This window comes from Azospirillum sp. A1-3, from assembly GCF_023806445.1.
Lineage (GTDB): Bacteria > Pseudomonadota > Alphaproteobacteria > Azospirillales > Azospirillaceae > Azospirillum.
In genome coordinates this window covers 649862-705492 of the sequence record NZ_JAMSLU010000005.1, presented here as the reverse complement: position 1 = coordinate 705492, position 55631 = coordinate 649862, and the positions used below count along the sequence as shown (strand labels likewise).

The 55631-nt window shown below is 68.0% G+C and carries 52 protein-coding genes (2 of these 52 running past the window's edge); 21 read left to right on the top strand and 31 right to left on the bottom strand.

Annotated elements, in window-relative coordinates; all coding sequences use genetic code 11:
- The 9 genes from M5E06_RS27815 to M5E06_RS27775 form a co-directional block, all read right to left on the bottom strand.
- On the bottom strand, positions 1 to 349 hold the 5' end (the start) of the coding sequence (locus M5E06_RS27815) for an ABC transporter ATP-binding protein (RefSeq protein WP_252141018.1). The gene continues 440 nt to the left of window position 1, outside the view; the window shows 349 of its 789 coding nt (coding positions 1-349); its start codon is at positions 347 to 349; its stop codon lies beyond the left edge, outside the window.
- Positions 346 to 1350, bottom strand: a complete 1005-nt coding sequence (locus tag M5E06_RS27810; protein WP_109073188.1) for a branched-chain amino acid ABC transporter permease — start codon at positions 1348 to 1350, stop codon at positions 346 to 348. Before M5E06_RS27810 ends, M5E06_RS27815 begins: the two co-directional genes overlap by 4 nt.
- On the bottom strand, positions 1347 to 2225 hold the full coding sequence (locus tag M5E06_RS27805; RefSeq protein WP_109073187.1) for a branched-chain amino acid ABC transporter permease: 879 nt from the start codon (positions 2223 to 2225) through the stop codon (positions 1347 to 1349). The genes M5E06_RS27810 and M5E06_RS27805 overlap by 4 nt, the downstream gene beginning before the upstream one ends.
- 182 nt (positions 2226 to 2407) lie before the next feature.
- Positions 2408 to 3553, bottom strand: a complete 1146-nt coding sequence (locus M5E06_RS27800; protein WP_252141017.1) for an ABC transporter substrate-binding protein — start codon at positions 3551 to 3553, stop codon at positions 2408 to 2410.
- A 75-nt stretch (positions 3554 to 3628) separates the two neighbouring features.
- Positions 3629 to 4489, bottom strand: a complete 861-nt coding sequence (locus M5E06_RS27795; RefSeq protein ID WP_252141016.1) for an isocitrate lyase/PEP mutase family protein — start codon at positions 4487 to 4489, stop codon at positions 3629 to 3631.
- Positions 4473 to 5036 (bottom strand): 3-isopropylmalate dehydratase small subunit, encoded by a 564-nt coding sequence (locus tag M5E06_RS27790; protein ID WP_252141015.1) that lies wholly within the window; start codon positions 5034 to 5036, stop codon positions 4473 to 4475. Before M5E06_RS27790 ends, M5E06_RS27795 begins: the two co-directional genes overlap by 17 nt.
- An 8-nt stretch (positions 5037 to 5044) precedes the next feature.
- Positions 5045 to 6301: a 3-isopropylmalate dehydratase large subunit gene (locus tag M5E06_RS27785; RefSeq protein WP_252141014.1), complete on the bottom strand. Its 1257-nt coding sequence runs from the start codon at positions 6299 to 6301 to the stop codon at positions 5045 to 5047.
- Between the two features lie 26 nt (positions 6302 to 6327).
- Positions 6328 to 7917: an FAD-binding oxidoreductase gene (locus tag M5E06_RS27780; protein ID WP_252141013.1), complete on the bottom strand. Its 1590-nt coding sequence runs from the start codon at positions 7915 to 7917 to the stop codon at positions 6328 to 6330.
- Positions 7918 to 7938: 21 nt separating this feature from the next.
- A complete protein-coding gene (locus M5E06_RS27775; protein WP_252141012.1) occupies positions 7939 to 8829 on the bottom strand; it encodes an MBL fold metallo-hydrolase in 891 nt (296 codons plus the stop codon).
- Between the two features lie 368 nt (positions 8830 to 9197).
- Between M5E06_RS27775 and M5E06_RS27770 the strand changes: the two genes are divergently transcribed.
- The gene (locus M5E06_RS27770; RefSeq protein ID WP_252141011.1) at positions 9198 to 10046 is read left to right on the top strand and encodes an IclR family transcriptional regulator; all 849 of its coding nucleotides are present in this window, start codon (positions 9198 to 9200) and stop codon (positions 10044 to 10046) included.
- Between the two features lie 23 nt (positions 10047 to 10069).
- On the opposite strand, the gene M5E06_RS27765 is transcribed toward M5E06_RS27770, so the two are convergent.
- Positions 10070 to 11686: an alpha/beta fold hydrolase gene (locus tag M5E06_RS27765; protein WP_252141010.1), complete on the bottom strand. Its 1617-nt coding sequence runs from the start codon at positions 11684 to 11686 to the stop codon at positions 10070 to 10072.
- A 277-nt stretch (positions 11687 to 11963) separates the two neighbouring features.
- Here M5E06_RS27765 and M5E06_RS27760 point away from each other — a divergent pair, with 277 nt between their 5' ends.
- On the top strand, positions 11964 to 13571 hold the full coding sequence (locus tag M5E06_RS27760) for a class I adenylate-forming enzyme family protein (RefSeq protein WP_252141009.1): 1608 nt from the start codon (positions 11964 to 11966) through the stop codon (positions 13569 to 13571).
- On the opposite strand, the gene M5E06_RS27755 is transcribed toward M5E06_RS27760, so the two are convergent.
- Positions 13568 to 14263, bottom strand: coding sequence for a TetR/AcrR family transcriptional regulator (locus tag M5E06_RS27755; protein ID WP_252141008.1), 696 nt, complete (start codon positions 14261 to 14263; stop codon positions 13568 to 13570). The genes M5E06_RS27760 and M5E06_RS27755 overlap by 4 nt on opposite strands.
- 166 nt (positions 14264 to 14429) lie before the next feature.
- Here M5E06_RS27755 and M5E06_RS27750 point away from each other — a divergent pair, with 166 nt between their 5' ends.
- The 5 genes from M5E06_RS27750 to M5E06_RS27730 are packed head-to-tail and all read left to right on the top strand — an operon-like array spanning position 14430 to position 18562.
- On the top strand, positions 14430 to 15197 hold the full coding sequence (locus M5E06_RS27750) for an SDR family NAD(P)-dependent oxidoreductase (RefSeq protein ID WP_252141007.1): 768 nt from the start codon (positions 14430 to 14432) through the stop codon (positions 15195 to 15197).
- Positions 15198 to 15214: 17 nt separating this feature from the next.
- A complete protein-coding gene (locus M5E06_RS27745; protein ID WP_252141006.1) occupies positions 15215 to 16411 on the top strand; it encodes an acyl-CoA dehydrogenase family protein in 1197 nt (398 codons plus the stop codon).
- Positions 16408 to 17472, top strand: a complete 1065-nt coding sequence (locus tag M5E06_RS27740; protein ID WP_252141005.1) for a phosphotransferase family protein — start codon at positions 16408 to 16410, stop codon at positions 17470 to 17472. Before M5E06_RS27745 ends, M5E06_RS27740 begins: the two co-directional genes overlap by 4 nt.
- Positions 17469 to 17852 carry a DUF6285 domain-containing protein gene (locus tag M5E06_RS27735; RefSeq protein WP_252141004.1) on the top strand — a complete coding sequence of 128 codons (384 nt, stop codon included), beginning with the start codon at positions 17469 to 17471 and terminating at the stop codon, positions 17850 to 17852. The genes M5E06_RS27740 and M5E06_RS27735 overlap by 4 nt, the downstream gene beginning before the upstream one ends.
- The gene (locus M5E06_RS27730) at positions 17849 to 18562 is read left to right on the top strand and encodes a histidine phosphatase family protein (protein ID WP_252141003.1); all 714 of its coding nucleotides are present in this window, start codon (positions 17849 to 17851) and stop codon (positions 18560 to 18562) included. The genes M5E06_RS27735 and M5E06_RS27730 overlap by 4 nt, the downstream gene beginning before the upstream one ends.
- 4 nt (positions 18563 to 18566) lie before the next feature.
- Here the strand turns inward: M5E06_RS27730 and M5E06_RS27725 are convergent, their stop codons facing one another.
- On the bottom strand, positions 18567 to 19499 hold the full coding sequence (locus M5E06_RS27725; RefSeq protein ID WP_252141002.1) for a LysR family transcriptional regulator: 933 nt from the start codon (positions 19497 to 19499) through the stop codon (positions 18567 to 18569).
- A 113-nt stretch (positions 19500 to 19612) separates the two neighbouring features.
- Between M5E06_RS27725 and M5E06_RS27720 the strand changes: the two genes are divergently transcribed.
- Entirely contained in the window at positions 19613 to 20377 is a 765-nt protein-coding gene (locus M5E06_RS27720; protein WP_252141001.1) for an SDR family oxidoreductase, read from the top strand.
- A gap of 15 nt (positions 20378 to 20392) precedes the next feature.
- Here the strand turns inward: M5E06_RS27720 and M5E06_RS27715 are convergent, their stop codons facing one another.
- The 12 genes from M5E06_RS27715 to M5E06_RS27660 all read right to left on the bottom strand — a co-directional run bounded on the left by M5E06_RS27715 (position 20393) and on the right by M5E06_RS27660 (position 32193).
- On the bottom strand, positions 20393 to 21403 hold the full coding sequence (locus M5E06_RS27715; RefSeq protein WP_252141000.1) for an MBL fold metallo-hydrolase: 1011 nt from the start codon (positions 21401 to 21403) through the stop codon (positions 20393 to 20395).
- 52 nt (positions 21404 to 21455) lie between these two features.
- The gene (locus M5E06_RS27710; RefSeq protein WP_252140999.1) at positions 21456 to 22556 is read right to left on the bottom strand and encodes a YeeE/YedE family protein; all 1101 of its coding nucleotides are present in this window, start codon (positions 22554 to 22556) and stop codon (positions 21456 to 21458) included.
- A 25-nt stretch (positions 22557 to 22581) separates the two neighbouring features.
- Entirely contained in the window at positions 22582 to 23007 is a 426-nt protein-coding gene (locus tag M5E06_RS27705; RefSeq protein ID WP_252140998.1) for a DsrE family protein, read from the bottom strand.
- Between the two features lie 54 nt (positions 23008 to 23061).
- Entirely contained in the window at positions 23062 to 24798 is a 1737-nt protein-coding gene (soxB, locus tag M5E06_RS27700) for a thiosulfohydrolase SoxB (protein WP_252140997.1), read from the bottom strand.
- Complete coding sequence (soxX, locus tag M5E06_RS27695) at positions 24795 to 25460, bottom strand: sulfur oxidation c-type cytochrome SoxX (RefSeq protein ID WP_211103435.1); 666 nt, start codon at positions 25458 to 25460, stop codon at positions 24795 to 24797. Before soxX ends, soxB begins: the two co-directional genes overlap by 4 nt.
- Positions 25461 to 25471: 11 nt before the next feature.
- Positions 25472 to 26287 (bottom strand): sulfur oxidation c-type cytochrome SoxA, encoded by an 816-nt coding sequence (gene soxA / locus M5E06_RS27690; protein ID WP_252140996.1) that lies wholly within the window; start codon positions 26285 to 26287, stop codon positions 25472 to 25474.
- Positions 26288 to 26346: 59 nt separating this feature from the next.
- Positions 26347 to 26658 (bottom strand): thiosulfate oxidation carrier complex protein SoxZ, encoded by a 312-nt coding sequence (gene soxZ / locus M5E06_RS27685; RefSeq protein WP_085083217.1) that lies wholly within the window; start codon positions 26656 to 26658, stop codon positions 26347 to 26349.
- 24 nt (positions 26659 to 26682) lie between these two features.
- Positions 26683 to 27141: a thiosulfate oxidation carrier protein SoxY gene (gene soxY, locus M5E06_RS27680; protein WP_252140995.1), complete on the bottom strand. Its 459-nt coding sequence runs from the start codon at positions 27139 to 27141 to the stop codon at positions 26683 to 26685.
- Between the two features lie 24 nt (positions 27142 to 27165).
- Entirely contained in the window at positions 27166 to 28224 is a 1059-nt protein-coding gene (locus M5E06_RS27675; protein ID WP_252140994.1) for a c-type cytochrome, read from the bottom strand.
- A complete protein-coding gene (gene soxC, locus M5E06_RS27670) occupies positions 28208 to 29635 on the bottom strand; it encodes a sulfite dehydrogenase (protein ID WP_252140993.1) in 1428 nt (475 codons plus the stop codon). Before soxC ends, M5E06_RS27675 begins: the two co-directional genes overlap by 17 nt.
- Positions 29636 to 29791: 156 nt before the next feature.
- Entirely contained in the window at positions 29792 to 30415 is a 624-nt protein-coding gene (locus M5E06_RS27665; protein ID WP_252140992.1) for a response regulator transcription factor, read from the bottom strand.
- Positions 30412 to 32193 (bottom strand): sensor histidine kinase, encoded by a 1782-nt coding sequence (locus tag M5E06_RS27660; RefSeq protein WP_252140991.1) that lies wholly within the window; start codon positions 32191 to 32193, stop codon positions 30412 to 30414. Before M5E06_RS27660 ends, M5E06_RS27665 begins: the two co-directional genes overlap by 4 nt.
- Positions 32194 to 32441: 248 nt before the next feature.
- On the opposite strand from M5E06_RS27660, the gene M5E06_RS27655 reads away from it, so the two are divergent.
- Together M5E06_RS27655 and M5E06_RS27650 are read left to right on the top strand one after the other, a co-directional pair.
- Positions 32442 to 33218, top strand: coding sequence for a sulfite exporter TauE/SafE family protein (locus tag M5E06_RS27655; RefSeq protein WP_252140990.1), 777 nt, complete (start codon positions 32442 to 32444; stop codon positions 33216 to 33218).
- A gap of 137 nt (positions 33219 to 33355) precedes the next feature.
- Positions 33356 to 36079 carry an HAD-IC family P-type ATPase gene (locus M5E06_RS27650; protein ID WP_252140989.1) on the top strand — a complete coding sequence of 908 codons (2724 nt, stop codon included), beginning with the start codon at positions 33356 to 33358 and terminating at the stop codon, positions 36077 to 36079.
- Between the two features lie 7 nt (positions 36080 to 36086).
- Here the strand turns inward: M5E06_RS27650 and M5E06_RS27645 are convergent, their stop codons facing one another.
- Positions 36087 to 37970, bottom strand: coding sequence for a PHA/PHB synthase family protein (locus M5E06_RS27645; protein WP_252140988.1), 1884 nt, complete (start codon positions 37968 to 37970; stop codon positions 36087 to 36089).
- 236 nt (positions 37971 to 38206) lie between these two features.
- Here M5E06_RS27645 and M5E06_RS27640 point away from each other — a divergent pair, with 236 nt between their 5' ends.
- A complete protein-coding gene (locus M5E06_RS27640) occupies positions 38207 to 38485 on the top strand; it encodes a hypothetical protein (protein WP_109156600.1) in 279 nt (92 codons plus the stop codon).
- Positions 38486 to 38604: 119 nt separating this feature from the next.
- On the opposite strand, the gene M5E06_RS27635 is transcribed toward M5E06_RS27640, so the two are convergent.
- Both M5E06_RS27635 and M5E06_RS27630 read right to left on the bottom strand, forming a co-directional pair.
- The gene (locus M5E06_RS27635; RefSeq protein ID WP_252140987.1) at positions 38605 to 39432 is read right to left on the bottom strand and encodes a trypsin-like peptidase domain-containing protein; all 828 of its coding nucleotides are present in this window, start codon (positions 39430 to 39432) and stop codon (positions 38605 to 38607) included.
- A 71-nt stretch (positions 39433 to 39503) separates the two neighbouring features.
- Positions 39504 to 39965 carry a c-type cytochrome gene (locus tag M5E06_RS27630; RefSeq protein ID WP_252140986.1) on the bottom strand — a complete coding sequence of 154 codons (462 nt, stop codon included), beginning with the start codon at positions 39963 to 39965 and terminating at the stop codon, positions 39504 to 39506.
- A gap of 149 nt (positions 39966 to 40114) precedes the next feature.
- Between M5E06_RS27630 and M5E06_RS27625 the strand changes: the two genes are divergently transcribed.
- A complete protein-coding gene (locus M5E06_RS27625; protein ID WP_252140985.1) occupies positions 40115 to 40987 on the top strand; it encodes a universal stress protein in 873 nt (290 codons plus the stop codon).
- Between the two features lie 47 nt (positions 40988 to 41034).
- Here M5E06_RS27625 and M5E06_RS27620 read toward each other — a convergent pair whose 3' ends face one another.
- Together M5E06_RS27620 and M5E06_RS27615 are read right to left on the bottom strand one after the other, a co-directional pair.
- Positions 41035 to 41862, bottom strand: a complete 828-nt coding sequence (locus M5E06_RS27620) for a Crp/Fnr family transcriptional regulator (RefSeq protein WP_252140984.1) — start codon at positions 41860 to 41862, stop codon at positions 41035 to 41037.
- 22 nt (positions 41863 to 41884) lie between these two features.
- On the bottom strand, positions 41885 to 42271 hold the full coding sequence (locus tag M5E06_RS27615; protein WP_252140983.1) for a hypothetical protein: 387 nt from the start codon (positions 42269 to 42271) through the stop codon (positions 41885 to 41887).
- A 383-nt stretch (positions 42272 to 42654) separates the two neighbouring features.
- Here M5E06_RS27615 and M5E06_RS27610 point away from each other — a divergent pair, with 383 nt between their 5' ends.
- Entirely contained in the window at positions 42655 to 43101 is a 447-nt protein-coding gene (locus tag M5E06_RS27610; RefSeq protein ID WP_252140982.1) for a nuclear transport factor 2 family protein, read from the top strand.
- 11 nt (positions 43102 to 43112) lie between these two features.
- Here M5E06_RS27610 and M5E06_RS27605 read toward each other — a convergent pair whose 3' ends face one another.
- Together M5E06_RS27605 and M5E06_RS27600 are read right to left on the bottom strand one after the other, a co-directional pair.
- Entirely contained in the window at positions 43113 to 43643 is a 531-nt protein-coding gene (locus M5E06_RS27605) for a YbaK/EbsC family protein (RefSeq protein WP_109157580.1), read from the bottom strand.
- Between the two features lie 210 nt (positions 43644 to 43853).
- Entirely contained in the window at positions 43854 to 44882 is a 1029-nt protein-coding gene (locus M5E06_RS27600; protein WP_252140981.1) for a GlxA family transcriptional regulator, read from the bottom strand.
- 114 nt (positions 44883 to 44996) lie between these two features.
- Between M5E06_RS27600 and M5E06_RS27595 the strand changes: the two genes are divergently transcribed.
- The 8 genes from M5E06_RS27595 to M5E06_RS27560 all read left to right on the top strand — a co-directional run.
- Entirely contained in the window at positions 44997 to 46250 is a 1254-nt protein-coding gene (locus M5E06_RS27595) for a sarcosine oxidase subunit beta family protein (RefSeq protein WP_136701921.1), read from the top strand.
- Between the two features lie 10 nt (positions 46251 to 46260).
- On the top strand, positions 46261 to 46584 hold the full coding sequence (locus tag M5E06_RS27590; RefSeq protein WP_085082214.1) for a sarcosine oxidase subunit delta: 324 nt from the start codon (positions 46261 to 46263) through the stop codon (positions 46582 to 46584).
- Positions 46581 to 49580, top strand: coding sequence for a sarcosine oxidase subunit alpha (locus tag M5E06_RS27585; RefSeq protein ID WP_252140980.1), 3000 nt, complete (start codon positions 46581 to 46583; stop codon positions 49578 to 49580). The genes M5E06_RS27590 and M5E06_RS27585 overlap by 4 nt, the downstream gene beginning before the upstream one ends.
- Positions 49581 to 49590: 10 nt before the next feature.
- Positions 49591 to 50145: a sarcosine oxidase subunit gamma gene (locus M5E06_RS27580; protein ID WP_252140979.1), complete on the top strand. Its 555-nt coding sequence runs from the start codon at positions 49591 to 49593 to the stop codon at positions 50143 to 50145.
- A 15-nt stretch (positions 50146 to 50160) separates the two neighbouring features.
- Positions 50161 to 51435 (top strand): serine hydroxymethyltransferase, encoded by a 1275-nt coding sequence (gene glyA / locus M5E06_RS27575; protein WP_252140978.1) that lies wholly within the window; start codon positions 50161 to 50163, stop codon positions 51433 to 51435.
- Between the two features lie 99 nt (positions 51436 to 51534).
- Complete coding sequence (locus M5E06_RS27570) at positions 51535 to 52917, top strand: L-serine ammonia-lyase (RefSeq protein WP_252140977.1); 1383 nt, start codon at positions 51535 to 51537, stop codon at positions 52915 to 52917.
- Positions 52918 to 53244: 327 nt separating this feature from the next.
- Positions 53245 to 55179, top strand: coding sequence for a hypothetical protein (locus M5E06_RS27565; RefSeq protein WP_252140976.1), 1935 nt, complete (start codon positions 53245 to 53247; stop codon positions 55177 to 55179).
- A gap of 96 nt (positions 55180 to 55275) precedes the next feature.
- On the top strand, positions 55276 to 55631 hold the start of the coding sequence (locus M5E06_RS27560; protein WP_252140975.1) for a mechanosensitive ion channel domain-containing protein. It continues 1855 nt past the right edge of the window; 356 of the gene's 2211 nt are visible here — the first part of the coding sequence; it begins with the start codon at positions 55276 to 55278; the stop codon falls past the right edge of the window.

Below are 55631 nucleotides of genomic sequence, written 5' to 3'. Positions count from 1 at the left end.
AGCCGGTCCGCGTCGTGCGGTAGGCGGCGCTGCGCACATTGTCGAGCGCCGTCAGGCTGGGGAACAGGCTGGTGATCTGGAAGGTGCGCGACACGCCGCGCTGGCCCATGACGTGCGACGGCGCGCCGGTGCAGTCGGTGCCTGCGAAGCGGATGCTGCCCGACGACGGCGGCAGCGAGCCGCCGAGCATGTTGAACAGCGTCGTCTTGCCGGCGCCGTTCGGTCCGATCAGCCCAACCACCTCACCGGCCTGCACCGACATGGTGACGTCGCGGACCGCGGTCAGGCCGCCGAAGATGCGGGTCAGGTTGCTGACGGCGAGGATCTCGCCTGCGTTGGCGGCGTTCATTTCGCACCTCCCTCGGTGCTGGGCAGGCCGGTAGGCGCCGCCGGCTGGGTGTTCTCCGACTTGTGGGCATTGCGCCAGCGCTGCCACAGGCTGACCAAGCCGCCGGGCAGGAACACGACGGTGCCGGTCAGCAGGGCCGCGAAGATGACCATCCGCAGCGGGCCGGCGACGCGCAGCGATTCCAAGAGGCCGATATAGACCAGCGCCCCCAGGATCGGCCCCAGGATGGTGCCGCGCCCGCCGATGATGACGACGATGATGAGGGCGGCGACATTGTGGACGCCCATGATGTCGGGGGTGATGACCCGGATGTAGTGGGCATAGATGGCGCCGCCGATGCCGGCGATTGCGGTGGCGGCGACGAAGCCCAGCAGCTTCGTATGGAAGACGTTGATGCCGAGCGAGGCGGCGAGCGGCGCATTCTCCCGCACCGCCAGGAAGGCTCGTCCGGTGCGGCTGCCGACCAGAGCGTGGCAGAGCCAGGCGGTCGCCAGCACCAGCGCCAGCACCAGATAATAGGTCGGGCGGGCGCTGTCGAAGGCCAGCGGGCCGATCGCCATCGGCGGGATGTCGGTGATGCCCATGGGCCCGCGCGTCAGGTCCACCCAATGGTTGGTGATGGTGAACAGGATGGCGCCGAAGCCCAGAGTCAGGATGGCGAACTGCGGACCGACCACCCGCAGAGCGGCATAGCCGATCACCAGACCGAACGCCGCCGCCACCAGCCCGGCCAGCGGCAGCCCCAGCAGCGGCGGCAGGCCGAGCTGTGTGCTGAGGATGGCGGAGGTGTAGGCGCCGACGCCGACGAAGGCGGCATGGCCGAAGGTGAGTTCGCCGAGATAGCCGATGACGATGTTGAGGCTGAGCGCCAGCAGCGCATACAGCATCCACAGCACCAGCAGATGTTCCAGATAGGCGTTGCCGGCGAGGAAGGGCAGGACCGCCAGAGCGGCGACGCCGCCGGCGATGGCCAGGGTTTGACCGTGGGAGTTGGTGTTCATCGCAGACCCCGCGCCGTGCTGAACAGGCCGTTGGGGCGCCACAGCAGGACCGCGATGATCATCGCGTAGCCGATCGCCTCCATGAAGCCGAGGGAGATGTAGCCGCCGCCCAGCGATTCGATGACGCCCAGCAGCAGGCCGGCGAACAGGGCGCCGGTGACGCTGCCCAGACCGCCCATGATGACGACGATGAAGCCCTTCAGCACCGCCCAGTTGCCGATGGTCGGGAAGATCATCACGGTGGGACCGACCAGCGCACCCGACAGCGCCGCCAGCCCGCAGGCCAGCGCGAAGGTGTAGGTGTGGACCAGCCCGATGTTGATGCCGGTCAGCGCCGCGCCGTCCGGATTCTGCGCCGTCGCCCGCATCATCTTGCCGAAGCGCGAATAGCGGATGAACAGATAGACCGCGATCAGCGCCACCACCGCGGCGGCGAAGACCAGCACGCGCTGCTGGGTCAGCGTCACGGTGCCGATGTCCAGCACCTCGTCGGCGAAGGGGCTCTCGACATATTTCGGGTCGGCGCCGAACAGCAGCTCGCCGCCGTTGGCAATCAGCAGGGCCAGACCCAGGCTGGACAGCAGGATGGTGAACTCGTGATCGCGGCGCAGCGGCCAGAAGATCAGCTTGTTGGCGACGACGCCGAGCCCCGCCACCACCACGGCCGAGATCGCCGCCGCAGCGATATAGTCGAGCCCGAGCAGGGTACCGACGAAATAAGTGATGTAGGCGCCGAGCATATAGAACTCGCCATGGGCGAAATTCACGATGCGCAGCACCCCGAAGACCAGCGTCAGCCCGGTGGCGATGAGCACATAGGCCATCCCGTTGACCAGGCCGTTCGCGATCTGCTGGGCGAAGACGGTGAAATCCATGTCGATTCTTCCTGTCGGGGAGGCGGCAGCTGTTCCCTCTCCCCCCTGGGGAGAGGGTTAGGGTGAGGGGGGAGCGTGGCGGCCCTTTACCTAGAATCCACACAATGCATCCCCCTCATCCCGACCCTCTCCCCGGGGGGAGAGGGGGAAGAAGGGGGAGAGGGCTTTTCGCTACCGGCCGCTCAGTCCCGGACGCTGACGATCTGCTTCTTCTGGACCTGTACCAGATGGATCGCCTGGCTCGCCTGCCCCTTGTCGGAGAAGTGCAGCTCCCCCATCACGGTCGGGACCGTCTGCGACTTCAGGGCTGCGGCGATCTTGTCGTAGGCGCGCGGGTCACCGCCGGCGGCGTCGATGCCGAAGGCCAGAACCTGAACAGCCTGGGCGCCGAGCGCGGCGATGAAGGACGGATCGTTCTTGTAGTCCTTGCTGTATTCCGCCAGCCACGGCTTCAGCGACGGGGCGCTGCCGTCCGCGGTGAAGGGAGAGGCCGAATAGACCTGCTCCAGCGAGTTGCCGGACAGCTCGACCAGCTTCGGGTTCATGTTGCCGGCCGACGCGATGACCTTGCCGCGATAGCCGGTCTGCTTGATCTGCCGGTAGATCGTCGCACCCTGCGAGGTATTGATCGCCGCGACATAGATCGCGTCGGCGTTCAGCGACTTCAGCTTGGTCAGCGCGGTGGTGAAGTCGGTGTCGGTGCGGTTGTAGAACTCGTGCCCCTTCACCTCGATCCCGCAGGCGGTCAGCAGCTTGGTGTAGTTCTCCAGCTCCAGCCGGCCCCAGTCGTCGTTGACGTTCATGAAGGCGATGGACTTGGGCTTGATGCGGTCGCAAATCGCCTTCGAATAGAACTCCGACATCATCGCCGAGGTGGCGTTCAGGCGGAACAGGTACTTGTGTCCCTCCTCCGTCACCTTCGGGTGCTGGGAGCTGGTCATGACGGTGATGATCTTGTCGCGCGTCACTTCCTTCATCGACAGGGCGACGGCGCTGAACCAGCCGCCGATGATCATGTCGACGTTGTCCTGCTCCATCGCCCGCTTGGCGGCGCTGACGCCGTCCTCGGGGGACCCCTTGTCGTCGTAGGTCAGCAGCTCGATCTTGCGGCCGCCGGCGACGCCGCCCTTGGCGTTGATGACCGCCGCCATCGCCTGCGCGCCTTCCAGGCCGAGCTGGCCTTCGAAGGCGCCGGTGCCGCTCATCGGCCCGATCAGGGCGATGCGGACCGGGGGCTGCTGTGCCTGAGCGCCGGTGGTGATGCCGGCGACGGGAATGGCCAGGGCCAGGGTGGCCGCAGCGGCAAGGAGAGTGCGCCTACCGAACATGGGGTTCCTCCGTGGATTGGTCGTCTTTTGATTGGCCCTTGGCCCCGGCGGGTGGTGCGCGCCGGCAAAGGATCGTCAGGCGGTTTTCAGGTAGCGCTTCTGCAGTTCCTCGATCTGCGGGAAGCCGATGAAGTCGATGAAGCTGTTGTGGTCGGTCACCGGCCGCGGCAGGTCGCGGGTGGAGCGGCGCTCCGCCAATGCCGCCAGATTTTCCTTGAGCGCCGAGGCGACGGTCATCAGCGGCACCAGCGCGTAGGTCGCCATGCCGGCCACTTCCTCGACCTCGTCGGCCGACAGCTTTTCCAGCCAGCCGAGAAGCTGCAGCGACAGCGGCACGCCGACCGCTTCGCGCATGGCGCGCAAGCCCTCGATGTCCTTGAAGCACTTGCTGATCGGCTGGATCATGTCGGCGCCGGCGGCGACATAGGCGCGCCCGCGCTCCATCGCGGCAGCCGGATCGACCACGTCGGTGCGGGCGATGATCAGCATGTTGGGATCGCGCCGGGCCTCGACCGCCGCCTGAATTTTGGCGACGCCCTCGTCCATCGGGATCACCTCGACCCCGCCGACGCAGATCGGGCAGCGCTTGGGCGCCACCTGATCCTCCATGATGACGGCGGAGACGCCCGACGCCTCGAACTCGCGGATTGTGCGCATCACGTTGATGGCGTTGCCGTATCCAGTGTCGATGTCGGCGATGACCGGGACATTGACCGCCGACACCACGTTGCGGACCACCGTCAGGTTTTCCGACATGGTGTACAGCTCGGCATCCGGCTGGCCGAGGAAGGAGGCCGAGACACCAAAGCCCGAGGTCATCAGCGCGTCGAAGCCGGCCGCCTCGATGAAGCGAGCGGACAGGGCGTCATAGGCGCCGGCGGACCAGACGGTCTTCTGCGCCAGGATGCGGTTGCGGAAATCAGGTCCCCGAGACATGGGCATGGTCCTTCTGTTCGCGTTGCTGGGCCGCCTGCCGCTTCAGGAAGGGGACGAGGCCGCCGGCCTCGATCATCTCGGCATCCGCCTGCGGCAGCGGCTCATAGGGAATTTCGGTGCCTTGGGTGTGGTTGCGGACCACGCCCGCCGCCCAGTCGACCTCGATCTCGTCCCAGCGCCGGACGAAGCCGAGGATCCCGGGACAGCTGACCTGCGGGAAGCCCATGCTGACCTCGCCGCGCCAATAGCCGGGGGAGAAGGACTCCGCGATCACCCCGGTGATGCCGAGATGGCGCATCGCCTTCATCGGCGGGTAGTGCGGGTGGCCGTAGCCGAAATTGTCGGCACCGACCAGCAGGTCGCCCGGCCGCACCGACTTGGCGAAATCCGGGTCGTAGGCCTGCATGGCGAGTTGCGCCAGTTCGGCCACGTCGGTGATCTTGATGTTCTTGACGCCGACGATCTGGTCGACGTCGAAGTTGATCTCGTCGAAGATGAAGGCGACGCGGCCCTTCATCACCGGCATCTGAAGTGTGGCTTCGCTCATCGCCGGCCTCACAGGTACGGGCGCGGATCGGCGATCCGGCCTTCGATGGCGGAGGCGGCGACCACCGCCGCGTTGCAGAGGTAGATTTCCGAATCCGGGCTGCCCATCCGGCCGCGGACGTTCAGCGTGCCGGTGGACACCGCGCGCTGGCCCGCCGTCATCGTCGCGATGCGGCCGAAGCAATAGTCGCAACTGGGGGAGGAGACGAAGGCGCCGGCCTCCACCAGCGTGGAGACCAGACCCTCGCGCGCCGCCGCCGCCATCAGCTCCTGGCTGGTCGGCACGATGTGCAGGGAGACGCCGGTCTTGACCCGCCGGCCTTCCAGCACCTTGGCCGCCGCCCGCAGATCCTCCAGCCGGCCCGACGCGCAGGAGCCGAGATAGCCGGCGTTGATCTCCAGCCCGAGGAACTCGGTCAGGTCGCGTGTGTCCGCCGGGGTCGGCGGGGCGACGACGATCGGTTCCAGGTTCGACAGATCGATGTCGTGAACGGCGGAATAATGGGCGTCCGGATCGCTCGACACCGGCTCCAGTTTCTTCCGCGCGCGGGGCAGGGCGTAGTCGAGCCGCACCGGATCGGGATTGACGATGGCGGTCAGCGCGCCGGTGAACATGGCGAGCCCGGTGATGGTCTGCAGCCCCTCCGTCGACATCGCCGCCACCGACGGCCCGCCAAGTTCCAGAACCTGGAAGCGGCAGGAACTCGGCCCCAGCCGGCGCACCAGATGGTGGAAGACGTCGCGCGCCATCACGCCGGGCCGCAAACTGCCGCGCAGGTTCACCCGCACGGTGTCGGGCACGCGGATCGACACGGTGTCGCTGACGAAGGCCTCCATCACGTTGCGGCGCAGACCGATGGCGAGCGTGCCGAAGGTGCCGAGCTGGCTGACATGGCCGTCGAAATGGACGACGAAGGCGCCCGGCGTCGCATAGCCGACCTCCGCTGCCACCTGATGGCCGATGCCGTGCCGTTCGAACAGCGGCACATTGTTCTCCGCGCACCAGGTGCGTGTGTTGATGTGCAGCTCTTCTTCCTTGGCGGTGGCGGTCGGCACCATGTGGTCGATGAAGATGCCGAAGCGTTCCGGCTCGGCCACCCGCTCGATGCCGAAATCCTCCTTCATCGTCTTGAAATAGACGTCGGTGTAGCCGGGGAAGTCGTAGGCCAGCACGAAGTCCGGCTTCGCCTTGATGTCCTGTCCGGCGCGGACGGCGGGCAGCCCCGCCGCGCGTGCCAGGATCTTCTCGGTGATGGTGTAGCCCATGGCGTGGATGTCTCCGCTCCCGGTCCTCAGCGGCCGAGGCCGAGGGAGCCGGGATTCATCAGCCCCTGCGGATCGACGGCGCGCTTGACGCCCTCCAGCAGCGACCAGGTTTCGGGGGTCATGATCTCGCGGAACGGATAGTCGCGGGCGACCTGCCAACTGACGCCGCCGAGGCTGCAATAAAGCTCCTGCGTCGCGCGGCGCAGTTCCGCCACCGCGTTGCGCGCCGCCGGGTTGGCCGGGCGGTCGCGCCAGGGCTTCACCACGTCCTCGCCCAGGCTGGCGGCGTGCAGCGGCGTGATCTCGTCGGTCCAGTAGAAGGCCGGCTCCAGGAAGAAGTCGTTGCCGACCGTCATGGTCATCACCGAATAGATGATGCCGTGCTGTTCCATGAAGCCGCGCTTCTCCGCGAAGAAGGCGTCGTTGGCGGCGACCACCTTGTCGGCGTCGCCCAGCGGGAAGATGGCGTGGATCGGGACCCAGCGCTGGCCCTCGCGCCCCAGCATGCCGCGCACCGGTCCGAAGGGCTTGGAGCGCATGACCTTCGGTACGCTGTTCTCGATCTCCTTGCCGTGGCGGGCGCCGATCTCGCGTACCGTCTGCATCGCCTCGCGCAGCTGGGTCTCGCTACGTCCCTCAATCACCAGATGGAGGGTGAAGTTGTGGTCCTTGAGGAAGGCGGTGCCGGCGGTGGCGACGCTCAGCGCTTCCTTGGCGCCCTGGAACAGCGACTTGCCGGCCTTCGCCACGTTGCCCAGAGTCTTCAGCCCGTCCGACAGCTTGTTGACGCTGGCCGAATGCTCGACCTTGGTGCGGTCGATGCCGAAACCTTCCGACACGCAGCGCGCCCGCGCCATCTCCACCTGCGCGGCGGCCATCGCCTGCATGGTGGTGAAGCCGAAGGACAGGAAGTCGGAATGCTCCGGCCGGCGGTGCAGGCGCAGCGTCGCCGCCACCTTGAAGCCCATCGCGCCGTTGTCGCCCAGGAACAGGCCGGTCAGGTCGGGACCGCCGGAGCGGGTGAAGGGCTTGGTGCCGACACGCCCGCCCGATCCGGTGGTGACGACGCGCCCGTCGGCCAGCACCACGGTGACGCCCAGCACGCTCTCCGCGACGGTGCCGTGCAGAGCGGAGCCGAAGAAGGCGCTGTTCTGCGACAGGGCGCCGCCGATGGTGGCGTTGATGCCCGACAGCGGTCCCCAATAGCCGGTGCGCAGGCCGGTTCCCTCCAGCGCCTCGTTCAGCGCGGCCCAGGTGCAGCCGGTCTCCACCGTCACATAGAGGCTGTCGGTGTTCAGGTCGAGGATGCGGTTCAGCCGGCGGCTGTCGATGACGACCGAGTTCGGGCCTTCGGGCAGATAGCCCTTGGTGTAGGACATGCCGCCGCCGCGCGGCACCACCGCCACACCGGCCTCATGGGCGGCGCGCACGGTGGCGGCGACCGCGTCGCGGTCGCGCGGCAGGGCGATGGCGAGCGGCGCGATGCCCGGCTGCCAGAACACGTCGTTGGCGTAGAAGTTGCGGCTCTTCTCGTCATCCAGCAGGCCGTCGGGCCCAAGCGCCGTGCGCAGGGTGTCGATCAGTGTGGCCGGGCCGTCGAGGGCGGCAATGCTCATGGGATGTCCCTCTGATTTTGATCAGGCCGCGAGCGGCTCGAACCGGAAATTCTCGCCCGTCCGGCGCACATAGCCGGTGTGGGGAGCGCCGAAATGGGCGGGGAAGACCAGGGCGCCGCGGTCGGCGGCATGGTCCAGCAGCCGGCGGCGGGTCGCCACCGCCTGCGCCTGATCCTCGCAGAAACGGCTGTTCCAGTCGGGGCGCGCCACCTGCATCGGCTGGTGCAGACAGTCGCCGGTGAAGTAGGCGGCGTGCCGGTCCGACTCCAGCCGGACGAACATCTGGCCGGCGGTATGGCCGGGCGCCAGTTCCACCGACAGACCGTCGAGGATGCTGTCGCCGTCCTCGATCAGCTCCACCTGTCCGGCTTCCCAAACCGGCAGGACGCTGTCCTCCATCACCGGGCCGTTGCCCGGCATGCCGATCAGCCCGCCTTCCGGGCTGCGCCAGTGCTTGAACTCCTGCGCGCCGTAGATGTAGCGGGCATTGGGGAAGGTCGGCACCCAGCGCCCGTCGACCAGCTGGGTGTTCCAGCCGACATGGTCGATGTGCAGATGGGTGTTGATGACCAGAGTCACGTCCTCCGGCTGCACGCCCGCTGCCGCGAGGTTGCGCAGATAGGGCTTGTCCAACATGTGGAAGCGCTCGAAGCCCGGCGTGCGGCGCTCCTTGTGGTTGCCGCAGCCGGTATCGACCAGGATCACATGGCGGTCGGTGCGGATCAGCCAGGAATGCATGCTCGACATCAGGCGCCGTGACGCCGGATCGAGGAAATTCGGTTCGGCCAGTTCGGGGTTCCGGGTCAGGATCGCCTCGTCATAGGCCGGAAACAGGAAGCCGGGATCGAAACCCGGCGTCAGCATTTCCTCGATCCGCGTGACCGTGAACGCCCCCAGGGCGATGGTGTGCATTGTCCTCCCCTCGTGCAGGAAGCCGGCGGCCGGTCCGGAAAAACGGGGGACAACGGCGGGCCGGAGCATGGGGCGCCTGCCATTCGCGACGGCGATGGGGCGCGCTTGTTCTGTTTGTTTGGCAAGGAAACCATTTGCACATGATCGTGTCAACAGGCAAAAATGGTGTCACTGTTTGACACGGACGGTGGACTGCGTCAGAGATGGTGGAAAGGGGTTGCGCAAGTCGGCGCAGGCCTTCAATGCTAGCCAGCGCGCTGCTACCGCGACGGGATGAGGGCGGTTCCGCCACCCTCCGTCGGCTGTGCCGGGCAGCAGGGCTTCCGCCTGGACTCGAGATGCGGGACATCCATAAGGGGCTTGAGCGTATGGACACCGAACAGGACGACAACCAGGGCACGGAAAAGAATGGTCTCAGCGTCCGCGCGGTATCGCGGGCTTTGGCCGTGCTGCGCAGCTTCTATCAGGAAGGCCCGACCCTGACCCTGACGGAGGTCGCGAGCGCGGCGAAGCTCGACAAGGGGACGGCGCGGCGCATCCTTCTGACGCTGGTGCAGGACGGCTTCGCCGCCTTCGACGCGCAGAGCCAGAAATACAGCCTGGGTCTGGAGATCCTGAAGCTGGCGGGGGCGGTGCCGGAACGCCGCGACCTGCGCCAGATCGCCTCCACCATCCTGTCGCGGCTGGCGAAAACCACCGGCAGCACCGTGTTCCTGTCGGTCTATCATGACGGATCGGCGGTCTGCCTCGACCAGTTCCACAGCGACCGCTCGGTGGAGGTGCGCTGGTGGATCGTCGGCGGGCAGTTGCCGATGAATTGCGGCGCCGCGCCGCGCGTGCTGCTGGCCTACCTGCCGGAGGCGGAGGTCGCCCGCGTGCTGGCGCGCGGAACCACGCGCCTCACCCCCCACACCACCACCGACCCGCGTCAGCTGGCGAAGGAGTTGGAGGAGGTGCGCGAGCGCGGGTGGTCGGTGGCGGTCGACGACGTGATCGAGGGGCTGGCCGCCATCGCCATGCCGCTGTTCGATCCCGATGGCCGGCTGGTGGCCGCGGTCAGCCTGACCGGCCTGACCCCCCACATCATCCGCAACGGCCAGCCCAATTTCCTGGACGAGACACGCGAGGCCGTGCGGGAGATCTCGGCCAACCTTTATTCCCTGTCGGCCCCGCCGTTGCACCGCGCCGCCCGCGCCCAATCCGCTATAGGCGGCTGAGGCGGGGCGGCCACGGTGTCGGCCTATGACACCGGGCGCGGATTCGCGGTTGTCAGCTCTCCGGTGAGGAAGGCGGCGTAGCAGCCGATGGTCTCCCGCACCGCCTCGTCACCTTGGCCGGGATACCAGACGGTGGCGGGGGTCGGCATGACCTCCGTGCCGGCCGGGGCGAGTGTCCGCGCCTCCGCCAGCCCCTCGACCAGCATGTCGGCCGGACCGGCGCAGATCAGGGCGGGACGGGTCAGGCGCACCAGGGCAGCCCGCGTGTCGTAGCGGAAGGCGGCGCGGTAGGAGCGGTCGTAATGCCCGCCGCTCGCCAGCAGCCCCATGGTCCAGTCATGCAGCACCGCCGCGTCGGGAACGCCGATGGCGCGGGCGGCGGCACGCTCCTGCCGGTACCACGGCCAGAACAGGAACATGTCGCGCCGCATGTTCCAGGCCTGCAGCAGATGCAGCCCCCAGCGGTCGGCGGCCAGCGGCGGGAAATAATGGTCGAGGATGTCGGCGCTGAAGTCGGCGGGGATCAGCACCGGCGCCTCAAGCACGGCGCGGCCGATCCGGTCGGGATGGCGCACGGTCAGGTCCAGCGCCACCAGGGCACCGGTGTGGGTTCCCCACAGGTCGAAGCTCTCCAGACCAAGCGCATCGGCCAGCGCCAGCATGTCGTCGGCCAGCACGCCGATATCCACCGCACGCTCCGGCTTGTCGGAGTCGCCGTTGCCGAGATAGTCGGGGGCGATGACCTCGCGTTCCGGCGCCAGCCCATGCAGCAGCGGCAGCAGCGGTGCCGACGACCCTGGCGCCGACTGGAAGGCCAGCAGCGGCCGGCCGCGCCCGGCGCGGCGCAGATGGACCCGGCCGGCGGGCGTGTCGGCGTAATCGTGCCAGACCCGCAGCGGATCGGCGAAGGGCCGCGTCGGCGGCAGCGGCCCGGCGGGCTTTCGGCCGGCGGCCATCGGCGCGAGATGAGCGGCAACCTCTTCCAGCCCCTCGACCCGAACCGCCCCGCCGGCGGAGTTTGAAATGCTCCGCATGGCGTTCAGGCAGATGGACCACAGCGCCTCGTAGCGCGTCGGTGCTCCTGCGGCGCTGCGCAGCATCGCGTCCAGCTCGGCGGGGGCGGGCAGGGGGGAACCGGCTTTGGCCGGATGGCTGGCGTCGCGCGGTTCCAGAACATGGGCGTCACGCAGATGCGCCCACAGCACCGCCAGATGGGTTCCGTCCGCGCGGGGCGCCAGCGGGGCAGGATGCAGCCCGCGCTCGTTCCATCCCTCCGCCGTGGCGGCGTTGACCAGAAGCAGCCCGTCCGGCCGCCACCCAGCCTCGGGCAACGCACGCGCCAGCGGTGCCGCAAGGTCGAAGGCGAGCAGCGGACAGGCGGGCAGACCGAGCCGGCCGGCGGCCTCGGCGATCAGGCGGGCCAGCCCGGCGATGTCCTCCGCCCAGCAGGTGACGGATCCGCCGGTTCCCGGAAGATCGAGCGCGGTGATCGTCCAACCGGGCAGGGCGCTTGCCAGCCTGTCGGCGCATACGGACGCCGCTTCGATCAGGCCGGGCAGGACCAGCAGATCCGGTCCCGAGCCGCTGCGCCAGACGCGCATCTGTCCATCGGCAAGGGTCACATAATGGGGTGTCGACATCGGTTTCCTCCCGATCGGCCGGCGTCTTGCGCCTGCTCTTTGGTGAAATGCGGAATTGGGGATGGGTGCGCAAAGCGTCTGTTCCGCTCGTGGCGGGGCACAATGTTCGCTGCGCTGATGGTGCCACTGTTTGACACTCAGTTCATAGAATGACATAGTTCCTGCGACACCGACAAGGGCGGTGCGACAAGGGCGGTGCCTGCGGACATGCGACGAACCGCAACCGCGGCACCTGAACCCGCCATACATTCCAATAAGATCGTCAGGGAGGAAGGGCATGGCCTGGCCGGACGGAATCGGCGTTCCCAAACGGCGCGAACTGCTTTTCGGCACGCGCCTCGTACCATGCTACAGCGAGCGTCCATCCACCATCGACGCCATGCTCCGCGCCGCCGTCGCCCGCCGGCCGGATGGCGAGGCGCTGGTGGATGGCGAGCGGCGCTACAGCTATGGGCAACTGGACGCGCAGGTGACGCGCGCCGCCGCGGCCCTGCTGGCGCAAGGCGCCCGGCCGGGCGACCGCATGGCGCTGGTGCTCAGCAACCGCGCGGAATTCCTGATCGCCCTGCTGGCGGCGGCCCGCGCCGGCATCGTCGCGGTGCCGGTCAGCGCGCGGGAACAGCGGCCGGGCATCGCCGGCATCCTGAACGACTGCGGCGCCTCGATTCTGATCCATGACGCAGCGCTTGCCGACCGCATGCCCGACGCAGCGGAGGTGCCGTCGCTCGTCTCGCGCTTCTCCGCCGGCGGCGCGGCGGAGGGCTGCCGCCCGTTTGAAGAGTTGCTGGAAACCGACGCCCCGCTTCCGGACTCCGCGGAACCGCAGCGGGAGGAGGACACTGCCGTCATCCTCTACACCTCCGGCACCACCGGCAAGCCGAAGGGCGCGCTGCTGGCCCACGTGAACATCATCCACTCCGCCATGCATTTCGAGGAATGCTGGGACTATCGCGAGGGCGAACGGGCGGTGCTGGCGGTTCCGGCCTCCCATGTCACCGGGCTGGTCGCCGTCATCATGGCGATGATCCGCGTCGCCGGCTGCACCGTGATGATGCCGGCCTTCGACGTCGCCGGTTTCCTGGATCTGGCGAGCCGGGAGCGCATGACCACCACCGTGCTGGTGCCGGCCATGTACAATCTCTGCCTGCTGCGCGCCGATTTCAGCCGTTACGACCTGTCATCCTGGCGGATCGGCGGTTTCGGCGGTGCGCCGATGCCCGAAGCGACGGTGGAGGCGATGGCGGAGCGGCTGCCCGACCTGCATTTGCTGAACGCCTACGGCTCCACCGAATGCGCCACCATCATCAGCGTGGTTCCCATCTGTCACACCCGCGCCTGCCTGGACTCCGTCGGCATGTGCGTGCCCTGCGGCGACCTGCGCATCATCGACGAGCAGGGCCGCGAATGCCCGCCGGGGGTGAGCGGGGAGGTCTGGATCCGTGGCCCGATGACGATCCGCGGCTATTGGAACCGCGAGGACGCCACCCGCGACAGCTTCGTCGACGGCTATTGGCGGTCCGGCGACATCGGCGCGCTGGACGGGCAGGGCTATCTGCGGCTCTACGACCGCAAGAACGACGTCATCAACCGGGGCGGCCACAAGATCTACAGCGTGGAGGTCGAGAACCTGCTGGTCCGTCATGCCGACGTGGTCGAGGCGGCGGTGGTCGCCCATCCCGATCCGGTGCTGGGCGAGAAGATCCATGTCTTCGTGATTTCCAAGTCCGGCAGCCTGACCGCCGACGACGTGCGCGACTTCTGCCGCGCCAATCTCGCCGAATACAAGGTGCCCGATTACGTCACCCTGCTGGGCGACGCGCTGCCGCGCAACGCCAACGGCAAGGTGACCAAGCGGGTGCTGCGCGATCAGGTGACGACCGCTTAAGCCCGCCTCAGCCCCACCGCCGCCTCGACGAAGGCGATCAGCTGCTCGGCATAGAGGTCGGGCGTGATGCCGCGGCGGCGGTGCTTGGCGCGTTTGACGTACCAGTCCTGCAGCATCGGCTTGATGAGCGCGGCGGCCATCGTCACGTCTGGAACCGCGAACAGGCCGCGCGCGACGCCGTCGGCCAGCGCGTCGGCGATCATGCCCTCCGTCATCATCTCGCTGGTGACGGCAAGGTCGCGGCCCTCCTTGGGAAAGGCCTTCGCCTCCATATAGGCGAAGACGAACCAGGGATGCATGGTCTCGGTCAGGAACAGGTGGGTGCGCAGCAGCCAGCGTAGCCGGGCGGCCGGGTCGTTCGCCAGCCCGTCCGGCAGGTGGCCCAGCACCTCCTCCACCACGCCGACGACCTGACCCAGGATCATCATCAGCAGCGTGTCCTTGCTGTCGAAATAGGCGTAGAGCGCGCCCATGCTCAGCCCCGACAGTTCGGTCAGGTCGCGCAGGCTGGTGGAGTGGAAGCCCTTGCGGTTCGCCAGGGTCAGGGTGGTTTCGACGATCCGTGCGAGGTTGGCGATGGCGACCGCCGGCTTCTTCACCCGGATGGTCGCGGCATGGCGTTCCAGGATGCGCGCGCACAGCGCCTCCATCGACAGATCGTGGCGTCCCTGGAATTCCCGCAAGCTGCTCATACCCGGCTGTCCTATCGTTTGCGACGCTGATCGTTGTTGCACAAGATCGGCGGCAGAGATATAAAGCGAGCGCTCGCTCGATTTTTCAAGAGTGCTGATCGGGGCCGTGCCTTGGGGTGGTGTGCCTCGGCTGCCTCGCCAAACGATCCCGACCAAGGGAGGATGCATGAGCGTCACCATCGACCTGACCGGCAAGACTGCGCTGGTCACCGGCGCCTCCAGCGGCCTCGGCCGCCATTTCGCCAGCGTTCTCGCCAAGGCGGGCGCCCGCGTGGCGCTGGCCGCGCGGCGGACCGACGCGCTGGCCGAAACCCGCGCCGCCATCGAAGCGGCCGGCGGCAGCGCCGTCGTCGTCGCCATGGACGTGACCGACCCGGCTTCCGTCACCGCCGCGGTGGGGGAGGCGTGGGACGCGCTGGGCCGCATCGACATCCTCGTCAACAATGCCGGCGTCACCGCCACGCGCCCCTTCCTCGACATGAGCGAGGAGGAGTGGGACCGGGTGGTCGACACCAACCTGACCGGCTGCGCCCGCGTGGCGCGCGCGGTGGCGCAGCGCATGCGCGACGATCAGCAAGGCGGGGCCATCGTCAACATCGCCTCCATCCTCGGCATGCGGGTGGCGGGGCAGGTGTCGTCCTACATCGCCGCCAAGGGCGGGCTGGTGCATCTGACCAAGGCGATGGCGCTGGAACTGGCGCGCTATAACATCCGCGTCAATGCGCTGTGCCCCGGCTATGTCGAGACCGAGCTGAATGCCGACTTCTTCGCCAGCGACGCCGGCAAGGCGCTGGTCAAGCGCATCCCGCAGCGCCGGCTCGGCCGGCTGGCCGATCTCGATGGCCCGCTGCTTCTGCTGGCGTCGGATGCCGGCGCCTACATGACCGGATCGGTGCTGGCCGTCGACGGCGGCCATCTGGTCTCCTCCCTCTGAACGAACGGAGCGCTTCCATGGACTTCACCCTTCCCGCCGAACTGGAAGACTATCGCCGCCGTGTCCGCGCCTTCGTCGAGCAGGAGATCCTTCCCGTCGAGGCCGACCGCGCCAATTGGGACGAGCACGAGAACATCGCCGACGCTCCATTGGCGGCCCTGCGCGCCAAGGTGAAGGCGGCCGGGCTGTGGACCCTCCAACTGCCGAAGGAGGTCGGCGGTCACGGATTGCCGATGGTCGGCGTCGCCGCCTGCTACGAGGAGATGAACCGCTCGATCTTCGGGCCGGTCTGCTTCAACGCCGCCGCCCCCGACGACGGCAACATGCGGCTCTTGAGCATGGTCGGCACCCCGGCCCAGAAGGAGCGCTGGCTCGCCCCCATCGTCGAGGGGCGGGTGCGCAGCGCCTTCGCCATGACCGAACCGCATCCGGGCGGCGGCTCCGACCCGTCGATGATGAAGACGCGGGCGGAGCGCAAGGGCGACCGCTGGGTCGTCACCGGCCGCAAATGGTTCATCACCGGGGCGGATGCGGCGCAGCACTTCATCCTGATGGCGCGCACCTCCGACGACCCGCGCAAGGGGCTGACCGCCTTCCTGTTCGACAAGGACCAGCCCGGCTGGCGCATCGAGCGCCGCATCCAGATCATGGGACCGGAGGAACATGGCGGCCACTGCGAACTGATCTTCGACGGGCTGGAGATTCCGGACGAAAACGTGCTGATGAAGGTCGGCGACGGGCTGAAGGCGACGCAGATCCGGTTGGGTCCGGCGCGGCTGACCCATTGCATGCGCTGGACCGGCCTCGCCAAGCGCTGCCTGGAGATCGCCGGCGCGTATGTGAAGGAACGCGAGAGCTTCGGGATTCCGCTGGCCGAGCATGAAGGCGTGCAGTGGATGCTGGGCGAGACGGCGATGCAGATCGAGATCGGCCGGCTGCTGACCATGAAGGCGGCGCACGCGCTGGACAGCGGCAGCTTCGCCCGCAAGGAGGTGTCGATGGCCAAGGTCCAGGTCGCCGACACGCTGTTCAAGGCGGTGGACACGGCGATCCAGCTTTGCGGCGCGCGCGGCTATTCCAAGGACACGGTGCTGGAATGGATCTACCGCTACGCCCGGCAGGCCAAGCTGGTCGACGGCGCATCGGAGGTCCACAAGATGGTGCTGAGCCGCAGCTACCTCACCGAGGGCGACGATTTCTGGGGCTGGCGGTGAGCGGCGCTCCGAAGCCCGCTCCCGGATTGGACCCAGCCCGGAAAGCAGCGCTGGAATCCTGGCTGGCCGGGCAGGCGGAAGCGCAGGCGGTCTCCGTCATCGACGAGGGGCGGCTCAGCGGCGGCGCCATCTCGCTCAACCTCGCGGTCACGCTGGAGATCGACGGCGGGCCGCTGTCCGGCCGCCACCCTTGCGTGCTGCGCACCGGCTCGGCCTCCGGCGTGTCGGCCAGCCTGGGCAAGGCGGAGGAGGCCGCGGTCCTGCGCGCCGTCTTCGCCGCCGGCGCCACCGTGCCGGAACCGCTGTTCGTCGGCGCCGATCCGGCGATGCTGGGGGCGCCCTTCTACATCATGCGCCGCGCGGCCGGCATCGCCGCCGGTTTCCGCATGGTCAAGAGTGAGGAGCCGCGGCGCGAACTGGCCCGTGAACTCGGCCGGCAGCTCGGCCTGATCCACCGGGTGCGGCCGGGAACTGCGGGGCTGGAGTTCCTGGCGCTGCCGGAACCGACGGCGGGCCTGCAGGCTGCGGCCGATTTCCGCCGCTGGGCCGGGCGCTATGCCGCCAGCGATCCGGTGCTGGCCTATGGCCTGCGCTGGCTGGAACGGAACGCGCCGCCGGCCGGCGATCTGGTGCTGTGCCATCGCGACTACCGCACCGGCAATTATATGGTTGATGGCGACAGGCTGACCGCGATCATCGATTGGGAGTTCGCCGGCTGGTCCGATCCGATGGAGGATCTGGGCTGGTTCTGCGCCGCCTGCTGGCGCTTCGGCCGCAACGACCGTGAAGCCGGCGGCATCGCCGACCGGGTCGATCTCTACGCCGGTTACGAGGAGACCGCCGGGCGGCGGGTGGATACGGCCGCCGTCGCCTATTGGGAGGCCGCGGCCTGCATGCGCTGGGCGGTCATCGCCATCCAGCAGGCGCAGCGCCACATCTCCGGCACCGAACCGTCGCTGGAGCTGGCGTTGACCGGCCGGATGCTGCCGGAGATCGAAATGGATCTGCTGCGCCACCTCGACCGTGTCGGCGGCTTCCCCATGATCGGAGGTGGAGCATGATCAACGACGATCCCGACGCCCGCGATCTGGTCGCCATCGCGCTCCGCAGCTTCCGCGAGGCGATCCTGCCGGTGGTGCCGGCCGAACAGCGTTTCACCGCGCTGATGATCGCCAACGCGCTGGGGGTGGCCGAGCGGGAACTGGCGGCAGGCGCCACGGCAGAGCCGGCCCTGGCCACCGCCGTCGGCGGCCTGCTGGGCGAGGACGGCGAACTTCCGGATTTGCTGCCGAGGCTCTGCGCCGCCATCGACGCCGGACGCTTCGACGCGCCCGACCGGCAGGCGGCATTGCGGGCGGTGTTGAAGGACATTACGCGGGCAAGGCTGGCGCTGAGCAATCCCAAGCGTCTGGCCGCCGAAGGACAGGACGCCGGCCGATGAGCCTGTTTCAACCGTTGTCCGGTACGGTCGCGCGCCGCCGCGTCTACCTGCTGCGCCACGGCCATGTCGCCTATTACGACGCCGAGGGCAAGCCGCTGAACCCGAAGCTGGCCGCCCTGACCGATCGGGGGAGGGCGGAGGCGCAGGCGGCCGGCGCCCTGCTGGCCGAGGTGCCGCTCGACCGCGTGCTGTGCTCCGGGCTTGCCCGCACGCGGCAGACGGCCGAACCGGTCGCCGCGCCGCATGGTTTGCCGGTGGAGGATCATCCCGATTTCCTGGAGATCCGCGCCGGCCGGCTGTCGGGTGTGCCGAAGGAGCAGCGCGAGGCGGCTTACGTCTATGGCTTCGAGGCGGCGACCGAGGACGGGCGCTTCGCCGGTGGCGACGGCTTCGCCGCCGTGCGCGACCGGGTGGTGTCGGCCGTCGAGGCGCTGGTGCGGCAACCGGGCTGGACCCATCTGGCGCTGGTCGCCCATGACGGTGTCAACCGCATGCTGCTGTCCTGGGCTTGCGGCGCCGGCCTGTCGGCCCTGTCGGCGTTCGAGCAGGATTACGGCTGCATCAACATCATCGACGTCGACGTGACGGCCGGCCGGGTGGTCCGCCGCCTGATCCGCGCGGTGAACGTAACTCCCGGCAACCCGGCGAAGATCGGCCTGCACCGCAGCAGCCTGGAGGAGGCGTTCGGGCCGCTGTTGGCGCTGGATTGAGGGGCTATTGTCCGGCGCCGCCGATGCGACGCCGCCAGGCCGGTTCGGACAGGCGTTCGATCAGGAAATCGGCAAGCACGCCGACTTTGGCCGGTCGTGTTCGGGCCGACGGCGTGATGAAGTAGAGGCCGCCCTTCGGCAGCGACCAGTCGGTCAGGATGGCGGTCAGCCGTCCCGTTGCCAGATGCTCGGCCGCCATGAATTCCGGCAGTTCGGCGATGGCCAGCCCCTCCAGCAGCATCGGCACCAGCGCGTCGGCGTTGGTGACGCGCAGCGGGCCGGACGGGGTGACGCTTTCCTCCTCGCCGGCGCTGTTGGTGAAGTGCCAGATGTCCTGCCGCCGGCGGTAGGCATAGCCCAGGCAATGATGGCCGTTCAGCTCGCGCGGATGCCGCGGCTCGCCATGGCGGGCGAGATAGCTGGGGGCGGCGAGCACCACCGGCGACACCCCGCACAGCCGCCGCGCCACAAGCGAACTGTCGGGCAGCACCGCGATGCGCAGCGCGGCGTCGAAGCCGTCGCCCACCAGATCGACGGTGGCGTCGCTCAGGTGCAGGTCGATCGAGATCTCCGGATAGAGGCGGAAGAACTCCGGCAGCAGCGGCGCCACCCAGCGCAGGCCGAACGACATCGGGACCGCGAACCGGATCAGGCCGCGCGGGCGGCTGGACATCTCGCGCACCGCATTCTCCGCCGCTTCCGCCTCGTCATAGAGGCGGGTCGCGCGCCCGGCCAGGGAGTGGCCGAAATCGGTCAGGGCCAGCCGGCGCGAGGTGCGGTTGAACAGCCGGGCGCCCAACCGTTCCTCCAGCCGGCTGACCGCGCGCGACACGGTGGCGACCGACACCCCCATCGCGCGGGCGGCACCGGCGAAGGAGCGCTCCTCCACCACCTTGGCGAACATCGCCAGCCCTTCGAAATCCGGCAGCTTCGACATCGCCAGCACTCACCAATTCTGCAACGATGGTTTTCAACCGTTTCTATTTCGGTATGTGCCCGCCGTCGATAGCTTTGTCTCCAGAAGATGACCCATTCCCAAGGAGATTTCAGATGTCCCGCAAGCTTGACGGCAAGATCGCCCTCGTCACCGGCGCCAACAGCGGCATCGGCCTTGCCGCCGCCAAGCGCTTCGCCGCCGAAGGCGCCACCGTCTATCTGACCGGCCGCCGCCAGTCCGAATTGGAGGCCGCGGTCGCGGCGATCCGCGCCGCCGGCGGCACGGCGACCGGGGTGCAGGCGGACTCCTCCAACCTCGCCGATCTCGACCGGCTCTATGCGCAGATCAAGAGCGAGGCGAGCCGGCTCGACGTACTCTACGCCAATGCCGGCGGTGGCAGCATGTTGCCGCTGGGCGAGATCACGGAGGAACAGTTCGACGACACCTTCAACCGCAATGTGAAGGGCGTGCTGTTCACCGTGCAGAAGGCGCTGCCGCTGCTCGGCCGCGGTGCGTCGGTGATCCTCGCCGGTTCCACCGCCGGCAGCATGGGCACGGCGGCCTTCAGCGTCTACAGCGCCAGCAAGGCGGCGGTGCGCAACTTCGCCCGCAGCTGGATCCTCGACCTGAAGGACCGCGGCATTCGCATCAACACGCTCAGCCCCGGTCCGGTCCGCACGCCGGGTCTGGTCGAACTGGCCGGTCCGGATGCGGCGCAGCAGCAGGGGCTGGTGGACTATCTGGCCGCCCAGGTGCCGCTGGGCCGTGTCGGCGATCCGGACGAAATCGCCAAGGCCGCCGTCTTCCTGGCGTCGGACGACAGCAGCTTCGTCAACGGCGTCGAGCTGTTCGCCGACGGCGGCATGGCCCAGGTCTGACCGGCCGTCCTGCGGTCAGAAGTCGGCCTGCTCCGCCTCCAGATAGGCGAGGCTGATGTATTTGCCGATGTTGCTGTCCCAGCCCTTGGTCTCCGCCGCGCGGGAGGCGACGCGCGGATCGGCCAGCACGGCGGCCTTCGCCTGCTCGACCGACTGGCCGGCCTTCACGGCGGCGACGCAGGTTTCGAAGATGCCTTCGAACAGGCTGCGCTGCCACTCCGGCACGCCGGGGCCGGGCACGCCGTGGGCCGGCAGCCAGATGCGGGTGTCGCTGTCCGCCCGCAGCTTGTCCATCGTCTCGAAGGTGCCGAGATAGGAGCCGTCGTCCATGTTGGCGATGCGGCGGTCCATCATCACGTCGCCGACGCACATGACGCCGTCCTCCACCACCGAAACTGACAGGTCCGACGGCGTATGGGCGGTGCCGTAATGGTGCAGGCGCAGCCGGACGTCGCCCAGCGACAGCTCGTCGCCATGGGCGGCGTCGCGGTTGGGGGCGACGATCCGCGTCCCGGCGGAGGCCTGCGCCGTCCATTTGACCATCGAGCTTTGCCAGAAGCTGCCCTGCACGCCCAGGATCGCTTCGCGCGTGTGGGGCAGGGCGTAGCGGGGCAGATCCTCGCCGAACGCCTCGGCGAAGGCGTGGTTACCCAGCCAGTGATCGCCGTGATAATGCGTGTTGATGATGCCGACGACCGGCTTCGGCGTCAGCGTCCGCAGCATGCGGATCGCCATCTCGCCGATCTGCAGCGAGGCGCCGCTGTCGACGACGATCACGCCGTCGCGGCCGATGACGAAGGTGATGTTCGCCATCATCCCCTGGTTCTGCGGCGTCGGAAAGCCGTCGGGAGCCTGGATGATCCAGACATGCGGGCTGACCTGGACCGGCCGCCGGTCGGGCACCGGCGGTCCCTTGACGAAGGACTCCACCCCGGTGGCAAAGGCGCGGACGGCCTTCAGGCCCGGCACGGCGGCCAGGAGTGCCGCACCGGCGGTCAGCAGGCGGCGGCGGGGCAGGCGAAGCATGCGGGATCTCCTGTGGAGGATGCCGGGAGTCAATTCATTGCGCCAAGACCGGTCATTGCGCCGCGACCGGCGGAACGGCGGCGATGGCGCCGCCGCGCACCCGTGCCGGCCGGTCGATGGCGAGGTCGGTCAGCACGGCGCCGATCCACATCGACCACAGCACCAGCCACGCCGTCGCCGTGAAGATCGAGGCGCCGGACACGCCGGCCCCGACCGCGCAGCCGCCGGCCAGCACGCTGCCGAAGCCCATCATGCAGCCGCCGATGATGTAGCGCCGCATGGAGGAACCGTCGTTGAACCCCTCCAGCTTCAGGTCACGCCCGGCCAGCCCGGCGACGAAGGCGCCCAGCGCCACGCCGGGGATCAGCCCGGTGTCGAAGCTCCAGCGGGTGCCCGGCGGCGACAGCACCAGCATCAGGAAATCGGCCGACGGCGCGGTGAAGCTGAGGGAATGGACGGTCACCGGATCGAAGGCGGCGGATGCTGCGCGCCAAGTGAACCACCAGGCGGCGGCGACCGTCGCACCGACGCCAGCCGCGCCCAGCCAGGACCAGCCCGACAGGGCGTTGCGCCGCGCGATCACCACGCCCGCCGCGAACCAGCCCAAGCCGAACAGCAGCGCCCCGCCATGCCCGATGCCGGCCAGCGCCAGCAGGTCGCGCTGCTGGCCGGAAATGACCCACCAGCCGTTGATCGTCTCGCGCAGCGGCGACAGGACGCCGCGCATCGCCGCCTGGGCGACCACCGCGAACACCAGCCCGGACAGCAGCGCCCGCAGGTTGCCGGTGGCCGACAGCACCAGCATGCGGCTGGCGCAGGCCCGCGTCAGCGTCATGCCGCAGCCGAACATCAGCCCGCCGATCACCGCGCCCGACAGGCTGCCGGGGTTGTTGAGCTGGCGGACGCTGCCGGTGTCGAACAGCCCCAGCAGGATCAGCCCCTGCGTCGCCATCAGCGCGGTGGAGAAGGCGAGCAGCCAGACCGCCAGCCGTCCACCCAACCGGCCATGCGCCACCTCCAGCGTCGAGGCGCGCAGGCAGAAGCGGGACCGCTGCGCCACCACGCCAAACAGCGTGCCGATCAGCAGCCCGCCCAGCGCCATGAAGCTGTCCTCGCCCAGGCTTTCCATCAGGGCATCGACGGTGAAACCCATGGCCGTTGCTTCCTCAGGTGCCTTCTCAGGGCTTGATGTAGGCGTAATGCTCGCGCGTTTGCAGTTCGGCGATGCGGACGACGCCGGAGGGCGTGAATTCCGCCTCCATCACGAACTGGTCCTTGGTCAGGTTGCGCCGTTTCATGGTGATCTCGCACACCTCGAAATGGACGCCGCGGCTCTTAAGATCGGAGATCAGCGGACCATAGTCGATGTTGTTCTTCTGGTCCCTGGCACCCTCCATCAGCAGATCGACGCCTTCGGCATGGGTGACCACGCGGATCTCGGTCTTCGGCGCCACGTCCAGATGGTTGCGGATGTTGCGCAACGCCTTGGTGCCCTGCTCGGCGGCATTGTCGATGTGGTAGATGACCTTGTCCTGGGCCAGCGCCGGGGTGGTGCCGAGGGCGAACAGCATCAGCAGGGGTGCCAGGAAACGACGAACGCTCATGGTCTGAGCCTTTCCGGTTTGGAGCTTGTCCCAGTTGGCGGGCAGAATATTGGGTCAGGCGTCGAGGCCGGGGTTGCCGTTCACGCCCTTCAGGGTCGGCAGATTCAGCTGCGGCGGCGCCACCGTCTTGCGGGCGCGCAGGTTGCGGGCGACGAGGTCCCAGATCGGCTCGCCGCCGGCCGCCTTCGCCTCTTCCGCCACGGGGGCCCAGCCGGCGACCTTGTAGGTCTTCGACGCCTCCAGCGGCTTGCCGTTCAGCGTCATGTCCTGGATGCGCCGGCCGGCCGGGGCGGCGGGATCGCAGGCGTAGGACAGCCCGCCGACGCGCACCATGTCGCCGCCCTGCTGGTAATAGGGGTCGGGGTTGAACAGGTTGTCGCAGACATCCTCCAGCACCGTCTTGATCTGCTCGCCGCTCATCTGGCTCAGCGTGACGTAGGGATAGGTGATGGCGGTCTGGTCCAGCAGGTTTTCCATGGTGATGGGCTGGCCGGGCAGCAGCGTGGTGCCCCAGCGGAAACCGGGGGAGAAGGCGATCTCCGCATCCTTTTCGGCCATCAGCGCGTCGAGGATCAGCTGGTCGAAGCTGCCGTTGAAGTTGCCGCGCCGGTACAGCGTGCCCTCCGTCACCGCCAGCGTTTCGCCCAGCTTCGCCTCGTAAGGCGCGCGGACGCGGGTGATCAGCGCCTCCATCTCCGGGTCGGGGGGCAGCAGGTTGGCGAAGACCGGCATCAGCCGGTACCGGAAATCGGCGACCCGTCCGCCCGTCACCTGGAGGTCGAGCACGCCCAGGAACTTGCCGTTCGACCCGGCGTTGGTGACCAACGTCTTGCCGCCGGGGTTGGCGACGATGGTCGGCGCCGGCATGCCGTCATGGGTGTGGCCGCCGAGGATGGCGTCGATGCCGCGGACGCGCGACGCCATCTTCAGATCGACATCCATGCCGTTGTGCGACAGCACGACGACCACCGCGGCACCGGCGGAGCGGGCGGCGTCGACTGTCGCCTGCATCTCCTGCTCGCGGATGCCGAATGTCCAGTCGGCCACCATGTAGCGCGGGTTGGCGATCGGCGTGTAGGGGAAAGCTTGCCCGATCACCGCCACCGGAACGCCGTTCACGTTCCGCAGGCTGTAGGGCTTGAACACGTCGTCGCCGAAATCGGCGGTTTTGATGTTCTGGGCGACGATCTCGATGTGGCCGGCGAAATCCTTCTCGGCGATCTCCTGCACGCGTTCCTGGCCGTAGGTGCATTCCCAATGCAGCGTCATGATGTCGACGCCCAGCAGCTTGGCGGCCTCCACCATGTCCTGGCCCTGGGTCCACAGCGCGGTGCCCGACCCCTGCCAGGTGTCGCCGCCGTCGAGCAGCAGGGCGCCCGGCCGGTTGGCCCGCACCCGCTTGACCAGCGTCGCCAGATGGGCGAAGCCGCCGACCTTGCCGTACAGCCCGGCCAGCCGTTCGAAGTCGAGGCAGGTGAAAGCGTGCGCATCGCGGCTGCCGGCGGCGAGCTTGAAATGCTCCAGCAGGCGGCTGCCCACCAGATGCGGCGCCCGGCCGGACATCTCGCCGATGCCGAGGTTGACGCTCGGCTCGCGGAAATGGATCGGCTTCAGCTGGGCGTGGCAGTCGGTGATGTGCAGGAGCGAGACGTTGCCGAAGGCCGGCGCGTCATAGACCGCGTCAGCGGCTCCTTGGGCCGCCGCTTCAGCACGGGCCAGACCGGCGCCGGGCAGCAGCAGGCCGGCGGCGTTGGCGGCGGCCAGGACGGTGAGGAACTCGCGGCGGTTCATTGGGCAGGCCCCGATTTGGAATTCACGGGAGAGTTCGGGTCGAACAGCAGCGCCATCAGATGCTTGATCTGCGTCTCCCCCAGGATGCCCATATGGCCGGCGCGCGGCATGTTGGAGCAGGCGTTGGCCGATTTGGCGTTGTAGATCTTGGCCCAGGCCGCCTTCATCGTCTCCTCGTCCCGGCCGCGCAGCGCGCCGTACTGCAGCAGGCTGGGGCCGATGGTGCCGTAGGAGATCTCGGTCGGGCTGAGCTGGTGGCAGTTGTAGCAGTTGCCGCCGTTCGGTTCGCCCGGCTTGTCGGTCCAGGTGTTGCCCCGGCCGCTCTGGGCGATCTTCTCGCCCTCCTTCCAGTCGCCCAGCCATTTGCCGTCGGACGGCCATTTCACCGTCGCCATGTTGGCGGCCTCGATCTGCCGGCGCCGTTCGGCGGCGGCTGGGCTGGCGGCGGCTTCGGGGTCGGAGCAGAAGGCCTGCGTTTCGTCCTGGGTCAGGCGATCGACCTTGGCGATGCCCTTGTCCTTGAAGCTGGCGGCCAGCATGCGGGTGAAGGCGGCATCGTCGGCCCCCGGTCCCCAAGAGGGAGCGACCTTGGTTTCCGAAAGGGCGGGGCCGGCCAGCAGCAGGACGGCAAGGAAGGCGGCATGTTTCATGGCGTGTTTCATGGCGGCCTCCCTCAGCGCTTGATTCCGGGTGTCTTCATGGTCTCCCCGCTGGCGTTGGCGGCCATGAACATCGACAGCGCGATGGTCGCGTCGGAGGTGTAGACCGGTTCGGGGAAACGCTGCTGGCGGAAGCAGTCGTTCAGCCGCCACTGCATCGACCACATCTGGCCGGAGCTGACACGGTAGGCCGGCCAGCTGCCCCAGCCGGCCGCGGCACCCTTCTGCCCCGGAATATAGGGCAGATCCTGCAGGCGGATGCGCGTGCCCTCCTGGCCGTGGCAGGTGGCGCAGGCGAAGTCGTAGGGGCCGCCCTGATAGTAGAACATCCGCTTGCCCAGGTCGTACATCGCCTGTTCCTTGGGATGCTTGGGCTTTACGGTGATGGGATCGTCCTTGGACTGGCCGGAGATGTAGGCGGCGAGCGCGATCATCTCCTCCTTCGGCGGAGCGGTGAAGGAGGCCTCGACATAGGGTTTCGGGTCCTTGCCCTGCAGCGTTTCCATGCAGGTCAGCAGGCGCGATTCCAGGTCCTGGACACGGTCGGTGTCGGCGAAGTAGCGCGGAAGCTGGGCATAGGCGCCCTTGACCACGCCGGGGCCGAGGCCGAGGTCGCATTTCTCCAGCGAGGCCTTCTTCGGGCCGGCCGGCGTCTTCCACAGCTCCTCGCCGCTGAGCTCGAACAGTTCGGCGGGGTTGCCGTCCTGCAAGGCTTCGCGGTAGGCCTCGATGCCCTCCTGCGCCGCATCCTTCTGCTGGGCGTAGGCCGCCGTGGCGACCGCCGCCGACACCGCAAGGAACGCCGCAATCCCAACGCTTACGCGGTCCATCTCTCCCCCCTCCCATCCTTGTTCTTGTTGGTGCGGAAGTGCCGCCTCAGGTCACGGCCTTAAGTAACAGTGGCCTCGTCGGTGCGGGTGTCGCCCTTGCTGTCGACCCAGGTGACGGACACCTTGTCGCCCGCCTTGCCGCCCTTGACCTTGAAGGCGAGGTAGGGGTTCTTGGAAATCGACGGTCCCCATTGCGCCTGCATCACCGTCTTGCCGTCGAGCTTGGCGGTGACCTCGTTGATGAACCAGGCGGGGATGACCGTGCCGCTGGCGTCCTTGCGCTGGCCGGTCTCCATCTCGTGGCTCATCAGCACCTTGATCTCGGTGACGCCGTCCTTGGCGGAGGCGCGGATCTTCATCGGATTGCCCATGGTCTTCTCTCCCGTCCTGTCCGTTCAGCCGCCGCAGCCGCCGAGCGTCACCTTGATTTCCTTGGCGGTCGCGTAGAATTTGCCGTCCGCCTTGACCAGCACCATGACGTTGGAGGTCTGGCCCATCTTGATGCGGGCGGTGACCTCGGGGATGGTGTCCGGCCCCAGGTCGAAGGCGGCGGCCAGCATGTTGGGGTTCTTTTCCACCAGGATGGCGATCCGTTCGGTCTTGGGCAGCTTGCTGACCGCCTGGACCGGAACCACCGCCCCGTTCTCCGCGATGTCGGAGGCGATGATCTGCACATCGCCGCTGTTGGCCGGTGCGCCGGCGCCCAGCGCCTTCAGCGCGTCGTCCATCGTCTTGGCGTCGAAGGCGGTCTTGTCCCAGTTGGCAAGCGCCACCCGCGGCACCACGAATCCGGCCGCCGCCAGCGCCCCCAGGAAGGTCAGTACCTGACGCCGTTCCATCGCTGCCTGTGTCATGAGAGATGCTCCTCCTCGGTCTCGTTACTTCTGCGGCGCGCCGGACAGGATCCAGGCGACCAGGGTCTTGGCGTCGTCGATGCTCAGTTCATCCTGCGGCGGCATCGGCACGGCGCCCCAGGACCCCTCGCCGCCGGCCTTGACCTTGGACACCAGGGCCTCGGCATTGTTCTTGCCGCGATAGCGGGCGGCGATCTCGCTGTAGCTCGGGCCGACGATGCGGGTATCGACGGCGTGGCAGGACAGGCAGCCGGACTTCTCCGCCAGCGCCAGAACGGGGGAGGGGGCCTCCGCCGCAGCGCTGTCCGGACCGGTGCGCTGGCCGCGGACCGGCCCGAAGACGCGGTTCTGCTCGGCGATGTTGCCGTGGGCGCCGCGGGCATGCTCGGGCAGCTGCGAAGCCAGCTCGGCCTTCGGCTTGCAGTTGGTCATGCAGACGGCATTGGCGGTGTCGGGCTTGGCCGCCATGCCGGGGAAGTCCGGGCCAGCGGGATTGGAGTTTGGCCATAGCGCGTGGGCGGTGGTCATGCCATTGCGGTTCGGCATCCGCTGCTGCACGTCGCGGATCGTCGCGTCGGTCAGGGTGAAGTCGTCCGGGACGATCTCCGCGAGGTTCAGCAGATAGGCCAGCACGGCATAGACGTCGTCGTCGCTCAGCGACTTCGGCGCGTTCCACGGCATGGCGCGGCGGATGTAGTCGTAGAGGGTGGACACGCTGGCGACCTTCATGAAGGTCGTCCGCGCCGGGAAGTCGGTGCGCTTCAGCGCCGCAACATGGCCGGTCTTGATGTCTTCGGCGGTGGTGCCGCCGACCAGCGGGTTGAAGACGCTGTTGCTCTCACCGAAGGTGCCGTGGCAGCTGGCGCATTTCTCCTCCCAGATCTCCATGCCGCGCGACACGGTGCCGGAGCCCTTGGGCAGGCCGGTGAAGTCGGGGCCGACGTCGATGTCCCAGGCCTGGATCTCGGCCGGAGTGGCCGGGCGGCCGACGGTGGAGGGACCGTCCGCCAGCACCGGCGCCGTCCATGCGAGCATCGCGCCGAAGGTCGAGGCGAGCAGTGCCGCTTTACAGGATCTGGACATTGTTCACGTCCCCGCTTTCGGCGACCTGCCAGGTCTGGATCGCATTGTTGTGGTAGATCGACCGCGTGCCGCGCACCGCGCGCAACTGGCCGTAGGCGGGTTGGACGAAGCCGGTCTCGTCCATGGCGCGCGACTGCAGCAGCGCCGGCCGGCCGTCCCAGTTCCAGGGCAGGGTGAAGCGGGTCAGGCATTTGGACAGGACCGGCGTCTGCAAGGTCGCCTCGGTCCAGTTGATGCCGCCGTCGACCGACACATCCACCCGCTTGATCGCGCCCCGGCCAGACCAGGCGAGCCCGCTGATGGTGAAAAATCCCTTGTCCAGCAACTGCTGGCCGCCCGACGGGCTGGTGATGACCGACTTGCATTCCTGGATGGAGGTGTATTGCCGGTGCTGGCCGTCGGGCATCAGGTCGATGTAGTGGACCGCCTCGTCCTTGGCGGCATAGGGACGGTCGCCGACCTCTATCCGGCGCAGCCACTTCACCCACGAGACGCCCTGCACCCCCGGCACCACCAGCCGCAACGGATAGCCGTTTTCCGGCCGCAGCATCTCTCCGTTCTGGCCGTAGGCGACCATGACCTCGCCGGACATCACCAGCTCGATCGGGATGGTGCGGGTCATCGACGACCCGTCGCCGCCCTCGGCGAGGATGAATTTGGCGGCCTTCAGGTCGGCGCCGCAGTACTCCAGCAGGGTGCGCAGCGGCACGCCGGTGAACTCGCTGCAGGACAGCATGCCGTGGGTGTACTGCACGGTGGGAACCGCCACGTTGCCCCACTCCATGCCGGTGTTGGCGCCGCATTCGATGAAGTGCATGCGCGACACCGGCGGCAGCCGCATGATGTCGTCCATCGTGTAGACCCTGGGCGTCTTCACGAATTCCGGCCGGGAGCCGTTGATCATCAGCCGGTGCCGGGTGGGGTCGATGTCCTGCCAGCCCTGGTGGTGCCGCTCGAAATGCAGGCCGGAGGGGGTGATGATGCCGAACAGCCCCTGCAGCGGCGCGAAGGACACGCTGGCGGCGGGCACCTGGGTCAGGCCGGGGCTTTGCCGGCGCACCAGACCGCGCTCGTGCTTCGACGGCAGGCCGTAGGGGTTGGCCGCGACCGGCTGGCCCAGGCTGCTGCCCCAGGGGGTGGGTTTCAGAATGTCGGGATCACCGGCTGGATTGGGGGCCGCGTCGGCCGCTGCTGCGGTACGGCCGCCCAGCGTCGCCGCGGCGGTGGCGCCGGCTGCCGCCAGAAAGCTGGCGCGCAGGAAATCGCGCCGTCCCTTGCCGACCTGCCCGATCTCCTCGGGGGTCAGGAAGTTCTCGGGCGCCCGCCGCAACCGGCCGGACAGTGCATCCGCGCCGGGGACGAGCGGATCGGTTCGGGGAGTCGCCTCTCCCGTTGGCCGCAACTTGCTCATTTCCGTCCCATTTCCTTCCGGTTCGCTGCCGGTATCTTTGTCACGCAGATGGTACGTGCAGCGAACAGTCGCCGCCATCGGGTCGATTCCGGTGGCGACCAAGGGTAAACCCTTGCTTTCGGAGCGGAGACGCGGCCGGAGCCTTGATTTGTCTGATTAAACGCGGTCGCCGGGGGTCAGCGCCAATCGTGCGAGTTCGGCGACGGAGCGGGCGCCCATCTTCTCCATCACCATCTGGCGATGGCCCTCGACCGTCTTGACCGAGATCGACAGCGCCGTCGCGATCTCCTTGTTCTGGCGGCCGTCGAGCACCAGGGCCAGCACCTCGCGCTCGCGGCGGCTCAGCTGGGCCATCCGCGCCTCGACCGCCTCGCGCCCGGCGCTGCGCACCAGCACCTCGCGGCTCTTGCGGATGGCTGCATTGACGGCGTCGAGCAGCGCCTGGTCCTTCCAGGGCTTTTCGATGAAGTCCTCGGCCCCGCCCTTCAACGCGGCGACGGCCAGCGGCACGTCGCCATGGCCGGTGACCATGATGACCGGACGCTTGCACCCCTGTTCCTTCAGGTGGCGCAGCAGCTCGATCCCGCTCATGCCGGGCATGCGGACGTCCAGCAGGATGCAGCCCGGCCGCAGCGGCGGGCGCAGGTGCGGTGAGGCCAGGAAGGCTTCGGCCGACGCGAAACACTCGCAGGCGATGCCGACCGAGGCCAGCAGATACTGGACCGAACTGCGCATCGCCTCGTCATCGTCCACCACCAGAACCAGGGGGGCGTCGGTCATGTGTTTGTCTCCCGGACGGACGATGGGACGGACGATGATGATGCGGTTTCGCCGGCGGCCGGCGGCAGGGTGAAGCGGACGGCCAGCCCGTGCGGCACGCCGGGCACCGCCCAGATGCGGCCGCCATGCCGTTCGACGATGGTGCGGCAGATCGACAGGCCGAGCCCCAGACCGCCGGGCTTGGTGGTGAAGAAGGGTTCGAACATCCGCCGCCGCGCGTCCTCCGGCGCACCCGGACCGGAATCGCGCACTTCGATCATCACCATGCCGCCGGACAGCGCGGTCCGCAGAAGGATGTCGCCGCCGGCGCCATTATTGCCGCTCCGCGTCGCCTCCACCGCATTCTGCAGCAGGTTCAGCAGCACTTGCTGAAGCTCCACCTTGTCGGCCCTGACCTCGGGCAGCCCGTCGGCCAACTCCGTCACGATGGACAGCGCCGGATCCGGCGGCGCGCCGAACAGCGACAGGGTTTCCTCCACCACGGCATTCACCGACAGGGCGGAGCGCTGGGCGTCGCGGCGGCTGACGAAGCCGCGGGTTCGCTGGATGATCGCCGCGGCGCGCTCCGCCTGCTCGGCGACCGAGCGCGCCCCGGCGCGCAGCATCGCGAGGTCGGGCGTTGGTGCGTCGAGGATGCGGGTCATGCCGCCGGCGAAATTGCCGATGGCCGCCAGCGGCTGGTTCAGCTCATGGGCGATGTTGCTGGCCATCTCCCCGACGATGCCGAGGCGGGAGAGCTGGTCGCGCTCCTCGCGCAGGCGCAGCGCGGTGGCTTCCGCGCGCTCGCGCTCGGCGATCTCGCGTTCCAGTTCGGCGGTGCGGCGGCGGACCAGAACCTCGACACGGGCGGAATGGACCACCCACCACAGCACCGCCGCGGCGGCGATCACCAGCCAGTGCCAGTTCTCGCTGAGAACCTCCTCCAGCGTCGGCGGGGTCTTCGGATAGGGGCCGATGTGCAGGGTGCGGAACAGCTCGTGCACCGACGTGTAGTCGAGCGACGCGGTCCAGGTCGGCCCCTGGGTCTCAGGCATGGTCAGCAGCGCCGCGGCGACGCGCCGGGCCAGATCGCGCGGCGTGTGCGCCAGCCGGGCGAAGGGCCAGTCGGGGTACAGCCGCGACGACACCCGGCAGGGCAGCTCGCCGGGCGGCTTTTCGCCGACCACCGCGAATTCGTTCGGGGCGACGCGGCCCTGCGCCGTCATCTCCTCCAACAGGCAGGCGCGCAGCACGCCGGCGTCGGCGCTGCCGCGGCGCACCGCATCCACCACCCCTTCCATCGGAAAGCCCACCGTCGTCAGCTCCGCCAGATCGGTGAAGGGGCGGACGCCGGCCTCCTCCATTTCGCGCCATGCGATCTGGAAGCCGCCGAAGGCGTCGGTCGACACCACCGCCAGCCGCTTGCCCTTCAGGTCTGCCAGCTTGCCGATCCCGGCCCGGTCGGCGCGGCGGATGACGGTCGACCCCACCGCGGCGATGGGAATATCCGGTGTCCCGGACTCCAGCGTCGCGATGCGCGTCACCGCGAAGCGCGCCTCCAGCGTGACGTAGCTGCCGGGATTGGTGATGACGAAATCGACCTGCCGGTCGGCGACGGCCAGCACCATGCCGGCGAGGTCGAGCGGCAGCATGACGAAGCGGCGGTCGGGAATCGCGCGCTCCAGATAGGCCAGCGTCGGCTCCCAGTCGCGGGCCGCCCGCTCCGACCCGCGGTAGGCGAGCACGCCGACGCGCACGGTTTCCGCCTCCGGCTCGGCCCTGGCGGTAGCCGCGGACATCAGTACGACACATGAAACTATCAGCGGCTTCCACATAATCGCCAGCATAGCCCGAAGGATTGCGGAGGGGCTACGGCATCGTGAACCACTTGCAGCGGCATCCCGGCCCTTTATATTAGTTACACCTAAATTAATGGTCTGGAAACCCTGTCGGGCGCGCCGGCAGGTGCTCCGACTGCCCCTCTGGCCGCCCCTCGCGCCAGCGGTGCCACGGTTGCGGGTCCGCAAATCCTACCGGAATGTTTGTAATGTCAGAGATTCTCACGGTTCTGTCCGGCTCCCTGGTCGGCTTCACGCTGGGCCTGATCGGGGGAGGGGGCTCGGTCCTCGCCGTGCCGCTGCTGCTTTATTTGGTGGGCGTGCCCAATCCCCATGTCGCCATCGGCACCGGTGCGCTGGCGGTTGCCGCGAACGCCTTTCTCAATCTGGCGCAGCATGCCCGGGCCGGAACGGTGAAGTGGCCGTGCGCGGCGACCTTCGCCGCCGCCGGGGTGATCGGTGCGCTGGCGGGCTCGACGGTCGGCAAGGCCGTCGACGGCGGAGGTCTGCTGTTCCTGTTCGCCCTGGTGATGGTGGTGGTCGGGGTGTCCATGCTGCGCGGCCGGGGCGGCGACGGCGATCCGGAGGTGCGCATCAACAAGACGATCGCGGCGCGCCTGATCGGCATCGGCTTTCTCACCGGCGCGATTTCCGGCTTTTTCGGCATCGGCGGCGGCTTCCTGATCGTGCCCGGTCTGCTGCTCGGCAGCGGCATGGCGGTCATCAATGCCATCGGGTCGTCGCTGTTCTCGGTGGGTGCCTTCGGTCTGGCGACGGCGGTCAATTACGCGATGTCCGGTCTGGTGGATTGGACGGTCGCCGGTCTGTTCATCGCCGGCGGTGTGGCCGGCGGTTTCCTCGGCATGAAGGCCGCGGTGAGGCTGTCCGCCCGCAAGGGAACGCTGACCCGGGTCTTCGCCGGGGTGCTGTTCGCCGTGGCCGCCTACATGCTGTACCGGAACGCGGGCGTGCTGGGCCTGCATTGAGACATCGGCATCCGGTGGCATGGCCAGCCCCTTATATTGCCCCGCTTGAAGCCCCATTCTGTAAATGGTCATGTGGATTGGGGACGGCGTTCGCCGCGTGACGCTCCGACGCCAGGATCATCCAGGGGAGACGGGTCATGGCACATCTGGCAGACGCGGGCCGAAGCCCCCCTTCGGCGGCCGACGTCCCGTGGCACGCGCTGGACGCGTCCGCCGTCGCCGGGCAGCTCGACAGTCCGGCCGACGGGCTCAGCAGCATGGAGGCGGCGGCGCGGCTGAGGCGTTTCGGCCCCAACCGCCTGACCCCGCCGAAGCGGCGTCCGGCCTGGCTGCGTTTCCTGGCGCAGTTCCACAATCTGCTGATCTATGTGCTGCTGGCTTCGGGCACAGTGGCGCTGCTGCTGCGCCATTGGACGGATGCCGGTGTGATCTTCGGCGTCGTGCTGATCAACGCGCTGATCGGCTACATCCAGGAGGACAAGGCCGAGCAGGCGCTGGAGGCGATCCGCAACCTGCTGTCGCCCCAGGCGGTTGTGCTGCGCGACGGCCATGCCGTGACCCTGGCGGCCGAGGCGCTGGTGCCGGGCGACCGCGTCTTCCTGGTCTCCGGCGACCGCGTGCCGGCCGATCTGCGGCTCGACCGCACCAAGGGCCTGCTGGTGCAGGAGGCGGCGCTGACCGGCGAATCCGTTCCCACCGTCAAGTCCGCCGCCGCCGTCGCCGCCGATGCGGCGCTGGGCGACCGCAGCGGCATGGCCTATGCCGGCACGATGGTGGTCCAGGGGCAGGGCACCGGCACCGTGGTGGCGACCGGCGACGCGACGGAAGTCGGACGGATCGGTCATCTGCTGGCCTCGGTTTCGTCGGTGGCGACGCCGCTGCTGGTGTCGATGGCGCGGTTCAGCCGCTGGCTGACCGTCGGCATCCTTCTGCTGGCGGCGGTCACCGTCGCCTTCGGCCGGCTGGTCTATGGCGAGCCCTGGCAGGACATGATCCTGACCGCGGTCGGGCTGGCGGTTGCCGCGATTCCGGAAGGGCTGCCGGCGGTGATGACCATCACCATGGCGGTGGGCGTGACCCGCATGGCCCGCCGCAACGCCATCATCCGCCATTTGCCGGCGGTGGAGATGCTGGGGTCCGTCCGCACCATCTGCACCGACAAGACCGGCACCCTGACGCGCAACGAACTGCTGGTGACCGACGTCGTCACCGCCGACGCGACCTATCGGGTCGGCGGTAGCGGCTATGCCCCGGAGGGGGAGATCTGCCGCGACGGCCGGGTGGCCGACCCGTCCGGGGAGCCGCTGCTGCTCGCTCTGGCACGCGCGGCGCTGCTGTGCAACGACGCCGCCCTGCACCGTGATCCGGGCGGCGAGTGGCAGCTGGCCGGCGACCCGACCGACGGCGCGCTGCTGGCGCTGGCGATGAAGGCGGGGCTGGACCCGGCGAGCGAGGCCCGGCGCACCCCGCGTCGCGACGCCCTGCCCTTCGAATCCGAACGCCAGTACATGGCGACCCTGCATCACGATCATGCCGGCCATGGCTTCCTGGTGGTGAAGGGCGCGCCGGAGCGGGTGCTGGCGCTCTGCGAACACGAGAGGCACAGGGAGGGCACCGCACCGCTCGACCGGCGGCGCTGGACCGCACTGACCGCCGAGCTGGCCGGGCAGGGGCAGCGGGTGCTGGCGCTGGCGATGCGCCGCATCTCCATCGACCTGTCCGAACTGAACGCCGAGGATCTGCGGGAGGAGGGGCTGGAGCTGCTTGGCCTCTGCGGCCTGATCGATCCGCCGCGGGAGGAGGCGCTGGTGGCGGTCGCCGCCTGCCGCCAAGCCGGGATCACGGTGAAGATGATCACCGGCGACCATGCCGCCACCGCCGCCGCCATCGGCCGGCGGTTCGGTCTTCCCGATGGCGTCATCAGCGGGCCGGAGCTTGACCGGCTGGACGAGGCCGGATTCGCCGCCGCAGCCCAGGACAACAGCGTCTTCGCCCGCACCACGCCGGAACATAAGCTGCGGCTGATCGCGGCGCTCCAGGCGGCGGGCGACACCGTCGCCATGACCGGCGACGGCGTCAACGACGCCCCGGCGCTGAAGCGGGCCGACATCGGCGTCGCCATGGGCCGCAACGGCACCGAGGCGGCGAAGGAGGTGGCGGCGATGGTGCTGGCCGACGACAATTTCGCCTCCATCGTCCATGCGGTGGAGGAGGGGCGGACCGTCTACGACAATCTGCGCAAGACGATCCTGTTCATGCTGCCGACCAACGGCGCCCAGGCGGTGGTGATCCTGCTGGCGGTGCTGTCGGGCAGCATCCTGCCGATCACGCCGGTGCAGATCCTGTGGGTCAACATGGTGACCGCCGTGACGCTGGGTCTGGCGCTGGCCTTCGAGGCGCCGGAGTCCGGCGTCATGGCCCGTCCGCCGCGCCCGCGCGACGAGCCGATCCTGGTCGGCCGGCTGGTGTGGCGGATGGTGGTGGTGCTGATGCTGCTGGTGGCCGCCAGCTTTGGCTTCTTCCATTACCACCGGATGCAGGGCGACGGGGTGGAGATGGCGCGGACGATCGCCGTCAACGCCCTGGTGGTGGGGGAGATCTTCTTCCTGCTCAGCGCCCGCGGGCTGCGTGGCGATGCGGGGGGCCGGCTGGGGCTGCTGTCCGGGCTGACGGGCAGCCGGCCGGTCTGGCTGTCCATCGCCCTGATGACCGTGCTGCAGCTGGCCTTCACCTATGCGCCGCCCCTGCAGGCCCTGTTCGGCACCGCCGCCGTCGGCGTCACCGCCTGGGTGGCAACGATCGCCGTCGGCGCCGGGCTGTTCGTGCTGATGGAGCTGGAGAAGCGGCTGCCGGCCGGGTGAGCCCGCCTCACCGTTCCAGAACATACTGTCCCGGCGCCGGGCAGAGCGGCCCGAGGCCGCGCTTCGCCGACCCGATCGCGCGCGCCGCCACCGGCTCCGCGTCCGATTGCCGGTCCAGCCAGTCGGCCCAGGGGCGCCACCACGACCCGGTGGCGGCAGGCGTCGATTCCAGCCACAGGTCGGGGTCGACATAGCGGTCGTCGGGTCCGCGCTCGCTCATGCGGTACTGGCGGTCGGGACGGTCGGGGCCGGCGACGATGCCGGCATTGTGGCCGCCGTCGGTCAGCAGGAAGGTGATGGTCGTGTCGCTCTGCAGGTTGATCTTGTAGACCGACCGCCAGGGCGCCACATGGTCGCGCCGCGTCCCGACGGCGAAGATCGGCGCCCGGATGTCGGACAGGGCGACCGGGCGGCCCTCCACCTTGTAGCGTCCTTCCGACAGGTCGTTGCCCAGCAGCAGCTGGTGCATGTATTCCGAATGCATCCGGTAGGGCAATCGCGTTCCATCGGCATTCCAGGCCATCAGGTCGGTCACCTCGGGCCGCCGGCCGCGCAGATATTGCTGGACCATCTGCGACCAGATCAGGTCGTTCGACCGCAGCATCTGGAAGGCGCCGGCCATCTGCGTGGTGTCGAGGTATCCCGCCTCCCACATGATGTCCTCCAGGTAGGCGACCTGGCTTTCGTTGATGAAGAGCATCAGTTCGCCGGCCTCGGTGAAGTCGGTCTGGGCCGCCAGCAGGGTGATCGACTTCAGCCGCCGGTCCCCGTCGCGGGCCATCGCGGCTGCGGCGATCGTCAGCAGCGTGCCGCCCAGGCAATAGCCGCAGGCGTGCACGGGCGGCGGCGGCCCGTCTTCGGTCCCGCAGATCGCGCCGATGGCGTCGAGCGCCGCCATCACGCCCAGCCGGCGGTATTCGTCGAGGCCATAGTCGCGCAGCTCAGGCCCCGGATTGCGCCAGGAGATGGCGAACACCGTGAATCCGCGGCCGACCAGATACCGGATCAGGGAGTTTTCGGGCGACAGATCGAGGATATAGTATTTCATGATCCAGGCCGGCACGATCAGCACCGGTTCGGCATGGACCGAAGCGGTGGATGGCGCGTACTGGATCAGCTCGATCAGTTCATTGCGGAAGACGACGCTGCCCGGCGTCACCGCCACGTCCCGGCCGACCTGGAACGCATCGAAGCCCTTCGCCTGCTGTCCGGTCATCAGGCGCAGGGCGTCCTCCATCCAGTTCGCCATGCCGAAGGCGAAGTTCATTCCGCCGGTGGCGACGACCGTGCGCAGGGTCTCGGGATTGGTGAAGGGGTTGTTGGACGGCGCGGCGACGTCGAGAAGCTGACGGGCGACGAACGGCACGATGCGGGCGTTGGCCTGCGACAGGCCAGGAACGTCGGTGGTCGCGTTGTGCACCCACTGCTGCGCCAGAAGGAAGGACTGGGCATAGAGCGAGTAGGGAAACTGCCGCCAGTCGGGATGGGCGAAGCGGCGGTCGCCCGGCAGCGGTTCGATGCAGGGCGGGGTGTCGCGGTCGATGGCCGCGGCCCCGGCATAGACCATCAGCCGCACCAGCTTGCGCACGGCCTTGTCGGCCAGGACGGCCTGTTTGCCCGGCGCATTGCCCAGATGCATCGCCCAGTCGGCAAAGGCCAGCGTTATCGCCGATGGCGAGATCGACAGGGTGAACCGCCCCTGCCACGCATGCACCAGCCGGTCGATGATCTCGCCGCTGAAAGGCAGATAGGGAAATCCATAGGCCGGGCTGCGCATCGATGGTCCGGGCATCGTCGTTCCGGGCATCTCCGTCGGAGCGGCCACTGCGGGCGTGGCGTCGGATTGGCTGGGGGCAACAAGTCGTTCGGCTTTCAGCTGGGCCATCGGCATGGCTCTTCTCCTTGGCTTGGCAACCGTCTTGGCTACCGTCTTTGAAACGGTCTCACCCATCCCAGCAGCACAGGCGGAGCCCGGCCTTAACGTCGGTTAAGGCCGGCATCGGAAAGCCATGGCTGAATGGCCCCATACTCCCGATACGGTTGCACCGACGCCGTTCGGGGAGGCCGGCAATGGAGTGCGAACCGCCATTGACGAACTTCAAAACCGCTGAAATCGGGAGACGGGCCATGGTCATCACCTTCGAAGACTGCGTCGGCATGAGCGGACTGACGAAGGAGGAGATCGACGCGATCGCCACGCACGAGCATCTGCCGGAGATCGTCGCCTCCGAACTGGGCAGCTATCTGGTCGCGACCGAAGCGGGGCAGGGCGAAATCCGCCGCATGATCGAGGACGACATCGCCGAGGCGAAGGCGCACGGCCAGCATGAACGGGCCGTGCTGCTGAAACTCGTCCTGTGTCATTTCCTGCAGGAACATGTGGCGGCCCGCACCGTCAATCCCTGACGGACCAGGCCGCGCGGGATTCCGGGCGGGGCGCGGCCATTCCTGTCGGGCCACTCCTGTCGGGTCGGCAGTGAAGAGTCGCTGCGTGATCGCATCGCCGACGGCCGGCTTTGTCCGGATCAAGGCCGGGTGACGTTTCGCCGGAGAAGGCGGTCGACGCTGCGGTTCGCCCGGGCGATCGGGATGGCAAAGCCGATGCCGCTGTTGCCGACGGCCGATCCGATCAGACTGTCGTTAACCCCGACCAGCTCGCCCCGGAGAGTTACCAGGGCGCCGCCCGAATTGCCGGGATTGATCGAGGCGTCGGTCTGGATGAAGGAACCGTCGGGCTCGGTCGGATTGCGCGCGCCCAGCCCGCTGACGATCCCCAGCGTCGCGGTTTGGGCGAGGCCGAACGGGTTTCCGATCGCCACCACGAAATCGCCCACGCGCAGATCGTCGGAATTTCCCAGAGGCACCGCCACGAGGTCGCGCGCCTCGACCTGGATCACCGCGATGTCGCCGGCCGCGTCGGTGCCGACGATGCGGCCGGGGAGGCTCCGCGCGTCCTTCAGCGTGACTGCGATCTCGTCCGCCCCGTCGACGAGGTGGCGGGTGGTGAGGATGGTGCCCGTGGGCGCGTCGATGACGATTCCGGACCCTTGGACGAGGAACCGGCCCTCCTCCGGCCGCATGCGCTTGGGCAGGCCGAGCATGGCGCGGAATTCCGGGTCGCGGATCAGGGCCATCTCCTCGGCGGAGAACTGGCCGCTTGCCGCGATGCTGACCACCCCCGGCAGAACGCGCTCCAGCATGGGGGCGAGCGTGGGCATGGCGCTCGGCGGGATGGCATTCGGCGATTCGACCGCCCCGTTCAGGGCGCAGGCGCCGACGCTCGCCAGCACCGCCGATCCGATCGCCGTTCGTCGCACCAGATCGACGATCCGTTTTCCGGCCTGTCGAGACATGCGCTGCGCCCCCGCCTGATATCGCCGGACCTCCCGGCCGGCGCGGGACCCGCACCGGCAAGGCGAATCCGTCATTTGTCCTGTATGGTTTGGATGTAATAGACCAGCTCCAGGATCTTCCCGCGAACGACCTGTTCCGACCCCCAGGGCCAGAAGTCCTGCACCGATTCGGCCCTGAACGCCGACCCCCAGACCGGCATCTCCCGCGGGCCATGCGCCCCGATCCCCTCGCGACCGTCGATCATCCCGTAGAGATATTCAAGCGGGAAGACGCCCTTGTTGCGCTCGCGGATGGTGGTCAGGTTCGACGGTTTCCTGGTGAGGTAGTCGGCATAGGGACCGTCGCCATGACCGGAGCGGCCGTGACACACCGCGCAGTTGGCGAAGTAGGAGGATTGGCCGATCGGCTCGTCGGCCTTTTCCATGGTCTTTTCGGAGCGCGATTGCGCCAAGGCCGGCGAGCACAGCGCAGCAATGCCCGCGGCCGCGACGATCCGGGCGAAGAGCCGCCAGCCGGACAGGGTAGGGTGCATGGTGCCCTCCATCATTGGTGTCCGGACACAATGGCAGGCGGCGGCGCGTGGGGCCTTAACCGGGATTAATGCCGGGCCGATGAGAACGTCCGATCCTGGCTTTGGGACCGTCGGGAACGCCACGGTCCCGTCAGCCGGAGGGATGGACCATGTACCGCAAGATCCTTGTTCCGCTGTCCAACGCGGCCGGCAGCATGGATGCCGCGCTCGACGCCGCAACCTTCATCGGCCGCATCTTCGGTTCCCGTGTCGAGGTGCTTTACGCGCGCCCCAGTCCGGAAAACCTGATCCTGGTGCTTGGAAAGGGCTTTGCCGGCACAATGCTGGAAAACGCGCTGCGGGAGGTCCAGGCGAAGATCGCGCGGGATTGCGAGGCGGCACATGAGCGGATGCGAGGGCATCTCCGCCAAGCCGGCCACTCCCGGGATGAAGCCGCGGCGGCCGGCCGGGTTCCGGAGATGGTCTGGCGCGAGGTCGAAGGACCGGCCGAGAAGACGATCGCGATGGAAGGCCGCTTCGCCGACCTCATCCTGTTCGCCAAGCCCAAGCATGATGGCGTGACCGACAGCGTCTGGCGGTCGATGTTCGATGCCGCCCTGTTCGGAACGGCCCGCCCGGTGATCCTGACTCCCTTCTCGGCCATGCGGCCCATCGGGTCGAGAATCATGATCGCGTGGAACGGGAGCCCGCAGGCAACCAGGGCCATGGTGGCGGCGCTTCCCCTGCTGCGCCATGCGCAGGAGGTTCTCATCGGAACGTTCGGGTTGGGGGACGACATTCACGCCGATACGGAACGGTTGCAGGACTATCTGCTGATGCAGGGGGTCGAGGCCAAGGCCGAACATCTGCCGGCGAGCCTGCGGGAGACCGGCGGCGTCCTGCTCGCCATGGCGGCCCAATTCGGGGCCGATCTGCTCGTCATGGGCGGGCATGGCCGCACCCGCTTGCGGCAGTGGACGTTGGGAAGCACCACGTCCCATGTGGTGGGGCTCGCCACCATACCGGTGCTGATGGTGCATTGAGGCATGGTCGCGCCCGTCCGGCAGATGACGGTTATCGGAATTGGGTGTCATTGAATCTGGGTGGAGGCGTTGCGCCAGACGCCCTCGCGCCAGCGGTCCGGCTGCAGTGTCGGAGACGGGAGGACCGCGGAGGAGGGCGCCGGCGTCTCGGTCATCTCCGCCAGATCGGCCAAGCGCGGCCAGTCCATGACGCGCAGTCGCCCCTTGGTGAACGACAGCAGTCCGGCAGCCCGCATCTCCTTCAAGGTCCGGCAGACATGAACCGAAGTCAGGCCGGTCGCGTCGGCGATCACCGTCTGGCTGATCGGGAGCGCGAACTCATCCACACGGGCGTCATCCACACGGGCGTCATCCACACAGGCGCCGGTCTCCCGGTTCTGGCGTTGGCACAGCGCGACGAGCAGGCGGGCGATCCGCTCGGTCGCGGTGCAGGTGCCGAGCCCGCCCAGCAGACGCCAATCCGAAATCGTCTCCGCCGCCAGAAGCGACCACATCCGCAACGTCAGTTCCGGTGCGGTCTGGCAGAACCGCATCAACGACTGGCGCGGGATCGGGCAGGCGATGAGATCGGTCAGCGCCTCCACCGTGCAGGGCATGCAGCCGTCGGCGGTCGTCTCGAACCCGACCATGCTTCCGGGCATGGCGAAGCGAAGCACCTGGCGGCGCCCGTTCTCGTGGAAGACGGACACCGCCGCCCAGCCGCGGCGAATGATGAACACCATCTCGCTGCCATCCCCTTCGGCGAAGACGCAGCCGCCCGCAGGCACATGCCAGAGCGGGTGCTTGATGGTGCCGAGCGCCTGGAGCTGCGCGTCGGAGGCGCTTGCGCATAGCCCGTCGCGTCGAACCGGGCAGGATTGGCATTCGGGCCGCATGGGACGCCTTTCTCGCATGTACCTAATGTCTCGGCTCGCTCGGGTTTGCCGGGTGCAGCTGGGGGAGCAGTTCGGCCTGCGCCAGCGAGTCGATCAGGGCTGAAACGATGATGTGGCTGCCGATGGGACCTTCGGCCGCTTCCTGGGCCGCATCCAGGTGTCCGTCGAGGCGACAGGCCACGGTCAGCTTGACGGCGACGCCGAGCGGCGTTTGGGCGGGGGTGCTGATGAGCGAGCGCAGCAGCCATTTCCGCCGGGCGGTTTCCCCGTCTTCGGATTCCCGGTAGCGTTCGTGCAGCAGCAGGAGAGCGTGATCGCTATGCGAACCGGTTGCAAGTGCTGCGACAGCAAACTTCAAGAGCTCCGCGTAGAGCGCTTCGTTGTTCGAAAAGCCATGCGATGACGACATGGTCGTCTCCACAGAACTGTCACGGAGTGGCTTCACAGAGTGACGGGGGCGATGAGGCAATCCACTTGGAAGCCGAAATCTGCACCCCTGCAGATGTGCACGATTTGACATGGATCAAGCTTGCGGAAACCCATACCAAAGAGCCGGCGGCCTACTCAAAACGACAGGGTTTTGAAAAACCGGCGCGGAATTTCGGGGTTCCGGAGCAACCGTCCGGCCGTCGCCGTCAGGTCGTCGGTTGTGTACGGACGGACGGGCGCGGGCATCCTTCGGGGCACGCCGACTGCCGTGCTTGTCCGGGAGAAAAGGTGGCGTAGGATCCGCTCCCGGTCTCCTGACACGGCGCCATAGGGCGCCGGGCAGGGCAGGGCAGGGAGGACATCATGGCGCAACCGGATCTGGCGTGGCTGCGGACCCTTTACGAGCGTTATAGCTCCGGCGAGGTCCAGGCGGTGTTCGATTACCTCTCGCCCGATGTGGAATGGGTTTCCAACCGGGTGTCGCCCGTCTTCGCTCCCATTTCCGGGACCTTCCGGGGAGAGGCGGGAGTCCGCCGCTATTTCGACGGGCTGATCCGGGACTGGAGCATCGATCGTCACGACATGTTGGACTTCACGGTCGAAGGCGACGACGTCCGGGTGAGGAATCTGGTCGGCGCCACCTACCGCAAGACCGGCAAGCGGATCGAGACGGTGACCCACCACCATTTGCGTGTGAAGGACGGCCGCATCGAACGCTTCGAAGAAAAGTTCGACGATGCCGTCGTCGCCTTGGGATGCGAAGCCGAGTGCGGCGGGGACGCGGGGGCCGCCGCCAAGCTTCCGGGCTGAAGCCGGAGGGCTCAGGCGAGATCGACGAGCGTTGGTTCGTATCCGAGCCGGGCGAGGAAAGCCGACAGGTCGTTGGGATGCATCGACAGCGTCGCGCGGTTCGTCATCGGGTGGAAATTGACGGTGTCGCCGGCGAGAACGCGGCGTTCCAGCACCAGACGGACGCGGCGCTCCTTGTCCGCCACCAGGGCCAGCGGGCTGACGCCGCCCGGCTCGATCGACAGCACCTGCTCCAGCGTGACCGGGGAGGCGAAGGACAGCTTGGCCGAGCCGATGACCGGCGCCAGTTCCTTCATGTTCACCGACTGATCGTGCGGCAGCACGACCAGCCACAGAACGCCCTTGGCATCCTTCAGAAGCAGGTTCTTGGTGTGCACGCCGGGAACGCTGCGCCAGTGTTCCTCGGCGTCGGCGACGGTCCGCACCGGTGGATGGGCGTGCAGGCGCATCGGCGTCGACGCGAGGGCGAGTTCCCGGCACAGCTCTTCGGGAATGCCGGCTTCACGCCAGTGCAGTTGCATGGTGTCGCTGTCGTCAAGCATTTGGCCCATCCTTGTCTGTCCGGCAAATCCGGAACGCGGTTCTTGCCGCAGTGAGGGTCGGGGTCGTGGCGGATGTTCTGCGCTCAGATGTTCTGCGCTCACGAGCGTTTCGTCGATCCCAGCATGGCAAAGGGATCCACCCGCCGATTGTACGGATGCGTCACCGGCATTGCATGAAACGGCCGTATGGCTTGGCCGGAGGGGAGAGCCTCAGCCCTTGCGGAAGACGGACGGGGTCATGCCGCGGCGTTCCTTGAAGGCGCGGACGAAGTGCGAGGAATCGCAAAATCCGACGGCGGCGGCGATCTCCGTCACCGACTGTTCGGTGTTGCGCAGCAGGAACTCCGCATGCTCCAGCCGCATGATCCGGTAGGCCTCGGTCGGCGTCATGCCCAGCGCGTTCTGGAAATGCCGCTCCATCTGGCGCCGGGCAGCCCCCAGCCGGCGCGCCATCTCCGCCACCGACAAGGGCACGTCGATGTTCTGCTGCATCAGCAGCAGCGCCTTCCGCACCACCTCGTCATTGGTGGAGAAGTCGAGCGGGATGCCGGGCTGCGGCTTTTCCCCGCGCAGCGCGTCGTCGATGATCATGATGTGCAGGCTTTTGCGCGCCTGGGCGCGGCCGACATGCTTTTCGACCAGATAGGCGGCGAGATGGGCCGAGCTGGTCCCGCCCGAGCAGGTCAGCCGGTCGCGGTCGACGATGAAGATCTGGTCGGACACCGGCGTGATGCCGTCGAACTGCTCCAGGAAATCGGCGTGATGGAACCAGCTGATGCAGCAGCGGTAGCCGTCCATCAGCCCGGCCCGCTGCAAAATGAAGGCGCCGGTGCAGACGCCGACCAGCGGGATCTTCGCTGCCGCCGCCTGGCGCAGATAGCGGATGTAGTCGGGGCTGAGGTTGGAAATCTCGTCGATCAGTCCGCCGACCACGACGATGTAGTCGAACTTGGCCGGGTCGCCCAGCCGCTCCGTCGGTTGGACCAGCATGCCGCAGCTGGACGCCACCGGCCGCATCTGGTCCGACAGCACGGCCCACTCGCACAGGATCGGCCGGCTGCGGTCGCCCTCGTCGGCGGCGAGCCTCAGCACGTCGACGAAATTCGCGAAGGCGCACAGCGTGAAGCGGTGGGCGAGGATGAAACCGACGGACAGGCGCGGGGCCGCCGGGCGGTCCGGAAACCGGCCGGTCCTGGAGGCGTTCGTCCCGATGCTGCCTGCCCTGATGCTGTTCGTCATGTGACCTCCGGCGGACGCAGCGTCGCATGGGTGACATTAAACTGACGCATCCGTTCTGTCCAACAAAGGATCGGTTCCCGATACTGTCAGCTCGTTGAACTTCGCGGTGCTGCCATGACCCGCTTCTCATTCTCCTCGCTATTGACGAACGCGCTGACCGGCAACAAGAACTGGCAGCCTCAATGGCCCGACGCGGAGCCGAAATCCGAATATGACGTCGTGATCGTCGGCGCGGGCGGGCATGGTCTGGGTGCGGCCTATTACCTCGCCAAGGAACACGGCATCACCAATGTCGCGGTGGTGGAGAAGGGCTGGCTCGGCGGCGGCAACACCGGCCGCAACACCACCATCATCCGCTCCAATTACCTGTACGACGAGAGCGCCCGGCTCTACGAGCATGCGATGAAGCTGTGGGAAGGGCTGAGCCAGGAGCTGAACTACAACGTCATGTTCTCGCAGCGCGGCGTGATGATGCTGGCGCACACGGTCCATGACATCCAGAGCTTCAAGCGCCACATCCACTCCAACCGCCTCAACGGCATCGACAACGAGTGGCTGACGCCGGAGCAGGCCAAGGAATACTGCCCGCCGCTGAACATCGCCGCCAACGCCCGCTATCCGGTGATGGGCGCGGCGCTGCAGCGGCGCGGCGGCACCGCCCGCCACGATGCGGTCGCCTGGGGCTATGCGCGGGGAGCGTCGGCGCGCGGGGTCGACATCATCCAGAACTGCCCGGTGACCGCGATCCGCCGCGACGCTTCCGGCCGAGTCACCGGCGTGGAGACAGCGCGCGGCTTCATCAAGGCCAAGAAGGTCGCGGTGTCGGCCGCCGGCAATACCTCTGTGGTGATGGACACCGCCGGCGTCCGGCTGCCGCTGGAAAGCTATCCGCTGCAGGCGCTGGTGTCGGAGCCGGTCAAGCCGGCCTTCCCCTGCGTGGTGATGTCCAACACCGTGCATGCCTATATCAGCCAGTCCGACAAGGGCGAGCTGGTGATCGGGTCGGGCACCGACCAGTACACCTCCTACAGCCAGCGCGGCGGTCTGCCGCTGATCGAGCACACCGTCGCCGCGATCTGCGAGGTGTTCCCGATCTTCAACCGCATGCGCATGCTGCGCAAATGGGGCGGCATCGTCGACGTGACGCCCGATCGCTCGCCGATCATCGGCAAGACGCCGGTTCCGGGTCTGTACGTCAACTGCGGCTGGGGAACCGGCGGCTTCAAGGCGACGCCGGGGTCGGCGAACGTCTTCGCCCACACCATCGCCCGTGACGAGCCGCACCCGATCAACGCGCCCTTCACGCTGGAACGCTTCAAGACCGGCCGGCTGATCGACGAGGCCGCCGCCGCCGCCGTCGCGCATTGAGGAAACGACCATGCTGCTCATCCGCTGCCCATATTGCGAAGCCGAGCGCCCGGAGCTGGAGTTCACCTATGCCGGCGAGGCGCACATCGCGCGACCGGCGGACCCGTCCGCCCTGTCCGACGACGAATGGCGCGACTTCCTGTTCATCCGCACCAACCCGCGCGGCCGGCATTTCGAACGCTGGCGCCACATGCACGGCTGCGGCCGCTTCTTCAACGCGGTGCGCGACACCGTGACCGACAAATTCGCCATGACCTACAAGGCGGGGGCTCCGCGTCCGAGCGACGAGGAGATCGCGCTGGCCGCCTCCAGCGTCAAGGAAGCACGTCCATGAGCAATTTCCGCATTGCAGGCAAGGGCAGGGTCAACCGCAACCGTCAGGTCCGCTTCACCTTCGACGGCGTCGACTATCCCGGCTGCGAGGGCGATACCCTGGCGTCCGCGCTTCTGGCCAACGGCGTCCATCTCGTCGGGCGGTCCTTCAAGTACCACCGGCCGCGCGGCTTCCTGACCGCCGGGTCGGAGGAGCCGAACGCGCTGGTCGGGACCGACCGCGGCAACGGCCGGTTCGAGCCGAACACGCGGGCGACCGTGCTGGAGGTCTTCGAAGGGCTGAAGGCCGAAAGCCAGAACCGCTGGCCGTCGCTGACCCGCGACATCGGCGCGGTGAACGACGCGCTCTACATGCTGTTCTCGGCCGGCTTCTACTACAAGACCTTCATGTGGCCGAAGAGCTTCTGGGACAAGGTCTACGAGCCGTTCATCCGCAGCGCCGCCGGCCTGGGCAAGGCGCCGACCGCCCCCGATCCCGACACCTATGCCAGCCGTTTCGCCCATTGCGACGTGCTGGTCGTCGGTGGCGGCGCCGCCGGTCTGGCCGCCGCGCTGGAAGCCGGGCGCAGCGGCGCCTCGGTCATCCTGTGCGACGAGCAGTCGGAGCTTGGCGGCTCGCTGCTGTCGGAGCCGGCCGCCGAGATCAACGGTCAACTGGCCTGGGATTGGCTGGAGGACACCAACGCGGCGCTGGCGGCGATGCCGAACGTCACCGTGCTGCCGCGCACCACTGCCATCGGCTATTACCACCAGAATTTCGTCGGCCTGTGCCAGCGGCTGACCGACCATCTCGCCATCGTGCCGGAAGGCGCGCCGCGCGAACGGATGTGGAAGGTGCGGGCCAAGCAGGTCGTGCTGGCCCAAGGCGCCATCGAAAAGCCGCTGGTGTTCGCCGGCAACGACCGGCCAGGCGTGATGCTGGCCGGTGCCGCGCGCACCTACCTGAACCGCTATGGCGTCAAGGTCGGCAACCGGGTCGTCGTCGTCACCACCCATGACAGCGCCTGGCATGCCGCCTTCGACCTGGCCAAGGCGGGGGTCGAGGTCGCGGCCATCGTCGATGTCCGCGGGACCGTGCCGACCCAGCTGGTTGCCGCCGCCGACGCGCTGCGCATCAGGACGCTGATCGGCTGGACCGTCACCGGGACCAAGGGCCGGCTGCGCGTCTCGTCGGTGCGGGTCAATCCCGTCACCGGCGACGGCAAGGTCGGCGGGGCGGAGACCATCGCCTGCGACGCCCTGCTGATGTCCGGCGGCTGGACCCCCAGCGTCCATCTGTTCTCGCACACCCAGGGTTCGCTGACCTGGAACGAGGACGGCCAGATGTTCCTGCCCGGCCGCGGCAAGGAGGAGTGCCGTCTGGCCGGCGCCGGCAAGGGCCGTTTCGGGCTGAAGTCCGCCTTCGAGGATGGCGCCGCCGCCGGTGCCGCCGCCGCGTCGGATGCCGGGTTCGGCGTTGAGCCGGCGACCTACCATGTCGAGGGCGAGCTGTCCTTCACCGGGGTGACCGGCCGCGAGCTGCCGACCGACCGCGATCCGGGCCATGCCAAGGCCTTCGTCGATTTCCAGAACGACGTGATGGCCAAGGACATCCGGCTGGCTGTGCGCGAAGGCTTCAAGTCGATCGAGCACATCAAGCGCTACACCACCACCGGCATGGCGACGGACCAGGGCAAGACGTCCAACATCAACGGTCTGGCGGTCGCGTCCGATGCACTGAAGCGGCCGATCCCGGCGGTGGGCCTCACCACCTTCCGTCCGCCCTACACGCCGACCAGCTTCGGCACCTTCGCCGGCTACAACAAGGGCGCGCTGTTCGAGGTGACGCGCAAGACGCCGATCGACGGCTGGGCCGAGGAGAACGGCGCGGTGTTCGAGCCGGTGTCGCTGTGGCGCCGCGCCTGGTACTTCCCGCAGGTTGGCGAGGACATGCATGCGGCGGTGGCGCGCGAATGCAAGGCGGTGCGCTCGTCGCTCGGCATCTTCGACGCCTCCACCCTCGGCAAGATCGAGATCGTCGGTCCCGATGCCGCCGAGTTCATGAACCGCATGTACACCAATGCCTGGACCAAGCTGGCGCCCGGACGCTGCCGCTACGGCCTGCTGCTGGGCGAGGACGGCTTCATCCGCGACGACGGCGTGATCGGGCGTCTGGCCCATGACCGCTTCCACGTCACCACCACCACCGGCGGTGCGGCGCGCGTGCTGAACATGATGGAGGATTACCGGCAGACCGAGTGGCCGGACCTGAAGGTCTGGCTGACCTCGACCACAGAGCAGTGGTCGGTGATCGCGCTGCAAGGTCCGAACGCCCGCAAGCTGATCGAGCCGTTCGTCGAGGGCATCGACCTGTCGGAAGGCGCCTTCCCGCACATGGCGGTGGCGACCGGCAAGATTTGCGGCGTGCCGACGCGGCTGTTCCGCGTCTCCTTCACCGGCGAACTCGGCTTCGAGATCAACGTGCCGGCCCGCTATGGCCGCGCGGTGTGGGAGAGGCTGTTCGAGGCCGGGCAGCGCTTCGGCATCACCCCCTACGGCACCGAGACGATGCACGTCCTGCGCGCCGAGAAGGGCTATATCATCGTCGGGCAGGACACGGACGGCACTCTGACGCCGGACGATGCCGGCCTGTCCTGGGCGGTCGGCAAGACCAAGCCGGACTTCGTCGGCAAGCGATCGCTGTCGCGGCCGGACATGCTGGCGAAGGACCGCAAGCAGCTTGTCGGCCTGCTGACCGCCGATCCGAAGACCGTGCTGGAGGAGGGGGCGCAGATCGTCCTCGACCCCAACCAGCCGGTGCCGATGGAGATGGTCGGCCACGTGACCTCGTCCTACTGGAGCGCCGAGCTGGGGCGGTCCATCGCCCTGGCGGTGATCCAGGGCGGCCGGTCCCTGCAGGGCCAGACCGTGCATGTGCCGATGCCGGACAAGGTCCATTCGGCGACCATCACCGGCATGGTGTTCGTCGATCCCGAGAACAAGCGTCTCAGCGCATAGGAGGCCTACCGTGCTTCTGGCCAATCACCCGTTGCTGGGCAAGACGATCGCCGGCGACAGAACCAGCAGACTGACCATCCGCGCGGCCGAGGACGTCGCCCGCTTCAGCCTGCGCATCGATCCGGCATCCGCGCAGTCGGCCGGGGCCGCCTTCGGCACGCCGCTTCCCACCCGCATCGGCGGGATGGTGGAGAATGGCGGACGGACCGCGCTCCAGCTCGGCCCCGACGAGTGGGTGCTGCTGGCGCCGGTCGCCGAGAGCGACGCCATCGCCGAGGCCTTCGCCGCCCTTCAGGAGCCGCACAGCCTGGTCGACATCGGCCATCGCGAGGTCGGCATCCTGGTGGAAGGAGAGGCGGCGGCGCTCGCCCTGCGCGCGGCCATCGCCTTCGACGTCGAGGCGATGCCGGTCGGCAGCGGCTGCCGCACCATCTTCGACAAGGCGCAGATCGTCCTGATCCGCGAGGACAAGAACCGCTTCCGGATCGAGGTCTGGCGCTCCTTCGCCGACCATGTCTGGGGACTGCTGCAAGCCGTCAGCCGCGAAATCGCGCTCGGCATCTGATCGGGAGAAACGCACATGAACCGTCATCAGTCACTGCCGAAGCCCGATCTCACCGATACCGCGATCGCGGCGGCCATCGATCGCGAACTGAACCGCCAGAAGTACGAGATCGAGCTGATCGCCTCGGAAAACATCGTCTCGGCGGACGTGCTGGCCGCGCAGGGGTCGATCCTCACCAACAAATATGCCGAAGGCTATCCGGGCCGCCGCTATTACGGCGGCTGCCAGTTCGTGGACGAGGTGGAGACCATCGCCATCGACCGCGCCAAGAGGCTGTTCGGCGCCGGCTTCGTCAATGTCCAGCCGCATTCGGGCGCCCAGGCCAATCAGGCCGTGTTCCTGGCGCTGCTGCAGCCGGGCGACCGGGTGATGGGCATGTCGCTGGCCCATGGCGGCCACCTGACCCATGGTTCGCCCGTGACGATGTCGGGCAAGTGGTTCGACATCGTCAGCTATGAGGTGCGCGAGACCGATCAGCGGATCGATTACGAAGCACTGCGGGCCAAGGCGCTGGAGACCAAGCCGAAGCTGATCGTCGCCGGCGCGTCGGCCTATCCGCGGGTGATCGACTTCGCCGAGTTCCGCCGCATCGCCGACGAGATCGGCGCCTATCTGATGGTGGACATGGCCCATTACGCCGGGCTGGTCGCCACCGGCCATTATCCGGACCCGCTGCCGCATGCCCATGTGGTGACCACCACCACGCACAAGACCCTGAGGGGCCCTCGCGGCGGCATGATCCTGACCAACGACGAGGCGCTGGCGAAGAAGTTCAATTCGGCGGTGTTCCCGGGCAACCAGGGCGGCCCGCTGATGCATGTCATCGCCGCCAAGGCGGTCGCCTTCGGCGAGGCGCTGACCCCGGAGTTCAAGGCCTATGCCGGGCAGGTGGTGGCCAATGCCAGGGTGCTGTCCGACACGCTGGTGAAGGGCGGGCTCGATATCGTCTCCGGCGGCACCGACTGCCACATGGTGCTGGTCGATCTGCGGCCGAAGGGCGTCAAGGGCCGCGACGCCGAGCGCGCGCTGGAGCGTGCCGGGCTGACCTGCAACAAGAACGCCATCCCGTTCGACCCGGAAAAGCCGGCGGTGACCTCCGGCATCCGGCTCGGCACCGCGGCGGGCACCACCCGCGGCTTCGGCGAGGAGGAGTTCGCCCGCATCGGCGAACTGATCCTGACCGTCGTCGACGCCCTGGCCGAAGCCGGCCCGGACGGCAACGCCGAGGTCGAGAAGCGGGTGCATGGCGTGGTTCGGGAACTGTGCGAGCGCTTCCCGATCTATAGCTGACGACGCCTTAGGCGTCGGGCGCCTGACGCCGCCGTTGCACCGGAGGCGGCCGCTCGCCGGCCGCCTTTCCCATAGACGACCTGACTGACAGGCCGGGCCATGTTCCTCAGCGTATTCGATGTGTTCAAGATCGGCATCGGCCCATCCTCGTCGCATACGATGGGGCCGATGACCGCTGCGGTGCGGTTCCTCGACATGCTGCGGGAGTGGAGCGGGGCGGCGCCTGTCGCCGTCCGGGTCCGGCTGCACGGCTCACTCGCCTTCACCGGCAAGGGCCATGCGACGGACCGGGCGGTGGTGCTCGGCCTGCTCGGCTACCGGCCGGACAATCTGGACGTCGACGAGGCCGACCGCCGCATCGCCGAGCTTCGGACCGGGCGGACGCTGACACCTCCGGCCCTGCCGGCCTTGGCGTTCGATCCCGAGGCCGACGTGGTGTTCGATTTCGGGCCGGCGCTGCCGGGCCACGCCAACGGGCTGGTCTTCGAGGCGCTGGACGGGCAGGGGACGGTTCTGCTGTCCGAAACCTTCTATTCCATCGGTGGCGGCTTCGTCGTCACTGCGGCCGAGCGGGAAGCGGCCCCGACCGCGTCCCGCGGGGGGAGCGCCGACTGGCCCTATCCCTTCGAGCGCGCCTCAACCATGCTGCGCATGGCCAGGGAAAGCGGCCTGTCGATCGCCGCCATGAAGCGCGCCAACGAACTGGTGCATCACTCCGGGCCGGAGTTGGACGATCGCCTCAACCGCATCTGGGCGGCGATGAACGGCTGTATCGAACGCGGATTGAGCCTGGACGGCCAACTGCCCGGTAGCCTGAAGGTGAAGCGGCGGGCAAAGGCCATCCACCAGCAGTTGCTGCGGGAGCGCGGCGTCAATTCAAGCCAGCCGCATGTCGCCTACGACTGGCTGAGCGTCTACGCGATGGCGGTGAACGAGGAGAATGCGGCCGGCGGCAAGGTGGTGACGGCGCCGACAAACGGGGCTGCCGGCGTCGTGCCGGCGGTGATCCGCTATTACCTCGACCATTGTGCCGGCGCCGAACCGGCCAAGGTCGCCGATTTCCTGCTGACCGCCGCGGCGATCGGCGGCCTGATCAAGCACAACGCCTCGATCTCCGGAGCCGAGGCCGGTTGCCAGGGCGAGGTGGGATCCGCCGCCGCCATGGCCGCCGCCGGTCTTTGCGCCGTTCTGGGCGGAACGCCGGAGCAGGTGGAAAATGCGGCGGAGATCGCGCTGGAGCATCACCTCGGCATGACCTGCGATCCGGTTGCCGGGTTGGTGCAGGTGCCGTGCATCGAGCGCAACGCTATCGGCGCCACCAAGGCGGTGGCGGCGGCATCCCTGGCGCTGCGTGGCGACGGGCAGCATTTCATGCCGCTGGACAACTGCATCCAGGCGATGCGGCAGACCGGCGAGGAAATGAGCAGCAAGTTCAAGGAAACCAGCCTGGGCGGACTGGCGGTCAATCTGCCGGAGTGCTGATGGGCGGAGCCGCCCGTCATGCGATGTCGCATAAGGGGTTATCATTTCCATAATACTCATTATGCGTTTTTTTGTGTGTAAGCGGTAGGTTCTATTCTGAAGTGCAACTTTCATGCAATCACAAAGGGCTGGCTTCTTATAAGCTGAGAGGCTGCGGTCGGCGGGCGCACAGTATGATACGGGACCGATTTGTCGGCAAAGCGCGACAATAGAACGCGCCGTCATGCCTTTGTGCCGGGTGATTTGATACTGGAGGTTGATGTACCAAATGGAATAGAAAGCGGCTCGGTGCCAGTGCACACCTAGGCCAGCTTCGATAAGGTTATCATGCACATCGCTATCATAGTTTTGGCTGTCGCTCTCAGCGTCGGATTGCGGCTGGTTGTCCCGGTCCAGGCGATCGCCGGCGGATATGACGATCTGCTGTTTATCCGGCTCGCGGAGTCCCTCTGCCGCGGCGACTGGCTCGGACCATACGATAACCTGACGCTCGCGAAAGGCATCGGCTATCCAGCCTTCCTCTGTGCGTCATCCTGGCTCGGACTGCCTCTTCGGCTGGCGGAACACCTTCTGTACTTGCTGGCCTGCGCGGTTTCGGCTCTTGCCGTCCGGGGCGTGTCCGGAAACAGGAGCATCGCCACAGGCACCTTCGTCGCCCTCGTGCTTGTGCCGATCTTCTGGGGAGCAGACCTTTCCCGCGTCATCCGCGAGGACATCTACATTTCACTCTCGCTGCTGGTGGTATCCTGCGCCGCATTGGCCTATGTGGCGGATGCCGACCAGCCACTCCGCAGACGGCTGCCTGCCCTGCTCGGCCTTGGCGTTGCGGCGGCAGGCTATTGGCTGACGCGGGAGGAAACGCCCTGGCTGTACCCGGCGGTCGGCTTGCTCGTGCTCTGCTGGCTCGTCGTACGCTGGCGCGCTCTGCGGAAGGCCGGCCTGCTATTCTCCAGGCGCGGCCTGACCGCTCTGGCGGTCCCTGTCGTCGCCCCGGCGGCAGTCGCGGGAGGAGTGATCCTCACGGTTTGCATGCTCAACCTCAGCCACTACGGCGTATTCAGGGACAACGACTTCCGTCAGGGTCCGTTTGTTGCAGCCTATGGCGCGATCAGCCGCATTCAGTACCAAACGCCATGGAAGCGCTATCTGGCTTTCCCGGCCGATGCCAGACAGGCCGCCTACTCCGCCAGCGCGGCGGCGGCGGAATTGCAGCCGTTCCTCGAAGGGCCGAAGGGGCTGGCGTACATGTCATCCGGCTTCGGGTCCTACGACACCACGGGGTTCATGTGGGTTTTGCGGGACGCGGTCGCGGATATCGGCGGGTACGGAAATGCCGGGAAAGCGGATGCCTATTACCGGCGCCTCGCAGCCGAGATCAACGCGGCCTGTGACCGGGGCATCATCCCTTGCCTGCCGGCCCGGGCAAGCTTCATGCCGCCCGGTCATCCCGGCCAGATCGCCGAGACCCTGGCCAGCGCCTACGATTTCTACCTGAAGGCCGCCGGATTCCGATCGGGCCCGGTCGGTGCGCGGCCGAGCATCGGTGACGACGCAACCATGCGCCGGTTCGCCGCCATCATCCACAGTCCACCGACCCCGCTGGATGGCGGTTCAGCGCCGGGGGACATCCGCGTCGTCAGTGGCTGGGCCTATTCCCCCACAGGGCCCCTAAGCATCGGAGCCGACCAGGAATCCTCGCCGGTCAAACTCGACCTGCAACCGGCTGGGGATGTGCTCAAGCACTTCGGCATTCCCGAAGCGGCAGCCCTGCGATTCCGGGCGGTCGGTCCCGCCTCCGCCGCACTCACGGTCATCCAGGGAGCAAGCGTTGCGAGGCTTCCGCTGTCGGCACAGCCGGGCTCCACAACCGGAGCTGACGGGGGCATCGCTCTGCATGTCGACCAATCCACCAGTCCGCAATCGCCGGCGGATCACATCGGCGGCAATCCGATCAACGACATCGTCAGCAGCATCTATCGGACGATCGGCCCTTGGCTGGTGTCCTGTTCGCTGATCTGGTTGGGGCTCACCGCGCTGTGGTCGGTTCTGCGCCGGCGCACGATCGACGGCCTCCTGGTGGTTTCCCTGGCGGTAACCGCGGCGTTCGCCATGCGGATCCTGCTGGTATCCTTCCTGAACGTCACCGCCTTGCGCAGCGACTATCATTACCTCTACGTGTCCCCCGCAGCCCCCTTCGGCATTCTGATCGTCGCCTGTGCCGTCGCCACGCTATGGCAACAGGTCAAGCCGACCGTTGCGTGACGGAAATCCTGGTGCGCGTGCTGCCCACGGACTCCCCGGTTGCGTGACCTGCGCTATTGTGATGGCGTCGACCGTCACGGACCGCGAAGGCACGCCATGCATAAAGTCCTGCCCATCACGCGTGCCCTAACCTCGCGCTTCGGTTCGGCGGTCCGGCTCAGGATCGGCGCGCTGCTGTTTCTGATGATGCTCCTGACGGCGGCCGGGGCTTCGGCCCAGGCGATCTCTCCGGCGGCCCCCTCTCCCGCGCCGGCCGTCACCGCCGCGCCGGGCGGGACCGACGACATGATGATGAAGATGCTGAGCGAGGGACAGGACCGCATGGCCGGGTTCCGCGGCAAGCTCGCCCAGCGGCTCCGCGCCACGCCGGACATTCCGTCGGCCATCGTGGCGACCCTGACGGCCCAGAGCCCGACCGGCCATCCCGGCCACTTCCTGCGGGTCATCGGCCT

What these genes read in the sequence shown, in the direction of transcription:
- M5E06_RS27755 (WP_252141008.1), bottom strand. Translation starts at nt 14,263, where the DNA reads ATGAGCAGCTTGCGGGAATTCCAGGGACGCCACGATCTGTCGATGGAG.
- M5E06_RS27800 (WP_252141017.1), bottom strand. Translation starts at nt 3,553, where the DNA reads ATGTTCGGTAGGCGCACTCTCCTTGCCGCTGCGGCCACCCTGGCCCTG.
- M5E06_RS27810 (WP_109073188.1), bottom strand. Translation starts at nt 1,350, where the DNA reads ATGAACACCAACTCCCACGGTCAAACCCTGGCCATCGCCGGCGGCGTC.
- soxB (WP_252140997.1), bottom strand. Translation starts at nt 24,798, where the DNA reads ATGAACCGCCGCGAGTTCCTCACCGTCCTGGCCGCCGCCAACGCCGCC.
- M5E06_RS27565 (WP_252140976.1), top strand. Translation starts at nt 53,245, where the DNA reads ATGCACATCGCTATCATAGTTTTGGCTGTCGCTCTCAGCGTCGGATTG.
- M5E06_RS27570 (WP_252140977.1), top strand. Translation starts at nt 51,535, where the DNA reads ATGTTCCTCAGCGTATTCGATGTGTTCAAGATCGGCATCGGCCCATCC.
- M5E06_RS27585 (WP_252140980.1), top strand. Translation starts at nt 46,581, where the DNA reads ATGAGCAATTTCCGCATTGCAGGCAAGGGCAGGGTCAACCGCAACCGT.
- M5E06_RS27735 (WP_252141004.1), top strand. Translation starts at nt 17,469, where the DNA reads ATGATCAACGACGATCCCGACGCCCGCGATCTGGTCGCCATCGCGCTC.
- M5E06_RS27785 (WP_252141014.1), bottom strand. Translation starts at nt 6,301, where the DNA reads ATGGGCTACACCATCACCGAGAAGATCCTGGCACGCGCGGCGGGGCTG.
- M5E06_RS27705 (WP_252140998.1), bottom strand. Translation starts at nt 23,007, where the DNA reads ATGAGCGTTCGTCGTTTCCTGGCACCCCTGCTGATGCTGTTCGCCCTC.
- M5E06_RS27595 (WP_136701921.1), top strand. Translation starts at nt 44,997, where the DNA reads ATGACCCGCTTCTCATTCTCCTCGCTATTGACGAACGCGCTGACCGGC.
- M5E06_RS27655 (WP_252140990.1), top strand. Translation starts at nt 32,442, where the DNA reads ATGTCAGAGATTCTCACGGTTCTGTCCGGCTCCCTGGTCGGCTTCACG.
- M5E06_RS27620 (WP_252140984.1), bottom strand. Translation starts at nt 41,862, where the DNA reads ATGCGGCCCGAATGCCAATCCTGCCCGGTTCGACGCGACGGGCTATGC.
- M5E06_RS27645 (WP_252140988.1), bottom strand. Translation starts at nt 37,970, where the DNA reads ATGCCGATGGCCCAGCTGAAAGCCGAACGACTTGTTGCCCCCAGCCAA.
- M5E06_RS27770 (WP_252141011.1), top strand. Translation starts at nt 9,198, where the DNA reads ATGGACACCGAACAGGACGACAACCAGGGCACGGAAAAGAATGGTCTC.
- M5E06_RS27630 (WP_252140986.1), bottom strand. Translation starts at nt 39,965, where the DNA reads ATGCACCCTACCCTGTCCGGCTGGCGGCTCTTCGCCCGGATCGTCGCG.
- M5E06_RS27790 (WP_252141015.1), bottom strand. Translation starts at nt 5,036, where the DNA reads ATGAGCGAAGCCACACTTCAGATGCCGGTGATGAAGGGCCGCGTCGCC.
- soxY (WP_252140995.1), bottom strand. Translation starts at nt 27,141, where the DNA reads ATGACACAGGCAGCGATGGAACGGCGTCAGGTACTGACCTTCCTGGGG.
- M5E06_RS27640 (WP_109156600.1), top strand. Translation starts at nt 38,207, where the DNA reads ATGGTCATCACCTTCGAAGACTGCGTCGGCATGAGCGGACTGACGAAG.
- M5E06_RS27675 (WP_252140994.1), bottom strand. Translation starts at nt 28,224, where the DNA reads ATGTCCAGATCCTGTAAAGCGGCACTGCTCGCCTCGACCTTCGGCGCG.
- M5E06_RS27725 (WP_252141002.1), bottom strand. Translation starts at nt 19,499, where the DNA reads ATGTCGAAGCTGCCGGATTTCGAAGGGCTGGCGATGTTCGCCAAGGTG.
- M5E06_RS27635 (WP_252140987.1), bottom strand. Translation starts at nt 39,432, where the DNA reads ATGTCTCGACAGGCCGGAAAACGGATCGTCGATCTGGTGCGACGAACG.
- M5E06_RS27805 (WP_109073187.1), bottom strand. Translation starts at nt 2,225, where the DNA reads ATGGATTTCACCGTCTTCGCCCAGCAGATCGCGAACGGCCTGGTCAAC.
- M5E06_RS27730 (WP_252141003.1), top strand. Translation starts at nt 17,849, where the DNA reads ATGAGCCTGTTTCAACCGTTGTCCGGTACGGTCGCGCGCCGCCGCGTC.
- M5E06_RS27625 (WP_252140985.1), top strand. Translation starts at nt 40,115, where the DNA reads ATGTACCGCAAGATCCTTGTTCCGCTGTCCAACGCGGCCGGCAGCATG.
- glyA (WP_252140978.1), top strand. Translation starts at nt 50,161, where the DNA reads ATGAACCGTCATCAGTCACTGCCGAAGCCCGATCTCACCGATACCGCG.
- soxC (WP_252140993.1), bottom strand. Translation starts at nt 29,635, where the DNA reads ATGAGCAAGTTGCGGCCAACGGGAGAGGCGACTCCCCGAACCGATCCG.
- M5E06_RS27715 (WP_252141000.1), bottom strand. Translation starts at nt 21,403, where the DNA reads ATGCTTCGCCTGCCCCGCCGCCGCCTGCTGACCGCCGGTGCGGCACTC.
- M5E06_RS27600 (WP_252140981.1), bottom strand. Translation starts at nt 44,882, where the DNA reads ATGACGAACAGCATCAGGGCAGGCAGCATCGGGACGAACGCCTCCAGG.
- M5E06_RS27665 (WP_252140992.1), bottom strand. Translation starts at nt 30,415, where the DNA reads ATGACCGACGCCCCCCTGGTTCTGGTGGTGGACGATGACGAGGCGATG.
- M5E06_RS27610 (WP_252140982.1), top strand. Translation starts at nt 42,655, where the DNA reads ATGGCGCAACCGGATCTGGCGTGGCTGCGGACCCTTTACGAGCGTTAT.
- M5E06_RS27660 (WP_252140991.1), bottom strand. Translation starts at nt 32,193, where the DNA reads ATGTCCGCGGCTACCGCCAGGGCCGAGCCGGAGGCGGAAACCGTGCGC.
- M5E06_RS27780 (WP_252141013.1), bottom strand. Translation starts at nt 7,917, where the DNA reads ATGAGCATTGCCGCCCTCGACGGCCCGGCCACACTGATCGACACCCTG.
- soxZ (WP_085083217.1), bottom strand. Translation starts at nt 26,658, where the DNA reads ATGGGCAATCCGATGAAGATCCGCGCCTCCGCCAAGGACGGCGTCACC.
- M5E06_RS27745 (WP_252141006.1), top strand. Translation starts at nt 15,215, where the DNA reads ATGGACTTCACCCTTCCCGCCGAACTGGAAGACTATCGCCGCCGTGTC.
- M5E06_RS27650 (WP_252140989.1), top strand. Translation starts at nt 33,356, where the DNA reads ATGGCACATCTGGCAGACGCGGGCCGAAGCCCCCCTTCGGCGGCCGAC.
- M5E06_RS27760 (WP_252141009.1), top strand. Translation starts at nt 11,964, where the DNA reads ATGGCCTGGCCGGACGGAATCGGCGTTCCCAAACGGCGCGAACTGCTT.
- soxA (WP_252140996.1), bottom strand. Translation starts at nt 26,287, where the DNA reads ATGGACCGCGTAAGCGTTGGGATTGCGGCGTTCCTTGCGGTGTCGGCG.
- M5E06_RS27795 (WP_252141016.1), bottom strand. Translation starts at nt 4,489, where the DNA reads ATGTCTCGGGGACCTGATTTCCGCAACCGCATCCTGGCGCAGAAGACC.
- M5E06_RS27750 (WP_252141007.1), top strand. Translation starts at nt 14,430, where the DNA reads ATGAGCGTCACCATCGACCTGACCGGCAAGACTGCGCTGGTCACCGGC.
- M5E06_RS27765 (WP_252141010.1), bottom strand. Translation starts at nt 11,686, where the DNA reads ATGTCGACACCCCATTATGTGACCCTTGCCGATGGACAGATGCGCGTC.
- M5E06_RS27710 (WP_252140999.1), bottom strand. Translation starts at nt 22,556, where the DNA reads ATGGGTTTCACCGTCGATGCCCTGATGGAAAGCCTGGGCGAGGACAGC.
- M5E06_RS27605 (WP_109157580.1), bottom strand. Translation starts at nt 43,643, where the DNA reads ATGCTTGACGACAGCGACACCATGCAACTGCACTGGCGTGAAGCCGGC.
- M5E06_RS27590 (WP_085082214.1), top strand. Translation starts at nt 46,261, where the DNA reads ATGCTGCTCATCCGCTGCCCATATTGCGAAGCCGAGCGCCCGGAGCTG.
- soxX (WP_211103435.1), bottom strand. Translation starts at nt 25,460, where the DNA reads ATGAAACACGCCATGAAACATGCCGCCTTCCTTGCCGTCCTGCTGCTG.
- M5E06_RS27720 (WP_252141001.1), top strand. Translation starts at nt 19,613, where the DNA reads ATGTCCCGCAAGCTTGACGGCAAGATCGCCCTCGTCACCGGCGCCAAC.
- M5E06_RS27615 (WP_252140983.1), bottom strand. Translation starts at nt 42,271, where the DNA reads ATGTCGTCATCGCATGGCTTTTCGAACAACGAAGCGCTCTACGCGGAG.
- M5E06_RS27775 (WP_252141012.1), bottom strand. Translation starts at nt 8,829, where the DNA reads ATGCACACCATCGCCCTGGGGGCGTTCACGGTCACGCGGATCGAGGAA.